Here is a 57,671-nt window from a genome sequence, read left to right on the forward strand (position 1 = left end):
AGACATAGCGCGCGACTCCGCCGCACACGTCGATGCTCGTGCCCGTCACGTACGACGAGCGGGGTGAGAGCAGGGTGACGACGAGATAGGCGACCTCGTCGGCGTTGCCGAAGCGGCCGAGTCCGATGCCGCGGTCGGCGGCGATCTCGGCTTCCCATTCGGCGAAACTTCCGGCATATCCGGATGTTTCGTAGCGTCGCCGCCACTGCCCGGTGTCGACGAGACCGAGGGCGACGGAGTTGACGCGGATCGCCTCCGGCGCCAGTTCCAGCGACAGGGACTTGCTCAGGTTGAGCAGCCCGGCGCGGGCCGCGCTCGTGGTGACCAGCCGGGTCTCGGGCTGGCGGGCGAGGACCGCCGAGATGTTGACGATCGACGGTGCGGTCGACTTGCGCAGCAGCGGCAGCGCGGCGTCGACGGTGTTGAGCACGCTCGAGAACTTGAGGTCGAACTCGTCGCGCCAGTCGTCGAGGGTGGTGTCGGCACGCGGTTTCATCCGCGAGTTGCCCGCGTTGTTGACCAGGCCGTCGAGGCCGCCGAAGGTGTCCTGGGCGCGGGCCACCAGGTCGGCGACCGCGTCCCGGTCGCGGACGTCGCACGCCGCGGTGAGCACGCGTTCGCGGCCGGCGAGGTCGTCGAGTGCCGCGTTCAGGCGGTCCACGTCGCGGGCGCAGGTCACGATGTTCGCGCCCTCGCCGAGCAGCATCCGCACGGTGGCGAGGCCGACGCCGGAGCTGCCTCCGGTCACGAGATAGGTGCGATTGTTCAGAAGCAGGTCCACGACCCGGTCCTCTCAGGTGCTAGTGCAGGACGAATCCGCCGTCGACGACGAGTTCCTGGCCGGTGATGTACGACGCCTCGTCGCCCATCAGGAAGGCGACGGCTCCGACCAGATCCGCGGGTTGCTGCGGCCGCGTCAGGGCCCGGTTGAGCCGGTACAGGTCGTGCCGGTGCTGCGGAACATGTTGTGCCGATTCGCTTTCCGTCAGTCCGGGCGAGACGGTGTTGACGGTGATCGCGTACGGTCCGAGATCGCGGGCCATCGTGCGGGTCAGCGCGGACACGCCGCCCTTGGACGCGATGTAGTGCGTGAGCCTCGGGGAACCGTAGTGCGCCGCGTCGGATCCGATGGTGACCACGCGGCCACCGCCGCCCTCGATGATCGAGGGCACGAGGGCCCGGCAGACGAGGAACGTGCCGCGCAGGTTGACGTTCAGGACGCGGTCCCACTCGTCGATCGGCAGTTCGTGCACGGCCTTGCCGCCGACCCCGTCGGCGAGCGCGGCGTTGTTGACCAGGCCGTACAGCGGGCCGTTCGCGGTGACCCGGGCGGCCATCTCGTCGACCGAGTCGGCGTCGGCGAGGTCCACGGGGACGAACTGTGCCGCGATGCCGTCGGAGCGCAGTTTCGCGGCGGCGTCCGTGCCACGGTCGGCCGCGATGTCGGCGATCCACAGCGCCGCGCCGTCGGCGCCGAGACGGCGGGCGATCGCCAGGCCCAGGCCGCGCCCGGCTCCGGTGACGACGACGGTGCGGTCGTCGAGGGCACCCACGGGTCAGTCCCGGGAGACGCCGAAGACCGCGGAGGTCTCGGGGTAGGTGGGAACCTGCGGCTTCTGCGTGCCGATGATCACGCAGAACAGCGCATCGGTGGTGCCGGTGTTCTTCAGGCTGCGCGGCACTCCGGCCGGCACGACGATCATGTCGCGGTAGCCGAGGGTCCGCTTCTCGACGACGCCGTTGCGGTGGATGCCCACCTCGACCTCGCCTTCGAGGACGAAGAAGGCCTCCTCGGCGTCGTGGTGGGTGTGCTCGGGCCCCTCGGCGCCGGGCGGCAGCAGCATGTTCGAGAACGTGAAGCCGCGGGAGCCGATGGTGCGGGTGTCGTTCTCGTGGTTGCCGGTGGCGCCGGAGCCGACGTAGCGGATCTGGGCGCGCCGGAACTGATCTCCGGCTTTGGTCTGGAATCCGAGGGTGTCCCAGTCCTCGTGGCGGGTGCCGCGGGTCAGGATGAGCGAGTCGGTGAATTCCTTCAGGTCCGCGGTCGCGTAGTCGAGTGTCATGGTGGTTCTCCGTTTCTTCGGTGAGTCGTCGTCAGTGGGTCGAGTGGTTGCTCAGGCGTTCGGTGATTCGCACGAACGATTCGATCCAGGCGTCGAACGCCTCCGGGCGTTCCTGGTTGGCGAGATGTCCCGCCCCGCGGACGGTGACGAACACCGCGCCCGGGATGCCGCCGGCGAGAACCTGGCTCGCCGGGATGCCGGTGACGGTGTCGGCGTCCCCGCACAACACGAGTGTCGGGACGTCGATCTTCTCGAGGTCGCCGGTGTGGTCGGTCGCGGCCATCGACTCGGCGGCGTGACCGTAGCCGGGCAGCCGCACCGATTCGGCCATGATCGTCGTCGCGCGGTCGATGAGGTGCCGGGGTGCGTCGGCCGACAGCAGCCGCGGGGCGCGGCGGTGCGCGAAGTCGGACGGGCCGCTGCGGTCGAGATCCGCGGCCCGCGCCCGCATGTTCTCGGCGCTGTCCGGATCGGCGCCGGATCCGACGGACGAGGCGCCGAGGATCAGGCTGCGCACGAGCCCGGGGTGCCGCAGCGCCAGGCGGGTGGCGAGCACGCCGCCCCAGGACATTCCGAGAATGTGTGCGCCCGCGTCGCCGCAGCGGTCACGGACGATGTCCGCCGCGGCGTCCGCGTAGTCGTCGAGGTCGAGCGGCCGCACCGGGTCGTCGCTGCGCGCGTAGCCGGGGGCGTCCCACGCGATCATGCGGAGCGATTCGGCGAGTCCGGTGAGCTGCGGGGCGAAACTGTCTGCGCTGCCGCCGATTCCGTGCAGCATCAGCACGGCCGGGCCGGTACCGCGTTCGACGACGTGAATCATGATGCCTGCATCCGGTCGAGGTGCGCGAAGGCGCCGGGGTCCGGGATGCCGGCCATGTGCTCGCGGACCTGCCGCGACGGCGGGCCGGCGGTGCCCCACAGGTCGGACAACTCGGGGACGCGGCGCCACACGCGGCACAGCCAGCGGTCCTCGTCGACCTGTGCGATGCCGGAGGTGTATTCGCACACCAGGCCCGCGGGGTCGGCGAAGTAGGAGAAGGTGTTGTCGCCGGGGCCGTGCTTGCCGGGACCCCACAGCGGCAACTGTCCGTGGTGGCGCAGCCGTCCGATGCCGCGCATGAAGTGGTCGACCGTCGGCATCTCGTAGGCGACGTGGTTGACCGACGCCCATTCGGCCTGGTTGAACGCGATGCTGTGGTGGTCGGAATTGCAGCGGAGGAACGCCATCTGGTGTTCGGACCAGTCGGAGACCCGCATGCCGAGGACGTCGCAGTAGAACTGCACGGACGTGTCGATGTCGACGGTGTTGAGCACGACGTGCGTGACCCCGACCGGCACCGCGTCGTCGCGGACGAGCGCGGGAACGGCGAGGGTGTCGGCGACGAGTTCGAGGACCCGGCCTTCCGGGTCGACGATCCGCAGACCGTATCCGCCGCCGGCGTCGTCGATCGGTCCCGGTCCGTGCACGACGGGGATGCCTCGGGCTTCGACCCGGCGGGCGGCCTCGTCGACCTCGGCGGGGGTCGCGACAGCGAAACTGATGCGGCCCAGTCCGTTTCGTTCCGCCTGCGTGAGCTGCAGGACGTGGTGCTGCTCGCCGGTGCCGCGCAGCCAGGCGCCGGTGGTGCCCTGTTCGACGACGCGCAGTCCCCACACCTCGGAGTAGAACTCGGCGGATTCGGCGGCGGCGTGGGTGCGCAGCTCCACCGAGCGCAGGCGGCGCAGCCGGGCGATGGGTTGGTTCATGAGAATTGCCTTCCAGTGGCGAATGTCATTTATCTTAGCGCTAAGATATTTGCTTGTACAGGTCCCCCGGCCGGAATGTTTTCCGGGACCGGGGGAACCGGACGAGGCGGTCAGTCCGCCCAGGGGTCGGGGGCGTCGTCGAGACCGAGATACACGCTCTTCTGCCTCGAATACGCCGCGATACCGGCGCGACCCTTCTCGACCCCGAGCCCGCTCTCCTTGACGCCACCGAAGGGCGTCGAGATGCTGAATCGCTTATAGGTGTTGATCCACACCGTGCCCGCCTCGAGACGGCGCGCCAGCCGCCAGGCCCGGCGGTAGTCCCGGGTCCAGATGCCGGCGGCCAGACCGAACACCGAGTCGTTCGCCTGCGCGAGCAGGTCGTCTTCCCCGTCGAACGGCAGCGCCACCAGGACCGGCCCGAAGATCTCCTCCCGGCACACCCGCGCGTCGTTGGTCAGCCCGTCGACGATCGTCGGCAGGTAGTAGGCGCCGCGCGCGAGTTCCGGGTCGTCGGGAACGGCGCCGCCGCACAGGATCCGGCCGCCCTCCTCCCGGGCCAGGTCGACATAGGCGGCCACCGAGTCCCGGTGGGAGGGGTGCACCAGCGGGCCGACCTGGGTGCGCGGATCCCGGCCGTTGCCCACCCGCAGCGCGCGGGTGCGCCGGACGATTTCGCCGAGGAAACGGTCGTAGAGCGAGCGGTCGACGAACAGTCGCGAGCCCGCGATGCAGCTCTGTCCGGACGAGGAGAAGATCCCGTACATCACGCCCGCGACGGCCGCGTCGATGTCGGCGTCGTCGAGCACGATCGTCGGCGACTTTCCGCCCAGTTCCAGCGACACCGGCATCAGTTTCTCCGCGGCCGCGTGGGCGAGGGCGCGGCCGGTGCGGGTGCCACCGGTGAACGTGACCTTGCCGACCTGCGGGTGCCGGACGATCGCGTCACCGACGATCGAGCCCTTGCCCGGCAGGACCGACAGCAACCCGGGCGGCAGTCCGGCGTCGTGGACGATGCGGGCCAGCGCGAGCGAGACGAGCGGGGTCCACTCCGCCGGTTTCAGGACGATCGCGTTGCCCGCCGCGAGGGCCGGGGCGATCTTCTGGGCGTCGCTCGCGATCGGCGAGTTCCACGGCGCGATCGCCCCGATCACGCCGATCGGCTCGTGCACGCTCATCGACAGGTAGTTGCCGCGCGGGGCGGTCAGGTCGTCGTCGGTGGTCTCGAGCACCGCGGCGAAGTAGCGGAACGTCCCGGCCGCGCTGGCGACCAGCGCCGTCGTCTCGGCGAGCGCCTTGCCGGTGTTGTAGCTCTGCAGCAGCGCGAGCCGCGCGCCGTGCCGTTCGATCCCGTCGGCGATGCGGTGCAGGTGGCGCGCCCGTTCATGGGGTAGCAGTGCGCGCCACGCCGGGTCTGCGGCGGCCGCCCGGCCCGCGGCGACGGCATCGTCGACGTCGGCGGCGATGGCCTGGTGCACGACCTGGAGGACGCGGCCGTCGGCGGGATCGACGACGGAGAAGGCCGATCCGGTGGCGCGGCGCCAGGTGCCGCCGACCGCGATCTCGTCGTCGACGGGAACGAAGTCGAGGGCCGTGGGGTGGGCAGCCGTTGCGGGGCGAAGGTCTGCGGTGGTGGTCACTGGGAGATCTCCTCGAGGGTCTTCTCGCGGGTCTCGACCGCGAACAGGCCGACGACGACCGCACCGACGAGTGCGACGGCGCCGAAGGTTCCGAACACGAGCGCGAGGGTTCCGCCGGCACCCATGATCCCGCCGACCACCAGGGGTCCGACGATGATGCCGAGCCGGCCGGCGGCACCGCCGATCGCGCAGCCGATCGCACGCATCCGGGTCGGGTACAGCTCGGCGGTGTAGACGTACAGGGCCATGTTGACGGCGAAGACGAACAGGGCCGCGCCGGCGGACCACAGCAGGACGGACGTCGCCGATCCGGTGCCGGTCGCGGCGAGCAGGAACAGCAGGGCGGCGCACAGCACCATCGACGCGGTGATGCAGATGCGTCGGCCGAGATTGTCGATGAGGAACGCGACGATCAGGCAGCCGACGAGTCCGGCGACGGTGGTGAAGATGCTGTAGTGCAGCGCGGTGTCGACGCCGACGTCGAAGACGGTGCTGTAGAGGGTGGGCAGCCAGGCTGCGATGCCGTAGTTGACGAAGTAGGCGCAACCCCAGATGGCGGCGAGCATGAGCGTGCGACGCAGGTAGATGCCCTGGAACGCCTCACGGAAGCGCCCGCGGGTGGTGTCGGCGACGATCGGGGCGACGGGTTCGGGCTCGGGGAGCGTCTTTCCGTACCGGTCGGTGATCTCGGTTTCGATCCGGCTCATCGCAGCCTCGGCCTCGTCGTGCATGCCGCGGGAGGCGAGCCACCGCGGGGATTCGGGCAGCTTGAACAGCGCGGGGAGCAGCAGGATCGGGACGGCGCCGAGCGCGAACAGGATCTCGTAGCCGAAGCGCGGGACCACCCAGGCGGAGACGATCGCCGAGGCGACCAGGCCGATCGGGAAGATCACCTCGTACAGCAGGACGAAGCGTCCGCGGTTGTGGGCCTTGGTGATCTCGCCGATGTAGGTGGCCGCGACGGGCACCTCGGCACCGAGGCCGATGCCCTGCACGAATCGGAACATCAGGAACAGCATCAGGGAGTCGGTGAAGGCCATACCGAGGCTCATCACCGCGTACAGCGCGAGTGATCCGATGATCACGTTCAGCCGGCCGACGCGGTCGGCGAGCCAGCCGCCGCCGAGCGCACCGACGAGCATGCCGATACCCCCGATCGCGATGACCCAGGCGACGGATGCCGGGGTGAGATTCCACTTGGGAATCAGCACGGGAAGGGAGTACGCGATCATCAGCTGGTCGAAGCCGTCGAAGAAGGTGACGGCGCCGACGATGACGCGCGCTTTGATGTGCCAGCGGCTCATCGGGAGCCGTTCGAGCCTGGCACTGATCGTCTCGGTGGTACTGGACATGTGTGTCGATACCGGTGTCATCGGGGTCCTCGGTCTCGGAAGCCAGATACTTAAGTCCTTAAAGACTTACCGCTAAGATGTAACCTGGCGCACTTCCGATTCGTCAACCATTGACTTTCCATCGAGGATGGCATATAGGCGACTGCTTCATCGGGGATGTCGCCGAGTGCGTGAAGAAACACGAGAAAGGGGTCCGGGCATCGTCACCGGGACGGCCCACCCGGATCCCCGTCCGCGGCAGCCGACACGATCCGGAGGAATTCGGCAGGCACCGCCGCCCACTCCTCGCGCCAACGCCCCGACTGCTGGTCGTCGCGGAGCGCCCGCAGCAGGCCCACGACATCAACGCCCCCGTCGGGCAGGAAACGGACCATCCCCTGCTCCGCGCACACCGCCGCGGCCTCGGCGAGGCGTGCCTTCGCCTCCTCAACCCGACCTCCGGCGATCAGACAGCTCACGAGAAGCCTGATCGCCGCCAACGTGGATCGACGACGCTCGGTTCCGACGAGCATGTCGTACCAGTGCCGCGCCCACGCCAGGGCGCGTTCGGTTGCAGCGCTCGATCCCCGCATCAGCAACAATCGGATCGCCGAGTCGTCCCGGACCTGGGCGGTGATCTGCGCAATCCCGTCCATCGACGATGCATCGGTGAAGGTCTGCGGAAACGACGCTCCGGCGCCAGGAGAAAGCCCCAGCAGGATACGTTCGTTGTCGACCCGGGCACGGAGTCGGTCCAGTCCCAGCAGTTGCGCCGCCCGCGCGCCCGCCTCGAGATGTTCTGCGGCGGCCGCACGGTCCCCACGGCGCGCCTTGACGGCGGCTCCGACCACATAACGTGCGATCATGAAGTCGACCACTCCCCCTTCGGAGCCGAGCTGATAGCTCTCCTCGATCAGGCGTTCGGCCTCGTCGACTTCTCCCTGTGCATAACGCAACTCACCTAGTAGTGCGCCCGCGAGACGGGAGGCGTGAGAGTGCGCACCGCCCACCCGCCGGGCGGACTCCACAGCGTTGACGAAATGGAGTTCGGCCGCAGCCAGGTCGAGTTGCTCGAACGCCGCAATTCCCGCGAACGCAGCCCCGTACATCACCGTGAACGGACCGCTCATGCTCGCGTGATATCGCCGCGCCCAGTTCTGCAGTGGCATGACCGCGGCGTAGTCGAACCGGTAGATCAGGCAGAAGGTCTTGATGTTCGCTGCCGCCGTGACCGCCCACGGACGCACCGCGTCCGAATTCTCGAGGGCCTCCTCGACCAGTGTTTCGACACCGCTCGTGCGGTCGGCATAGATCTCGAGCGCCGCCTCCGCGACCGATGCCTCGACCCGGATGCTGTCGCGTTCGGAAGCGTCCAGGTTTCCCGCGTCGAGGGTGGGACGGATGCGGTCGAATGCGGCGCGGGCCGGACCGACGTGATGGAGCAGGAGATTGGCCCATGCGACTGCGAGTTGGAGGGCGGCACTGCCCGCTACAGCATTCGGCGGTAGTTTGGCTACGAGACCCAGCAGTGTCGACATCTGCGAATGCTCGAGGAGGTACGTTCGGTGCCTCACGACGTACTCGACGGCCTGATTCTCATCGCCCGACGCCAGGGCATGATCGACGGCCTCACTGAGGAAGTGGCGGTCCACGAACCAGCGGGCTGCTCGCCGGTGGAGGTCGGCGATACGCTCGGGGCCACTGCGCTCGAGGCGCCGGCGAAGGAACTCCGCGAACAGGTGGTGGTAGCGGAACCATTCACCCTCGTCGTCGATCCGCCGAAGGAAAAGGTCACGGCGCTCGACGTCTTCGAGCCATGACTGGCCGTCGGGCACGTCCGCGAGCGCCGAGGCGAGATCCCCGCTGATTCGTCCCGTCACAGAGGTGGCCATCAGGAAATCCAGCAGCGCAGGTTCGAGCGTGTCCAGCACGTTCTCGGCCAGGAACGCACCGATCGCACGATGGCGTCCCGACAGGCTACCGATCATGTGCGCCGGGTCCTCGCAGCCACGCAGGGACAACGACGCGAGTTGGAGCGCCGCAACCCAGCCGTCGGTCGAATCGGTCAGGTCCTCCACCTCACGTTCTCCCAACAACAGCCCGCCCAGGTCGACGAGGAACTCACGCGATTCCGTCGCGTCGAACCGCAGCGCTTGCGCGTCGATCTCGAGCACTTGGTCGAGGACCTGCAATCGACTCAGAGGCAATCCCGATCGCGTCCGGCTCGTCACCACGACCTGCAGTTGCGCACAACAGTTTTCGAGCACGAAAGCAACTGCGTCCTGAGTCTCGCGACTGCTCACTCGGTGCCAGTCGTCGAGGACGACCGCCACCTCGGTACCGGCGTCGTCGATCTCGTTGATCAGTGTCGACAGCACATAACGTGTGGCTTGGTCACCGTGCTCCTGGAGCACTTGCCCGAGCGTCTGAGCCAGGCCGGGTCGCACCAGCCGTATCGCGTCGACCAGGTGCGACAGGAACCAGACCACGTTGTTGTCGTCAGGATCGATGGACAGCCACGCGACCGCGGTTCCCTCCGCCGTCAGCACCTCACGCCACTGCGCGGCGAGAGTGGTCTTTCCATACCCTGCCGGAGCATGGATCAGGATCAGTCGCCGCCCCTTACCCGAACGCAGGACCCCGACGAGTCGACCGCGCTCGACGAGTGGACGGTTCGGGGTCGGCGGCCGGTACTTCGTCGACGGAGCCGGCGGCATCGTTACCGATCCACTCCAGTGCCGAATGGCCTCGGTCCGATCCGGCATGCGCGGCTGTCGATACGGTGCCTCACGGGTAGATCCGTCCTCGGCGGGTTCCGGAACGAACAGGTCGACAGCAGTCAGGGCGTGATCTTCCGCCACGCGCTGCAGATCCCTGCCGAACTCGAGGGCTGTACTCGGGCGCGCGGACGGATCACGCTGCATCGCATGCTCGATCGCGGTGATGACACCCACCGGAATATCCGTTCCATCCAGGCTGGGACTCAGGTGGTCACTGATACGCACGAACTGGGCCACCAGGTTCTCGCCCTCGCGACGCTCGAACGCCGCGTGGCCGGTCACAGCGCAGAACAATGTCGCGCCGAGGCTGTATACATCCGAAGCCGGGGACGGCGCCTCACCCCCCAGCACCTCCGGCGCGGTATAGGCAGGAGACCCGGTGATGATGCCGGTGGCGGTTTCGAATCCACCCGCAACCCGGGCGATTCCGAAGTCGGCCAGACAGGGCTCGCCGTAGTCGGAGAGCAGGATGTTCGAGGGTTTGACGTCTCGGTGCAGCATGCTCGCGCGGTGCGCCGTCTCGAGTGCACCGGCCATCTTGACGCCGACCGACAGCGCCTCGCGCCAGCCGAGGGGGCCGCGCCGACGAATGCGTGCATCCAGGGATCCGCGCGGGTAGTACTGCATCACGATGTAAGGACGCCCGCTTGCGGTGGTGCCGCAGAAATGAACGTTGACGATGTTCGGATGCCCGGACAGGCGACCCAGCGCCCGTTGTTCACGCAGGAATCGCTCGAGGTTCTCCCGGCTCAGTGCCCCGGTGAGTACCTTGACGGCCACGGTTCGGTCGAGTGTGGGTTGCCGACAGCGCAGCACGACTCCGAATCCACCGCGGCCGATGACCGTCGGCTCCTCGAAGCCTTCCGATTGCAGGTCCGAGGCAAGAAGCGCATCGACGTCGACGGAGTCGCCGGCGTCATCGGGCGTCTTCATCGACGCGCCCTTCGGATCGACGACTCGCCCTCGCGGAGTGCATCCGCGTGGCGAAGCCGGCCCCACCTTTGTGCATGGTAGATGTGCGCAACCATGACGACCGCCTCTTACGTCGGCACACAGCGCCGGTGCCGACGCCCAGTCTACTTTGCCTCCGCGACCTCGGTAGCGCCGCGCGCCCGCCCCGTCAGCACCGGCCCGCGCTTCCGATGCGCCTGTCCGCAGCAGCCGACGGTACGCGTCCGTGCCCGGCCAGGAACGGGCGGTCTTCCTTTCGTACCTAGTTGGCGCACAGCATGATTCGACGTAGCCGGTCGAAATCTCGATGAAGCTCGGTTCTACCGTAGGACCGACGCACGAGCAGATGGCCGATCCGCGCCAGGTAGCTCTCGTGAGCCGACGTGGTCATGATGGTTGCGAATCCGACAGCGGTCGGTTCTTCGACGGAAGCGCGGGGAACGGCTCCGTCGCGACGCCGTTGCCGACCGCACGGACAGTTCCCGTCGATCCGACCGGGCGGTGCGATCGAGAGCATGGACGAACGTGCGGCTACGAATGTTCGATCGGCGGTAGGAACGGATCGCGTAGCCGGCGACCTGACCGCACGAGCCACCGCGTTCGAGAGCCGTGAAAACGAACCTGACCGAATACCGTTATTCCGCAACACATTTCATTGTGAACACGGGATCGCTGCGTCTGCGGAAGAGGTGCAGAACCTCATTTCGGAGGCACGATTCGCGGCTACCCCATATCCCCGAAACGTCAGCGAGCTCGTGCGGCTTCCGCCTGCGCATCATCTCGTCGGATACACCCTCAACGGCCCCTGCCGTCTGCACCCTGCGTGGTTTCGGGGCGCAGACGGCAGATGCACAGGGCGATGTTGCCAACGGCAATCGAAGTCTTCACCCGCCGCCGGCACGGGCAGGGCCGTCGACGCACAGATGTGCTCCGGACGGCCGCTCGTCGATTCGACGCCGAAGCCGGGCGGGTGAAACAAATCTCGCTCGGCACAAGGGGTGGTCGTGATGCCGGCTGCTCGAGTCATCCCTGGGCGTGCGACGACGGGCCCGGCGGACCGCCGGCTCGCAGCCGTGCGACAGTCAGGGCTGCAGACAGCGCGGTGATGCCCGCGAGGGTGAACGGGCTGTGTGGGGAGATCTCGGCGATTCGGTTCAGTCGATTGTTCACCGTGTTCGGATGCACGCTCAGGCGGCGCGCGGTGCGTTGCCGATCGAGGTCGCACTCGAAGTAGGTCTGCAGCGTGGTGCGCAGTTCGTCGTGGCTCAGCACCGGTTTCGCGGCGGCGATCAGGTGGTCTAGACCGGGGCCGGGGCGGCTCAACTGGTGAGCCATGAACACGTCGGAGAGTCGATAGAGGCCGGGACCCCGGCTCAAAGCACGCACCAGATCGAGAATCTCGTCGGCCTGCTGAGCGGCGGTCGTCACCCCACTGATGGCGATGTCCTCCACCACGGCCGCCGTAATCGTGGAACCGGCCGCGGATTCCAGGCCTGCGACGAATCGGCCCAGTCGTTCGGCGCTTCGCGGGTCTTCGCCGGACCGCGGCACGAAAACGTAGCCCCCTACACCCGGACTCTTCGAAGAATTCCTGGAAGCCGTGCTGCCAGACATGGAGAAGCAGGGTCAGCGGTACACCTTCGCGAGCCCGTTGAGCCGCACGATCACGAAGCAAGGCCAGGTCCTCCCGGCCGGGATTGGTGCCGGTTCGCAGGCTCGCCAGCACCATCGGGAGCCCTTCACCGAAGTCCTCGACGGCTTGCCCGGAGACGAGGCGGACGCCCTGCTCGACTATCTGCTGTTCCAGGCGCGGGTGCCCGAGTACCAGGTGCGTTTCCGGTGGGAACCCGGCTCGGTCGCGATCTGGGACAACCGCATCACCCAGCACTACGCCGTCAGCGACTACTTCCCGCAGCGCCGGGTCATGGAGCGGGTCACCGTGGTCGGTGACCAGCCGTTCTGATCGCACACGGACACAGGAGAAGACTGAACATGATCGAGTACGACACGCTGTTCGTGGACGGTGCGCAGCAGTCGCCGGTCGGAGCCGACACCATCACGGTGATCGGAGCCGCCACCGGTGAGGTAATCGGTAGGACGCCCGCGGCCGCGGAAGCCGACGTGGACATCGCCGTCGCGGCGGCCGCCGGAACCTCGCCGACGGAGTCGGCTGGGCGGGCTGGGACTCCCATCGGCGGGCCGATCTGCTGGATCGCATCGCCGACGAGGTGGAGGCCCGCGGCTCCGAAATCGCTGCGCTGGTCGCGCCGCAGAACGGGATGCCGATCACCACCGCGATGGCTGTGGAGGTCGCGATCCCGATCGCGGTGTACCGCTACTACGCCGAATTGGCCCGGAACACCGTGTTTTCCGAGGTGCGGCCAGGCCTGCTCGGCGGCAGCGCCCGCGTCGATCGGTTCCCGGTCGGGGTGATCGGGGCGATCATCCCGTGGAACTACCCGAACCTGCTCACCGCCTTCAAAGTCGCGCCCGCGCTCGCCGCCGGGTGTGCCGTGGTGATCAAACCCAGCCCGGAGACGGTGTTGGACACCTATCTGTTCGCCGATGCCGTACGCGCTGCGGGCGTGCCGCCCGGCGTGATCTCCATCGTGCCCGGCGGCCCCGAGATCGGCCGCTACCTGGTCGGGCACCCCGGTGTCGACAAGGTCACGTTCACCGGATCCACAACGGTAGGCAGAGAGATCGGAGCCCGCTGCGGGGAGCTGCTGCGGCCGGTGACTCTGGAGCTCGGCGGGAAATCAGCCGCAATCCTGCTGGACGATGTCGATCTCGCCGCCAACGCCGAAGGCCTGCTTCAGGCGACACTGCTCAACAACGGGCAGACGTGCGTCGCCGGCACCCGCATCCTGGCTCCGCGCAGTCGGTACGCCGAGGTGGTCGACTTTTTCGCCGACCTCTGCCGCAGCGCGGCGATCGGGGATCCGCTCGATCCCGGCACCGTTTTCGGGCCGATGGTGACCGAGGCACACCGGGCCCGCGTGGAGCGGTATATCGCACGTGGCGTGGCCGATGGTGCCCGCCTGGTGTCCGGTGGCGGTCGCCCGGAGCACCTGGACCGCGGCTGGTTCGTACAACCGACGGTTTTCGCCGATGTCGACCCCGCAAGTGTCATCGCCCGGGAGGAGATCTTCGGGCCGGTCCTCAGCGTGCTGCCGGACGACTCGGTGGACGAGGCGATCGCGTTGGCCAACGACAGCGATTACGGCCTCGCCGGCACGGTGTGGACTGCGGATCCGGATTCGGCCCGTCCGGTCGCCGACGCCATCGACTCCGGCACCTTCGGAATCAACTACTTCATGCTCGACCCGGTCGCGCCGTTCGGCGGCACGAAAGCCAGCGGCCTCGGCCGCGAACTCGGCCCCGAGGGCCTCGCGGCCTACCTGAAGGCGAAGACCACCTACTCGGCAGTCTGCGGAGCGAGCTGCCCACTGACCCGGACGATCGACTCGATCCGCCCCTCCATCTCATCTTCCTTCTTCCGGCACTCACGACGCCGAACGACGATTACGCAGGAGCAAACAATGACCATGATCACCGGACATCGATCCACTCACGGCGACGACTACCAACTCAACACCAGTACGCTGCTGCGGCATTCGGCACGTACCTACCCTGAACAGAAAATCGTGTACCGGACACCTGACGGGGGTTGGGACAGGTACACCTACGCCGACGCCTACACCGGGGTACAACGCGCTGCGAACGTACTCGAGGCGCTGGGCGTGCAGCCGGGAGAGGTGGTGGGGATCCTGGACTGGAACAGCCGCAGGCTTTTCGAGCTGTACTGGGCGATCCCCGGCACCGGAGCAGTGATGCTGCAGATGAACCTTCGGCTCTCACCGGAGGACCTCGGGTACGTGGCCGCGCACAGCGGCGCTTCGGTGATTCTGGTCGACGAATCGTTGATCGGCGTGGCGGAGGCCATCGCACCGCACGCCCCCGGCGTCCGCCGGTGGGTGATCATGGCCGATCGCCCGGTCACCGCGATCGAGACCACGTTGCCGGCTGTGGCCGATTACGAGCAATCGGTGAGACAGGTGCCCTCGGAATACCACTGGCCGGTGATCGACGAACGGTCCGCATACAGCGCCTGCTACACCACCGGAACCACCGGGCGACCGAAGGGCGTCTACTATTCGCACCGCGGCATCTGCCTGCACACCGTGGCGCAGGCCGCGAACCTGCTGATGTCCGCTGAGGACACCGTCATGATGATCACCCCGATGTTCCACGCACAGAGCTGGGGTCTACCGCAGTCGGCGGTGTACACCGCGGCCCGCATCGTTCTGCCCGGGGCGTACACCGCCGCGGATATCGGAGTGCTGGTGGACGCAATGATCGCCGAGACAGTGACAGTGGCGAACGGCGCACCGGCGATATTCGGGCCCATGCTGGAGTACATCCGCACCCTGGACATCAAGCCCGACCTGAGCCGGACTCGGCTGCTGTCCGGATCCACCGAGCCGCCACTCGCGCTCATGCGTGGCTTCCACTACGAGGTGGGCGCGGACGTGATCCATGCCTACGGCGCCCCCGAGACCACCCCTACCACCTTTGTCAACCGCGGCGTGAAGTTTTCCCTCGGTGGCCTTTCCGAGGATGAGAAGTGGGACCTCAAACGCTGCCAAGGTCTTCCGGTGAACGGAGTCGATGTGCGGATCGTCGACGGTCAGGGTCACGAACTTCCGCACGACGGCGTCAGTATCGGCGAAGTATGGCTGCGAGGGCCGTGGACCACCACGAGCTATTTCGGACGTGAACCGGATCCCGATCAGTTTGTGGACGGCTATTGGCGCAGTGGTGATCTCGGCACGGTCACACCGACCGGCCATCTCAAACTCACCGACCGACTCAAGGACGTGGCGAAGAGCGGAGGCGAGTGGATCTCGTCCATCGACATGGAGAATCTGATCATGATGCACCCGCGAGTCACCGAGGCCGCGGTAGTGACGGTTCCGCATCAGAAGTGGCAGGAGCGACCGCTGGTGCTGGTCGTTACGGTTGACGGAGAGGACTTGCCCCTGCGGGAGGTACAGGAATTGCTCGGCACGCGGTTCGCGAAGTGGCAGTTGCCCGATACCGTCCTCGTGCGGTCCGACCTTCCTCGCACCAGCGTCGGCAAGCTGGACAAGAAGTCCCTCCGCGTCGAGTACCGCGACATCTATTCGGCCACTCAGCCGGCGTGAATGCAGGGCGCCGGCGCCATAGGCCTTGTCGCGTCACAAGATTCCGACCGCCGCTTCCGCACCCGAGGAGAAAACCGAATCGTGGTATCGACCCACGCACTGGAACCATCACCCACCCTGGAGTTGCCGACGCTTTCCCTACCTTCCACAAGCGATCCAGCCCGCGATCGCGCGATAGCAGGATCGGAAGCATCCGAGTCCGATCACAGTGCGGCGACGAGATCAGGAAGGAGATCGAACACCTTGTCCCCCAGCCGATCCGGTGCCACCCTCGCGGAAGCCTCAGCATCGCTCTCTCCGGCAACGAGCGCATCACGTTCGACGACGCACTCGAGCAACGCGGAGAGGAACACCCCGTCGAGCATCGCGTAGGCAGTATGCCGGTCGTATCGCAATGCCGCACCGGACAATTCGGCGTAACGGGTCAGGACACGATCGATCATGTCGCACAATCCCCCGTCGATCGCCGCGACGTCCTCGCGCAGCGCCGGATCGAACATCGACTGGTTGCGCAGGTCGTACCACAGCCGGTGCATCGGCGCCTCGGTGCGCAGGGTCTCTGCGAGCTTGTCGGCGAACCCGCGGCGCAGTTCCTCCGCGGTCCGTGCGGTGGCGACAACCTCGTCGTAGCGGGTCATGCACCGCGCCTTGTAGTAGCGGACGCAGTGCAGGATCAGGTCGGTCTTGTCCTTGAAGTAGTAGTGCACGACCCCGTGCGAGAACGGCGAGTTCTGCGCGATCTCCCGCAGGGAGGTGCGCGCGTAGCCGAGGTCGCCGAGTGTCGCCAGGGCCGATTCGGCCAGCTGCACACGGCGTTCGTCGTACTTGTCCTGCCGACTGCGAATCGACCGACCGGCAGGCGTCGCCAGGGGGTTCATTGCTTGCCAGTCTAGTTGACAGCCAAGCGACTTGACAGTCGTCCAGAATTCTCGGGCCACTCGTCCGAGTTCTCCTTGACAGTCGTCAAGCATTCGAGCACGATGTGATGTACGCCACATCACGGGCTGCCGGCCGCAGCGAGCCGGTCCACGCACCGGCCCATCTCCCCCTGCCCCGTCCGTACGCCCCGCAGACCACACAGGAGATCTCCATGAGCGTGTTCGATCTGACCGGGCGCCGTGCACTGGTCACCGGTGGGGCTCAAGGCCTCGGTGAAGGAATGGCCAAGGCCCTCGCGGCCGCCGGTGCGAGCGTCGTCGTCGCCGACATCCAGGACAGCGGGGCGGACGTCGCCGCGGCGCTGCCGTCCGACGGGGGCCGGAAGCACGGATTCGTCCATCTCGATGTGACCAGGGAAGACGACTGGGAGCGCGCGATCTCGGAGACCGTCCAGATCGCCGGGGGCCTCGACGTGCTGGTGAACAACGCCGGTATCGAGATCACGAGCCTGGTCACCGATGTCGAAGTCGATGCCGTCCGCCGCATGCTCGACATCAACATCCTCGGCACCACTCTCGGCCTCAAGCACGGATTGCGGGCGATGCGGCCCGGCGGCGCCGCGGGCAACGGCGGCTGCATCGTCAACGTCGCCTCGGTCGCCGCGACGATCGCGTTCCCGGGCATCGCGGTCTACTCGGCCACCAAGTCCTCCGTCGACCGGCTGACCCGAGTCGCCGCGATGGAGAGCGGCAAACTCGGCTACGGCGTCCGCGTCAACTGCGTCTATCCCGGCCTCGTCCCGACCGCGATGGGCGCCGGACTCGCGAACGACATGGCCACAATCGGGCTCTTCGGCTCAGCCGAGGAGGCGGTCGCGGCCGTCGTGGAGCTGACCCCGTCCGGGCGTCTGGGCACCGTCGAGGACATCGCGGACACCGTGGTGTTCCTCGCCTCGGACGCAGCACGATTCGTCAACGGTGTCGGCCTCCCGGTCGACGGCGGTATGGGAATGTGAGGAGCGGACCCGTGAGCACACCGAGCCCGGCGCACGCTGCACGCCGCGTCGTCGTCTACGGCGCCTCCGGATACACCGGTCGCCTCGTCTGCGAATTCCTGCGTCAGTTCCGCATCCCGTTCGTCGCGGCCGGTCGCGACAAGGCGAAGGTCGACGAGTCGATGCGCACGCACGTGCCCGGCATCGAGACCGCCGACTTCGAGGTGGTCCAGGTCGAGCACACCGTCGAGGCGTTGACCTCGCTGTTCGAGGATGCCGACGTCGTCCTCAACACCGTCGGGCCGTTCTCCGATCTCGGCCCCGAGGTGGTGCAGGCCTGCCTGGCGGCGGGCGCGCACTACACCGACACCACGGGCGAGCAGGACTGGCTCATCACGTGCGACGAACAGTACGGCGCGAAGTTCGCCGACGCCGGTCTGCTCCTCGCACCCGGGATCGCGCAGATGTACACCACCGGTGAGATCGCGGCCCAATTGTGCCTGGAAACACCGGGTCTCGACACCCTCGACATCGCCGTGTTCTGGGGTGGTAGCCCGACCATCGCCTCGACCCGCACGATCCTGGTCAACGCCGCGACGTCCGCCGCGCACTATCTCGAGCAGAACGAGTACGTCCCGTTCGATCCCGGACAGGGACTCGTCCCCCTCGTCGTGCCCGGTCAGCACGAACTCGCGCAGTCGCTGCCGTGGGGCGGCACGTCGCACCCGGTCTGGTTCCGCCGCGACCCGCGCGTCGCCAACGTCAAGGCGCAGGGCGGGGTGTTCAATGCCGCACTGATGCACGGGGTTCCGCAGATCGTCGCGCAGGCGCTCGAGGCGACCAAGGACATGACGCCCGAGGACCGGGACGCCGCGTTGACCGCGACCGCCCGGCAGGTCATGAACGTCATGCCGCCGCGCGAGAATCCCCGCGTCAACAAATCACTCGACTCGGTGCACGCGTCGGGCCCGCTCGGCCGCGCGCACTGCGTGATCCACGGCAACAGCAACTACCAGCAGACCGGCCTGCTCCAGGCGTTCGCGGCCCACTGGCTGATCCAGCAGCCGCCGAAGCGGATCGGATTCGCCAGCGGGTGCCAGGCATTCGGCCATCACGAACTGCTCGGAATCCTGCGGAGTTTCGGTCTGGTCTCGAAACCGGTTCTGACAGTTCAGGACTGACGATGCGGATCGTCGACTACCTCGACAAGGGTGCGTCCCTCGGGCCGGACCGGCCGTGCTTCACCACGGACGGCGACACCTGGACGTATGCGCAGGTGCAGGCCCTGTCTGACGACGTGGCCCATGCGCTCGTGACGCACGGTGTGCGCAGCGGGAGCAAGGTCGCCGTGCTGTCCGGCAACGATCCGCTCGCGTTCGCGTGCGTGTTCGGCATCAGCCGCGCCGCTGCGGTCTGGTGCCCGGTCAACCCGCGCAACGAGGCCGCCGAGAACCGGGAGATCCTCGACCGCTTCGACTGCGAGGTGCTGCTGTACGCGTCGGCCTATCGGGATCTGGTGGAGCGGATCCGCCCGGACCTGCCTTCGATCCACACCTGGGTGCAACTCGACGGCGACTCCGGTCCCGACGTGCTGAGCTGGGACGAATTCCGCACGACCCCCCTCGGCGGTCCCATACCGGTGGTCACCGCACCCGACGATCTCGCGATGATCGTCGGCACCGGCGGCACCACGGGCCGGCCCAAGGGTGTGCAGCTGACCGGCACGAACCTCGAGACGATGACGGCGCTGACCCTGATGAGCTATCCGTTCCCGACCCGTGGTGACCGTCCGGTCTATCTCGCGCTGGCGCCGCTCACCCATGCCGCCGGCGTGCTGTGTTTCCCGGTGCTCGCGTCCGGCGGGGAGATCGTCATCATGCGCACCCCGGACGTCGGGCAGTTCCTGCGGCTGATTCCCGAGCACCGGGTCACGCACACGTTCCTGCCGCCCACGCTGATCTACATGGTTCTCGCGCATCCGGACCTGGACGACACGGACCTGTCGAGCCTGATGTGCTTCTGGTACGGCGCGGCGCCGATGAGCCCGACCCGGCTCGCCGAGGCCCTGGACCGGATCGGGCCGATGGCACAGTTGTTCGGCCAGACCGAGGCGCCGATGATGATCTCGGTGCTGCCGCCGGAGGAACACCGCCGCGCCGACGGATCGATCGCCACCGAGGTCCTCCGCTCCGCGGGCCGGCCGACTCCGCTCGTGACGGTCGCGGTGATGGGCGAGGACGGGACGCTTCTCCCGACCGGGGAGCGCGGCGAGATCGTCATCCGCTCGTCGCTCGTGATGTCCGGCTACTACAAGAATCCCGAGGCTACCGCGGACGCGAGCCGGTTCGGGTGGCACCACACCGGCGACATCGGCTATCTCGACGACTCGGGGCTGCTGTTCATCGTGGACCGCGCGAAGGACATGATCATCACCGGCGGATTCAACGTGTACTCGACGGAGGTCGAGCAGGCGATCCTCGCGCACGATGCGGTCCAGGACTGCGCGGTCATCGGTCTGCCGGACGAGAAGTGGGGCGAACGCGTCGTCGCGGTCGTGCAACCCCAGCCCGACCGCAGCATCGATCCGGCCGAGCTCGCCACATTCGTCAAGGAGCGCATCGGATCGGTGAAGGCCCCCAAGCAGATCGAGGTATGGCCGGATCTGCCGCGCTCGAAGGTCGGCAAGGTCCTCAAGACCGACATCAAGGCCGCGTTCGGTTGATCGGTGTGCCTTTCCGGCGGTCCCGACCGCCGGAAAGGCACACCGATCACAACAGGTTCGACAGGAACGTCTTGGTGCGCTCGTGCTGCGGGTTGCTCAGCAGTGCGCGCGGATCCCCGGCCTCGACGACGACACCGCGGTCCATGAACACGAGTTGATCGGCGACCTCCCGTGCGAATCCCATCTCGTGGGTGACCACGATCATGGTCATGCCTCCGGCGGCGAGGTCCTTCATCACCGACAGCACCTCCCCCACCAGTTCGGGGTCCAGCGCGGAGGTCGGTTCGTCGAACAGCATCAGTTTCGGGTCCATCGCCAGCGCCCGCGCGATCGCGACCCGCTGCTGCTGACCGCCGGACAACTGTGCCGGATACGCGTTGGCCTTGTCGGCCAGGCCCACCCGATCGAGCAGTTCGCGGGCTCGTTCGGTGGCCTCGCTGCGGCGCTTCTTCTTCACCAGGACCGGTGCCTCGACCACGTTGGCCAGCGCGGTCCGGTGCGGGAACAGGTTGAAGTGCTGGAACACCATGCCGATGTCGCGGCGCTGCTTGGCCGCCTCCCGCGGGTGCAGCTCGTGCAGTTTGCCGCCGCGCTCGGCGTAGCCGACCAGGGTGCCGTCGACGTACAGGCGTCCGGCGTCGACCCGCTCGAGGTGGTTGATGCACCGCAGGAACGTTGATTTCCCGGAACCCGACGGGCCGATCAGACACGCCACGTTCCCCCGCTCGACCTGAAGCGAGATGCCCTTGAGCACCTGGACCGCGCCGAAGTTCTTGCAGACCCGATCGGCCTGGACCATGGGCGTCACTGTGCGTCACCTCCGGGTGCGACGCCGCCCCCGCGACCGGGCGGCAACGGTTTGCCCTGCGCGTCGGCGAGGGCCTGCAGCTGGCGGGCGGTGAGTCGTCGGCTCAGGCCCTTCGAGTAGTGCCGCTCGAGGAAGTACTGGCCGACCATGAGGACGCTGGTGATGGCGAGGTACCAGGTGGCGGCGACCAGCAGCAGCGGGATCGGCTGGAAGTTGGCGCCCGAGATGTCGCGTGCCCGGCCGTAGAGCTCGAGCGTGTACGGCACCGCCGCGACCAGCGAGGTGGTCTTGAGCATGCTGATGAGCTCGTTGCCGGTGGGCGGAATGATCACCCGCATCGCCTGCGGCAGGATCGTGCGGCGCATGGTCTGCGCCCACGACATGCCCAGGGCCGTGGACGCCTCGGTCTGGCCTTCCGGGACGGAACCGATTCCGGCACGGATGATCTCGGCCATGTAGGCGGCCTCGTTCAGGCCGAGGCCGATGACCGCGAACAGGAACGCGGCGTTGATGCCCTGCAGGTCGATGTGCACGAACTGGTGCACGAACGGGATGCCCAGGTCGAGCTGCTTGTAGATGGCCGGGAACAGGCCCCAGAACACCAACTGCACGTACACCGGGGTGCCGCGGAAGATCCACAGGTACACCCAGGAGACGGTCCGCAGCACCGGATTCGGCGACAGCCGCATGACGGCGAGCACGATCCCGAGCAGAACCGCGAGGATCATCGCGAGCACGGTGAGCTGAATCGTCTTCCACGCCGCCGCGGTGATCCGCCGATCGAACAGGTACTGCGCGTAGATGTCCCAGCGGTACGCCTCGTTGGTCGCCGCGCCCCACAGGAACAGCGCCACGAGTACGGCGACGACGACACCTGCGATCCACCGTCCGGGCCGGCGCAGCGGCACCGCCTCGATGGGCGCCGGTTCGGTCCCGGCCTCCGGGCCGCTCACGGAGCTCGACTGCTCGCTCATCGGACCCCTTCCGTCAGCTCGGCGCAGCGTTGATCTGCGCGGTGTCGATCATTCCGTCTTCCATGCCCCACCGCTCCGCGATCTGCGCGTACACACCGGAGTCGATCAGCTCCTGCACGGCCTGCTGCAGGACCGGCCCCAGCGGAGAGTCCTTCGCGACGACGAAACCGTACGGAGCGGAGTCGAACACCTCCCCGGCCGTCTCCAGCCGGCCCTCGCTGCGTTCGATCGCGTACGCGGTGATCGGCGAGTCCGCGGACAGTGCGTCGACGCGGCCGAGGATCAGCGCGTTGGTGGCCTCGTCCTGGCTGTCGTACTTGACCTTGTCGATGGGGGGTTTGCCCGCGGCGACGCACGCCTCGCTCTTGGCCGGAATCTCGTCGATGTCCTCGGTGGTGGTGGTCTGCACCGCGACGCGTAGGCCGCACGCGTTGTTCGGGTCCACGTCGTCGCCGACGCGCTGCGCCCACTGCACGCCGGCGCTGAAATAGGTGACGAAGTCGACGGACTTCTCGCGTTCCTTGGTGTCGGTGAACGACGACGACCCCATGTCGAAGGTGCCGGACTGCACGGCCGGGATGATCCGGTCGAAATCCGCTTCGTTGATGTTCATCGTGACGCCGAGGACGTCGCCGATCGCGTTGAGCAGTTCCACCGCGTACCCGACGATATTGCCCTCGTCGTCCTTGAACTCGTTGGGAGCGTACGGCGGGTTCGATCCGACCTTGATCTGACCGGCGGCCGCGATGGACTCGGGTAGCTGGGCCGCGATCTCGTCGACCTTCTCGGCCCGGATCGGGTCACCGGGCGGCACCGTCGATTCGGTGTTGCTCACGCATCCGGTTGCGACCGCAAGCACCAGCGCGAGCGCGAGAATCCATGCCGGGGCACGTCGCCGACGTCGGCGGGCGGCAGGTTCCGATCCGGCGGGTTCGTCCACAATCGAACAGTAACCGGACGGTGCCCCGGTGTCCCGGAATGCGCGCCCCGACATGCACCTCGCCGCCCGTGTGACCCTCACCGCAGGCGGGTGCGGGCGAGCACGATCTCGGTGAACTCCGCGGTCGAGGCCTGCCCGCCCAGATCGGCGGTCGCGACACCCGAGGCGATGGTCGCCTCGACGGCGTGCTCGATGCGGTGCGCCGCGCGCTGCAGATACGGGCGGTCGGCGGTGACGGCGATACGGTCGAGCAGCATCGCCGCCGACAGGAACAGTGCCGTCGGGTTGGCGCGGTTGCGGCCCGCGATGTCGGGCGCGGCGCCGTGCGCGGCCTGCGCCATCGCCTTCGTCGCGGAGGCGTTGATCGACCCGGCGGTGCCGAGCGAGCCGGCAAGTTCCCCGGCGAGGTCCGAGAGGATGTCACCGAACATGTTCTCGGTGACGACGACGTCGTAGTCGCTGCCGTGCCGCACCAGGTGCGCGGCCATGGCGTCGACGTGTTCGTCGTCGACCGCGATGCCGGGATAGTGGGCGCCGACCTCGCGGCACACGTCGCGGAACAGGCCGGTGGTCATGGAGAGCACGTTCGCCTTGTGCACGATCGTCACGCGCCGGCGTCGGCGAGCGGCGAGTCCGAACGCGATGTGCGCGATCCGTTCGCACGCGGCGCGGGTGAACACCCCGACGGCCAGCGCGACGTCGGGGGTGGGCATGAACTCGCCCGAACCGAGGGCCATGTTCCGGTCGGCGTACAGGCCCTCGGTGTTCTCGCGCACGATGACCAGGTCCATCTTCGGCACGACCGCACGCACGCCGGGCAGGGCCTTCGCGGGCCGGATGTTCGCGTACAGGTCGAACTGTTTGCGGATGCGGCCGCCGGGGGTGAGTTCGCTGCGGAACGGTTCGGGATAGGACGCGTTGTCGTGCGGGCCGAGGATCCACGCGTCGAGGTCGGCGAGGGCGTCGAGCGTGGACTGCGGGATGGGGGTGCCGTGGGTGGCGATCGCGTCCGCGCCGAGCGGCAGCGGCACCCAGTCGATCGCCGGTCCACCGGCCGCGGCGACCGCGGCGTCGACGACGCGCCGGGTGGCGGGCACGATCTCGTGGCCGATCCCGTCACCGACGAGCAGGCCGATGCGGTGGCCGGAGGAGGTGGACGGGGCGGTCGTTGCGGTGGAGTCGGTCACCGCGTAATGATTGCGCACCATGGTGCAGTCCGTGGAACTGCTGCTCGACGATCGGCTCGACGATGCGGTGCGGGCCGAATGGGATCGGCTGCTCGGCGCCGGGATCAGCAGTGCCGCGCGCGTGCGCACCGAGACCAACCGGCCGCACATCACGCTCGCCGTTGCGGCGTCGATCCCGCCCGGGATCGAGGAGCAGATGCGGGAGCGGATCGACGGGTCGCCGATCGAGTTGCGGCTCGGCGGGATCGTGGTCTTCGGCGACCGGCACGCGACGCTGGCGCGACTGGTGGTGCCGACGGTCGAACTGCTCACCCTGCACCGCGAGGTGTTCGCTCTGCTCGAGCAGTGTCCGGGGATCCCGCCGCATATCCGGCCCGGGGAGTGGACGCCGCACGTGACGCTGGCGCGGCGGGTGCCGGCCGGCCGGATCGGCGCGGCGATCGTCGCGACACATGCGGCGAGGCACGACCTGGACGGGACGTCGGCGGGGATCCGGCGGTGGGACGGTCAGGCGAAGCGCGAGTGGCGCGTGGTGTGACCGGGCCACCGATTCAGAATCGGTAGTCGCCGAATTGGGTCGTCTCACTGTGGGTATCGGGAGTGAGTTCGGCCAGGGACAGCGCCGTCAGGACGACGAGGACGAGGGCGAAGACGAGCAGGGCGGTCATGGGATCCAGCGTGCGCCGCACCGCCTTTCACCGACAGTGGCAGAGATGACAGTTTTCCTCGTTTTTCTGCCAATCCGGTGGCACACTGGCAGACATGTTGAAGACCGTGGTGGTGCCGCTGCTCCCCCGTATCGAGGCGTTCGAACTCGGCGTCGCGTGCGAGGTGTTCGGATTCGACCGGTCGGACGACGGCCTGCCCACCTACGATTTCACGCTGATCCGGGGCACGCCGCTGCCGGTCACCACGAGGTTCGGCTACAGCATCGACGTCCCGTACGACCTGGACCTCCTCGATGCCGCGGACCTGATCATCGTGCCCGCCGGCGGCACCGGCGTGGCGTCGCCTCAGGACCAGAGCTACGTCTGCGGCCCCGACGACGACACCTGGGACCTGGAACCGCTGTTCGAGAAGCTGCGGGCCGCGGTCGAGCGCGGCGCGCGCGTGGCCAGCATGTGTACCGGCGCCTTCACCCTGGCCGCCGCCGGTCTGCTCGACGGGCGGCCCTGCACCACACACTGGAAGCACGCCGCGCGGCTGGCCGAGATGTATCCGGCGGCGAAGGTCGATCCCGACGTGCTCTACGTCGACGACGGCGCGGTGCTCACCAGCGCCGGTACCGCCGCCGGAATCGACCTGTGCCTGCACATCGTCCGCACCGAACAGGGCGCCCACGTCGCGAACACGATCGCGCGGCGCATGGTGGTGCCGCCGCACCGCGACGGCGGGCAGGCCCAGTACGTCGCGATGCCGTTGCCCGAATGCAAGTCCGAAACCCTTGCCCCGCTTCTCGATTGGATGACGGAGAATCTGGACCGGGAGTTGCCGGTCGCGGTGCTCGCGGAGAAGGCACACATGTCGGCGCGCACGTTCGCGCGACGGTTCACCGCCGAGACCGGCACCACCCCGGCGCGGTGGCTGCGCGACCAGCGGGTGCATGCCGCCCAGCAGCTGCTCGAGAACACCGATCTGCCGGTCGACGTGATCGCCGACCGCGTCGGATTCGGCACCGCCGCGGTGCTGCGGCAGCATTTCCTGCGGGCACGGCACACCACCCCGCAGGCCTACCGGCGCACGTTCCGGACGGAACCGGTGCCGGTCTCGTGAACGGCGCCGGACGGCATCGGGAAGAATCGAGCGTGCCCGGGTGTTGAAGCGGCCGGAGCATCCGATCGAAAGGAACACCGTGGCTACCCAGACACTCACGCAGCAGAACTTCGACGAGATCGTCAGCGGCGACGGCGTCGTCCTCGTCGACTTCTGGGCCTCATGGTGCGGTCCGTGCCGGCAGTTCGCGCCGACGTTCGAGGCATCGTCCGAGAAGCATCCCGACGTCGTGCACGCGAAGGTCGACACCGAGGCCGAGCAGATGATCGCCGCGCAGTGGGACATCCGCTCGATCCCGACGATCATGGCGTTCCGCGACGGTGTGCGCGTCTTCAGTCAGGCCGGTGCCCTGCCCCCGGCCATGCTCGAGGAGCTGGTGACCCAGGTCAAGGCCCTCGACATGGACGAGGTGCGCAAGCAGATCCAGGCGCAGACCCCCGACGCCTGACAGCAGTTCGCCCAGACGAAAGACAGCCGCGCGCGTCCTCACGCGCGCGGCTGTCTTTTCCGTCGGCAGGTCATTCGCCTCCGGCTACGGGCGCAGCAGTTGCCTCACCCGCGCGGCCTCGCGGGTGAGGTGATCGCGCTCCGGCACGCTGGGCGCGACCCGCGCGGCCTCGGCATACAACGCGGCGGCGACGGACAGGTCACCGGCGCGTTCGTGCAGGTACGCGGCCGCCGCGGTGTACCGCGGCAGGCCGGGATCGACCTCGGCGAGCGCGGCCAGCCCCGCCTGCGGTCCGTCCGCCTCCCCCACCGCGACGGCCCGGTTGAGTCGCACGACGGGGCTGGCGGTGAGGCGCAGCAGCTCGTCGTACCACTCGACGATCTGCACCCAGTCCGTCTCGGCGGCGCTGTAGGCGTCCGCGTGCAGGGCGGCGATCGCGGCCTGCGCCTGGTATTCGCCGAGACGGTCACGGGCCAGCGCGCGCTGCAGGATCGTCACTCCCTCGGCGATCACCGCGGTGTCCCACCGCGAGCGATCCTGTTCGGCGAGCGGCACCAGGCGACCTCCCGGACCGGTGCGCGACGCGCGGCGGGCGTGGTGCAGCAGCATCAGCGCGAGCAGTCCCGCGACCTCGGGTTCGTCGGTGAGAGCGACGAGCTGGCGGGTCAGCCTGATCGCCTCGGCCGCCAGGTCGACGGCGCCGCCGTAGCCCTCGTTGAAGACCAGGTAGAGCACCCGCAGCACGGTCGCGAGATCGCCCGGGCGGTCCAGCGGTAGTCCCGCGAGCTTCCGCTTGGCCCGGCTGATCCGTTGCGCCATGGTCGCCTCGGGAACGAGATAGGCCGCGGCGATCTGCCGGGTCGTCAGGCCTCCGACCGCCCGCAACGTCAGCGCGACCGCCGAGGCCGGCGGCAGGGTGGGGTGCGCGCACAGGAAGTACAGCCGCAGCGTGTCGTCGGTGACGGGAACCGGGCCGGGAACCGGCTCGGCGTCCACGGCCACCTCCCTGCCCCGCCGCGACGATTCGGCGCGGGCCGCGTCGAGGAACTTGCGCCACGCGACGGCGACGAGCCAGGCCTTCGGGTCGCGCGGCGGATCGTCGGGCCACGTTTCCAGCGCCCTGATGAGCGCTTCCTGCACGGCGTCCTCGGCCGACGCGAAGTCCGCGCCGCGCCGGACGAGGACGCCGATCACCGCGGGCACCAGTTCCCGCAGCAGGGCCTCGTTCACTCGGTCACCGTGGGCGGCTCGGTGAGGAACGGCCGCACCTCGAGCCATTCGTGGAGCGGTTCGCCGCCGCGGCCGGGCGCGGCCGACAGTTCCGCGGCCAGTTCGTACGCGCGTTCGCGGGAGTCGACGTCGATGATCATCCAGCCGGCGATCAGGTCCTTCGTCTCGGCGAACGGACCGTCCGTCACGGGCGGGCGTCCCTCGCCGTCGTACCGCACGAAGGCGCCCTCGGGCGCCAGTGCCTGCGCGTCGACGAACTCCCCGGATTCCTCCAGCCGCGCCGCGAAGTCACGCATGTACCGGATGTGCGCGTCGACCTCGTCGGGCGTCCACCGGTCCATCGGCACCGCGTCGCCGACGGGGTCCGGTCCGCCTCGGTAGTGCTTGAGCAGCAGGTACTTCATGGTGTTCCTCCTCGGTCACGCGGCCCTGTCGGCCGTTCGTACCCCTGGGACGGAGTCGGCGCCGTATTCTCGACACTGCACAGCCTGCCCGTTCGTTCCGGGTACCGAGTGACAATCTCGAGTCGAAGGTTGAGCCCATGGCACCGAATCCGAACGACAGAACCGACTTCGAGAATTCGGCGAGAGGATTGATCGCCACACTCGACCCGTGCATCGTCACGACCGCCGACGGCCGGGTGGTGTGGGACATGGACGCCTACCGATTCCTCGACGGCGACGGCGCGGACACGGTGCACCCCAGCCTGTGGCGGCAGAGCCGGCTGACGTCGGTGCAGGGATTGTTCGAGGTGACCGAGGGCATCTACCAGGCCCGCGGCCTGGACCTGTCGAACATGACCCTCGTCGAGTCCGACCACGGTGTGATCGTCGTCGATCCGCTGATCAGCGCCGAAACCGCCGCCGCTGCCCTGGCCCTGTACCGGGAGCATCGCGGGGACCGGTCGGTGACCGCGGTGATCTACACGCACCCGCACATCGACCACTACGGCGGGGTTCTCGGTGTCGTCGACCGCGACACCACCGTGCCGATCGTGGCCCCGGCCCACTTCATGGAGCACGCGGTGTCCGAGAACGTCTACGCCGGCACCGCCATGCTCCGTCGCGGCGCCTACTACTCGGGTGCCGATCTGCCGAAGAGCCCGGCCGGACGCGTAGGGATGGGACTCGGCGCCGCCGCCTCGACGGGAACGGTCGGGCTGATCGCGCCGACGCTCGACATCACCGACACCGGCCAGACCGAGGTGATCGACGGCGTGCGCATCGAATTCCAGATGACCCCCGGCACCGAGGCGCCGGCCGAGATGAACTTCCTGTTCCCGGACCACCGCGCGCTGTGCCTGGCCGAGAACGTCACCCACAACCTGCACAACCTGCTCACGCTGCGCGGCGCACAGGTCCGTGACGCCCGGAACTGGTCGCGGTACATCGCCGAGGCCCTCGAATTGTTCGGCGACCGGGTCGAAGTCGCGTTCGCGTCACATCATTGGCCCACCTGGGGCCTCGACGCCGTCACCACGTTGCTGACCGAACAACGCGACATGTACGCCTATCTCCACGACCAGACACTGCGGTTGCTCAACCAGGGTTACACGGGCGCCGAGATCGCCGAGACCATGACGGTGTCGCCGGAACTGGACGCGGCGTGGCACGTCCGCGGGTACTACGGCTCGATCAGTCACGGCGTCAAGGCCATCTACCAGCGCTATCTCGGCTGGTACGACGGCAATCCCGCACACCTGTGGCAGCATCCGCCGCAGGAGCAGGCGATTCGGTACGTCGACGCGCTGGGCGGCATCGACGCCACCCTGGCGAAGGTCCGCGAGTACGCCGACGAGGGCGATCTCCGGTTCGCGGCCGAACTCGGCAGCCATGCGGTGTTCGCGGATCCCACGAACACCGAGGCCCGAGAGCTGCTGGCGGACGTCCTCGAACGGCTCGGCTACGGATCCGAGAACGCGACCTGGCGCAACTGTTTCCTGGTCGGCGCGCACGAGTTGCGCCACGGAAAGTTCCACACCCCGTTCGTGCAGGGCGCCGGACTCGCGCCGGCGATGAGCATCACCCAGCTCTTCGACACCGTCTCGCTGAGGATCGTGGGCCCAAAGGCGTGGGACGAGAAGCTCACCGCCAACTGGATTTTCAGCGACACCGGCGAGCGCTATCGGATGGAGCTGAGCAACGGTGCGCTCATCCATCACCCCACCGGCAGGACCCTCGACGCGGATCTCGAGGTCACGCTGACCAAGCCCGATCTCCTGCGGCTGCTCGCCACCGGCTCCCTGGACGGGCTCGAGACCCGCGGTGATCCCGGCGTCTGGACCCGGATCCTCGCGCTGACCGACCGGCCCGACCCCGACTTCGACGTCGTCACGCCGTAGGCCGGGACACCGAATCGCGCGGCTGGGCCAGGATCGCGGATCCCACCCAGCGGCGCAGGTAGCGCCGCATCTCGTCGTCGCTGCGCGGCGGGTGCCCGGGTGAGACGAAGAACGACTGCATCGTGCGCAGCAGGTACTCGACGAGTTCGTGCAGCGACTCCTCGTCGTATCCGTAACTCTCCCAATCGACGTCGAAGCGCCGGATCATCGTCATCCCGAACAGCTGCGCTTCCTCGGAGGTGAGGCGGTCGGGATCGGCGTTCGAGTACGAACTGGACAGCAGGATCCCCAGGTGCGGTGTGCGCCGGACCTCTGCGAGGGTGTAGAGCACGCCCTCGGTCATCGCTTCGGCCGGATCCTCGATCCCGTGGACCTGTTCGGTGAGGCGGTCGAGAAATCCGGCGACCGAGGCGATCGCCGCGGCCTGCATGAGCGCGTCGGCGCTGGGGAAATAGCGGTAGACCGTCTGGCGGATGACGCCGAGCGCTTCGGCGACGTCGGCGATGCTGATGGCCGCTCCGGTGCGTCCGATCAGGTCGACGGCGGCGACAACGATCCGTTCGGATGCTTCCTCGTCGCTAGCCGGGGGACTTCCACCCCACCCACGCCTACCTGCCACTGACTGCTTCCTCGGTCGAGCGAGTCCGGGGATCGACGTGCTCCGGGAAGCGTGCGCCGGACCCCGCGGACGGGGTGTCGACGGTAGCACGGCCCTGTCCCGATCCGGGTTCACCCGAGAACCGGAAAGTGATCATACAAACTCTCGCTCGTGTGTATGATCTGGCTCACCGCGTCTCGTCGTGTCCGCACGAGCCCGCAGCTGCCCCACTTCCGAACGACTTCCGCTTCTCGAAAGACGAGGTATCGCAAGTGACCGACCTTCAAGTCCGCAAGATGCGTTTCGGGTTCGAGGACCACGACGTGCCGTTCCTGTGGAACGAGCAGAACCCGGCGTTCTCGAGCATGGCCAACGCGGTCTCGTTCCTCGCGGTCGGCTTCGAGAAGATGATCGTGCAGATGATCACCGAGGCGAAACCGCTGATCACCGATCCCGAGGTCGCCTCCGAGGCGGACGCGTTCATGCGCCAGGAGGGCCAGCACTCGACCGCGCACCGCCAGCACGTCAAGGCCCTGATCGAGCGGTACCCGGGCCTGCAGGAGACCCTCGACGACGTCATCGGCGCGTTCGACAAGCTCACCGCCGAGACCTCGCTGAACTACCGCCTGGCGTACACCGCCGACCTCGAAGCCACCTTCACGCCCGTGTTCAAGCTGATGCTCGACAACGACGCGACCCTGTTCGCGCCCGGCGACGACCGGGTCGCATCGCTGTTCATCTGGCACTTCGTCGAGGAGGTCGAACACCGCAGCTCCGCGCTGATCATCTTCGACTCGCTCGTCGGCAGCGACCTGTACCGGATGCGCATGGCGCCGTCGGTGTTCCGGCACGTGCTGAAGGTCATCGGGATCGCGAGCGAGGGATTCAACAAGCACGTTCCGCTCGAGGAGCGGCAGATCGACGCGATGGCGATGTTCGCGCGGTACCGCCGCAAGCAGGCCCTGCGCAGGCTGCTCCCGAACCTGACCGCCGAATACAACGGACCGATGACCCGCGCGTTCGATCACCTGCCGCTCGGTGAGCAGCTCACCGCGCTCGCGGGTGTGGTGCGCAGCCAGATGCCCAAGCACAATCCCGAGCACGAGAAGCTGCCGGCGTTGGCCGGCGAGTGGTTCGACCGCTTCGAGGCGGGCTACGACGTCACCCAGTGGTACACCGCTGCCGCGAAGGCGCAGGGGGCCAACTGATGTCGGACCTCTGCTCCCCCACCTTCGAGGATCTCGCCGTCCGGCTCGGCTTCTCGTGCGAGGAGGCGGGCGGACTCGTCGAGTTCCGCAGCCCCACCGCGCTGGAGAACTGGACGCTTCCGGTCCTCGAGGTCACGATCGTCGTCGGTGCCCTCCTCGCCCTGGTGTTCGCGATCCTGCGGCTGCGCCGCCAGGGCGATCCGACGAGCCTGGTGCTGTGGTTCGGCGCGACCGCCTACCTGTTCTTCATCGAACCGCCGCTGTACTTCCCGGCCGCGTTCGGCATCGAGGAACACGTCGACACGATGTTCGCGCACAACGTGTTCACCGTGGACTTCATGTGGGGCCGGTTGCCGCTGTACATCATCGCGATCTACCCGCTGATGGCGACACTCGCCTTCGAGATCGTCCGGATGCTCGGCGTGTTCACCCGCTACGGGGTGCTGGTCGGCGCCGCGTGCGTCGGCTTCGTGCACCACGCGTTCTACGAGATCTTCGATCATCTCGGCCCGCAGCTGCGGTGGTGGGAGTGGTCGCTCGAGAATCCGATCAACCAGCCCTTCCTCGACTCGGTCCCGATTCCGAGCGTCGTGGTGTTCGCGGCCCTGTGGCCGATGTCGCTGGCTCTGTGCGTGCAGTTCTTCGTCGGCCGCCACGTCGACGCCGGCCGGCACTTCACCGGGGTGGAACTGACGTGGCGCACGGTGGTGATCGGCCTGCTCGCGTCGGTCGGCACGTTCGTGCTGCCGCTGCCGGCCACCGTGCTGGGCATCGGTAGCGACACCGTCCGCGGCGTGGTGTATCTGGCGGAACTGGTGGTCGTGTCGGTGGTCGCGGTGATCGCACTAGCGCGGCGTTGGCGGGATCTGCGCGCCGCCGACGGCTCCGTGGATCGCCACACCAACCGGTTCGTGCAGGTCTACAGCCTCGTGTACCTGGGCGTGATGGCGCTGCTGTGGATCACCGCCCTGCCCGCCTTCTTCGGAGCGGTCGACGGCGTCACCGAGAACGGTGATCCGATCGGCAACCTCTGGTACACCATCGCGTGTTTCGTCGTCGCGTTCGCGTGCGTGGCCGCCACGTTCACCGTGGGGCCCCGCAGCGGCACCGCGGCAGTCGGAGCGGACCGTTCGGCGGAGACCTCCACCGTGTGATGGGCCGGTTCACAACCCCGTGATGCCGGTCACGTTCACAACTACAATGACTTCATGAAACATGTCGTCACCTCGGACGCTCGCGACGTGACCGTCGCCGCGGGCGACATCGTCGAATTGCACCTGATGGAACGGTCGTCGTCGGGCTCCACCTGGTTCACCGACCGCATCGGAGACGGTCTGGTCTGGACCAACCTGCGGTATCTGCCCTCGAACAACCCGCTGCCCGGCGGCGGCGCCGAGCGGATCATGACGCTCCGCGCCAAGAAGGCCGGTACGTGGCCGGTGTCGTTGCGGCTGCGGCCGAGCCGGCACGCAACCGCGAACGAGTACGAACTGCTCGTCAACGTCACATGAGGCACCGGCCCCCCGGCTGGTGACGAGGACTTGTGACTGACGAGGACTTGTGACGTCGGATCGACCGAAGATCAGAAGTCCTCGTCGATGCACGCCAGCCGATCACCGGCGTTACCGGCTTCGCCCGGTGCCGTCATGGTGTGCTGCGCGTGGATCACGACCGAGTTGGCTCCGTCGTCACGGAACGTCCAGTCGACCGTGCTCGAGGCTTGCGCGTCGCCGTTGGCGTCGGTGGTGATGTCGAGCCACACCTCGTTCTGCGGGTTCGCGTAGGCGGGATCGGTCGACGGCGTCTCGGGTGTCGCGGCCGGATCGGGGGTGTTCTGGTAGTGCGGGCCCGAATCCGAGGGCTGCGGTCCGCACGGCCGGGTGTGCACGTGGACACCGAAATCCCGGTTGGGTGCCAGACCGGTGGCGGACAGCGTGACGGTGGTGCGTCCGTCCTCCTCCTCGGTTTCGACGTCGACTCGCGAACCGACGGGCACCGCCGATTCGTCGTAGGTGAAGGCATCGGCCTCCGGATCGTCGGGCAGCCCGAAGGCATCCCCACTCATCCCCGGGGCCGGGTTCGGAAGGGTTGTGGTGTCCGTGCGCTCGGTGGTCGCGGGAGCCGATTCGACCGTGGTGCCGTCGTCGTCGCCGCAACCGGCGGCGAGCAGCACTGCAAGACACGCACCGGATACGAAAGCGGTGGTTCGTGTTTTCATACCGGGCGCATACCCGCTCGACGACCTTTCGGAACCCCCGCGCTCGTCGCCGTACAGTGGACGGACCCGATGGTTCGGACGGAGGGACTCGCGGTGGAGTACGCGACCTTCTACCCTCTCGTTGCCCTCGTTGCCCTGTGCTTGCTCGTCGCTGCGTCCATATGGTGTCTGGCGCGTCCACACCGCCTGTCGAGTCTGTCGGCGGCGGCGACCTCGGTGCTGTGGATTCTGCTCAACGGCCCCCTCGAAGGGCAGGTGCTGTACTCGGTGACCGCGCACCACGGACTCACCGAAGCCGACCTGCTGGCGGCCGCCGGAATGGGTGTCGCGGTGTGGGGCTATCGAGTCGGTGTTCGCGAGCGGTGATCCGACGTCACAGATCCGGTACAGGTTTCCACCAAGCAGGAACGCCGCCGACCGTGGCGGTAGGTCGGCGGCGTTCGACGCTTGGTTCGTCCTAGTGCGCGGCCGCGTCCCAGCTGCGGCCGTAGCCGACGGACACCTCGAGCGGAACCGACAGCGTGATCGCCGAGTCCATCTTCTCGCGCACCAGCGCCTCGACCTGCTCACGCTCGTCCGCGGTCACCTCGAGCACGAGTTCGTCGTGGACCTGCAGCAGCATCCGCGAGCGCAACCCCGCCTCGTGCAGCGCCTTGTGCACGTCGATCATCGCGACCTTGATGATGTCGGCGGCCGTGCCTTGGATCGGGGCGTTGAGCGCGGCGCGTTCGGCGACCTCGCGGCGCTGACGGTTGTCGCTGGTCAGATCGGGCAGGTACCGGCGGCGGCCGTACAGCGTCGAGGTGTATCCGACCTTCCGTGCCTCCTCGACGACGTTGTGCAGGTAGTCACGCACCCCACCGAACCGGGTGAAGTACGCCTCCATCTGCTCCTTCGCCTCGTCGGTCGAGATCTTGAGCTGCTGCGCGAGACCGTACGCGCTGAGCCCGTAGGCCAGGCCGTACGACATTGCCTTGACCCGGCGACGCAGCTCCGGGGTGACCTCCTCGATCGGCACCCCGAACGCACGGGACCCGACGAAGCTGTGCAGGTCCTCACCGGTGTTGAACGCCTCGATCAGCCCTTCGTCGCCGGACAGGTGCGCCATGATCCGCATCTCGATCTGGCTGTAGTCCGCGGTCAGCAGCAGGTCGTAGCCGGAACCGACGACGAATCCATCACGGATCTGCCGTCCGGCGTCCGTGCGGACCGGGATGTTCTGCAGGTTCGGATCGGTCGACGACAACCGGCCGGTCGCCGCGACGGTCTGATTGAACGTCGTGTGGATGCGGCCGTCGTCGGCGATGGACTTGATGAGCCCGTCGACGGTGGTCTTCATCCTGGTGGCCTCGCGGTGCGCCAGCAGGTGCTCGAGGAACGGATGTCCGGTCTTGTCGAACAGGTTCTGCAGGGCATCGGCGTCGGTGGTGTAGCCGGTCTTCGTCTTCTTCGTCTTCGGCATGTCGAGCTCGTCGAACAGCACCACCTGCAGCTGCTTCGGCGAGCCGAGGTTGATCTGCTTGCCGATCACCTCGTACGCGGCGTTCGCGGCGGCGGCGACGTCGGCGGCGAACCCGGACTGCAGATCGTGCAGGTGGTCGGCGTTCACGGCGATGCCCGCGGCCTCGAGGTCGGCGAGCACAGCGAGCAGGGGCAGTTCCATGTCGGCGAGCAGCGCGGTCGACTCGATGTCCTGCAGTTCGCTGTCGAGTGCTTCGGCGAGGTCGACGACGGCCCGGGCCCGCAGGATCGCGTTCTCTGCGGCCTTGGCCTCCACGGCGTCACCGTCGTCGAGCAGCGACAGCTGCTGTTCGCCGCTCTCCTCGACGCGCAGTTCCCGCTTGAGGTAGCGCAGCGACAGATCGTCGAGGTTGAAACTGCGCTGGCCGGGGCGCACGAGGTAGGCCGCGAGCGCCGTGTCGCTGGTGACGCCGGCAAGGGTCCAGCCGCGTCCGCGCAGCGCGTGCATCGCCGACTTGGCCTCGTGCAGCGCCTTGGGGGTGCCGGGGTCGGCGAGCCAGGCGGCGAGCGCGGCGTCGTCCTCGGGGGTGAGGGTCGCGGTGGAGACGTACGCACCCTCGCCGTCGGCCGCGGCGATCGCGAGAGCCGTCGCGTCACCGCCGTAGGGGGTCCCGAGACCGACGACGGACAGCCCGTGCCGCACCCCGGCGACCGCGTGTTCGGCGAGCCAGGCGGCGAGGGCACCCGGCTCGAGCGCACCGCCGCGCACCTCGAATCCCTCCTCCGCCTCGGGTTCGGCCGAGGCGAGGGTCGCGAACAGCCGGTCGCGCAGCACCTTGAACTCGAGATCGTCGAACAGGCGGTGGATCCGGTCGCGGTCCCACGGCGACAGCGCGAGCTGCTCCGGCGTGTACGGCAGCGGCACGTCGCGGACCATTTCGGTCAGGCGCCGGTTCATCAGTACGTTGTTCAGGTTGATGCGCAGGGCGTCGCCGGTCTTGCCGCGCACCTCGTCGACGCGATCCACCAGATTCGTCAGGCCACCGAACTCGCGGATCCACTTGGCGGCCGTCTTCTCGCCCACGCCGGGGATGCCGGGCAGGTTGTCGCTCGGGTCGCCGCGCAGCGCCGCGAAATCGGGGTACTGCTGCGGGGTCAGCCCGTACTTCTCCTCGACGGCCTCGGGGGTGAACCGGGTCAGATCCGACACTCCCCGCTTCGGGTAGAGCACGGTGACGTCGTCGTTGACGAGCTGCAGCGAATCCCGGTCGCCGGTGACCACGAGCACCCGGTAGCCGAGGGCCGTGGCCTGGGTGGCCAGGGTCGCGATGATGTCGTCGGCCTCGAAACCGGCCTCGGCCATCACGCAGATACCGAGCGCGTCGAGGACATCCTTGGTGATCTCGATCTGGCCCTTGAACTCGTCCGGGGCGGAACTGCGCTGCGCCTTGTACTCGGGGTACATCTCGGCGCGGAAGGTCTGCCGGTTGACGTCGAACGCGGCCGCCACGTGGGTGGGCTGTTCGTCGCGCAGCAGGTTGATGAGCATGGACGTGAAGCCGTACACCGCGTTCGTGGTCAGGCCGCTCTGCGTCTTGAAGTTCTCCGCCGGCAGCGCGTAGAAGGCGCGGAAGGCCAGGGAGTGGCCGTCCAGCAGGAGCAGGGTGGGACGGTCGTCGCCCTTCGTGGCGGCGGGAGCAGGCGAGGTGGATGCACGAGTCACGGGAGCCAGTCTAGGGACCGGGCCCGACAGCCTGTGCGGCGATCGCGTCGTGCGCCCGGATCGGTGTCGAAAACTCCCCACCACCTCCCGAAATACCCCCCAGGGGTATAGAATGACGGACATGAGCGACGCACACGATCCGACCACGCAGACCGAGACCTGCCACACCGGCCACGGCTACATGGGAGACAAGAGCCGGTACCTCGCCCGACTCAAGCGGATCGAGGGCCAGGTCCGCGGCATCCACCGGATGGTGGACGAGGAGCAGTACTGCATCGACATCCTCACCCAGATCTCCGCGCTGACCAAGGCACTCGAGGGCGTCGCCCTGGGCCTGCTCGACGACCACCTCAAGCACTGCGTCCTCGACGCGGCCCGCCAGGGCGGCGACGAGGGCGAAATCAAGATCAAGGAAGCCTCCGACGCGATCGCCCGTCTCGTCCGCTCCTGACACACGCGACCGCGTCCCGTATTCGATTGCCGCACGACGAAACCCAACCGATACGACGCGGAAATCCCAGAGACCCGTGCGAGGCGATTTCAGCCGCTAGAGTCCGGTTCCACGGCGCCGGTCCCCCGGCGCCGTGCTCGACCACCACCCACGCGCGGGAGGACCCGAGTGGCCCGAATCGTCAGACCCGGACGAGGCTCGCCGCCGTCACAACGACGGCTCGCCCGGATGCTGTTGTTGCTCCTGCTCACTCTGGCCGCGGTTCTCCCGGGCATCGGCAGCGCGGTCGCACAGGAACCGACGGCACCGCCCGAACCCACCCCGACGACACCGGCCGACGAACCGGCCTCCGGCGTGCCCGTCGGGGGCAGCCTCAACAACGCCGGCGAACGACTCCCCGGAGTCACGGTGCGGGCACTGGACGCCTCCGGAAACCCGGTCGCGGAGACCACGTCCGGGGAAGGCGGCCGCTGGGAGCTGACCCTGCCGCCGGGCACCTACACCTTCGAGGTGGACACCGAGACGCTGCCGGAAGGGGTCAGCGTGCAGTCCACGGTGGAACGCGCCGTGGCGGCCGGACGGTCCAACGTGGTGATCTTCTCCTTCGGCGAGGCCCGGTCGGGCACCGGGGTCGACACCGGAGAGAAGCTGTTGCGCACCGTCGTCGACGGTCTGCGTTTCGGCCTGATCATCGCGATCGCCGGCGTCGGCCTGAGCCTGATCTTCGGCACCACCGGGCTGACGAACTTCGCCCACGGCGAATTGGTGACGCTCGGCGCCGTCGCCGCGTGGGTGTTCAACGTCAGCTTCGGCATCCAGCTCGTCCCCGCGACGATCCTGGCGGTGCTCGTCGGCATCGTCATCGGCCTGCTCAACAACGGATTGATCTGGGCACCTCTGCGCCGACGGCACACCGGCCTGATCGCCCAGCTCGTCGTGTCGATCGGTCTCGCGATCGCACTGCGCTACCTCATCCTCATCTTCTTCTCCGATCGCACCCAGGCGTTCGCCGACTACCAGGGGCAACGGCAGCTCGAATGGGGTCCCCTGGCGATCACCCCGGTCAACCTCGCGTGCATCGTCATCAGCCTCGTGGTCCTCGTCGGGGTCGCGCTGCTGCTGCAGCGCACCCGGATCGGCAAGGCGATGCGCGCGGTCGCGGACAACCGGGATCTGGCCGCCTCCTCCGGCATCGACGTCGAACGGGTCGTGCGATTCGTCTGGGGGCTCGGCGGCGCTCTCGCCGCGCTCGGCGGTGTGCTCTACGGGCTGTCCGAACTCGGCGGTCGCGTGCAGTGGGAGATGGGCTTCAAACTGCTGCTGCTGATGTTCGCCGGGATCACCCTCGGCGGACTCGGCACGGCCTACGGTGCGCTGGTCGGATGCGTGATCGTCGGTCTCGTCGTCCAGCTGTCGACCCTGGTGATCAGCCCGGACCTGAAATACATCGGTGGCCTGCTGATCCTCATCGTGATCCTGGTGATCCGACCGCAGGGCATTCTCGGCAGCAGAGCAAGGATCGGGTGAGCCATGGACATCCTCGCCGCACTCCAGATTTCGTTCGCCCAGCTCATCGGGCCGTCCGCGATCTTCTACGCCCTGCTCGCGATCGGACTCAACCTGCACTTCGGCTACGCCGGCCTGCTGAACTTCGGCCAGATCGGGTTCGCCCTGCTCGGCGGCTACGGCGTCGGCATCATGACGATCACCTACGACCAGCCGCTGTGGCTCGGCATCCTCGTCGGTCTCGGTGCCGCCGCGCTGCTCGCCCTGATACTCGGTGTCCCGACGCTGCGACTGCGCGCCGACTATCTTGCCATCGTCACGATCGCGGCCTCCGAGATCCTGCGCCTGGTGTTCCGGTCCACCGCATCGGATCCGGTCACCGGCTCCACCAACGGCCTCTACGGATTCGCCGGGCCGTTCACCGAGTCGAGCCCGTTCGATTCCGGCCGCCAGTACTCCATCCTCGGGATGCGCTTCTACGGTGACGACCTGTGGGCGATGGTCATCGGCTGGACCCTCGTCCTGCTGCTGTGCGGGTTCGTGTACCTCCTCACGCACAGCCCGTGGGGCCGGGTCCTCAAAGCGGTCCGGGAAGACGAGGACGCGGCGCGGTCGCTCGGCAAGAACGTGTTCGTCTACAAGATGCAGGCCCTCGTGCTCGGCGGTGTCATCGGCGGCTTGGGCGGTGTCTTCAATGCCCTGCAGACCAAGTCGATCAATCCGGACTTCTATTCGACGGCGCAGACGTTCTTCGCGTTCGGCGCGCTGATCCTCGGCGGTGCCGCCACGGTGTTCGGTCCGGTCCTGGGCGCCATGCTGTTCTGGTTCCTGCTCGCCATCCCCGACGCACTGCTGCGGCAGGCCATCTCCGGCCCGGATCCGCTGCTGCCGCTCACCGAGCAGCAGGTCGGCGCGATGCGATTCGTCCTGCTCGGCGTGCTCATCGCGGTGATGATGGTGTTCCGGCCGCAGGGCATCCTGGGAAACAAGAGGGAGGTGCAGCTCGATGCGTGACGTCGCCGATCGATCGCCACTCGACGCGGCCACCCGCGCCGCGCTGTTCGCCTCGATACCGCAGGAACCCGGGGTGGCCAAACCCGATCCGGTGCTGGTCGTGGACGGTGTCTCCCGCACGTTCGGCGGACTCAAGGCCGTCGACGTCGCGCACCTCGAGATCCAGCGCGGGTGCATCACCGGCCTGATCGGACCCAACGGCGCCGGCAAGACCACCCTGTTCAACCTGCTCACCGGCTTCGACCGCGCGGACACCGGCACCTGGAGCATGAACGGCGTCGACCTCGGCCGGATGAATCCGCATCGCGTCGCCCGGCGCGGCATGGTGCGCACCTTCCAGCTGACCAAGGCGCTGTCGAAGATGACCGTCCTCGACAACGTGCGCCTCGGCGCGACCGGGCAACGCGGCGAACGGATCGCCGGGGCGCTGCTGCCGTGGACCTGGAAGGCGCAGGAACGCGAGATCACCGAACGCGCACACGAACTGCTGGCCCGCTTCTCGCTCGACGCCAAGGCCGACGACCTGGCCGGGTCGCTGTCCGGCGGTCAGCGCAAACTGCTCGAGATGGCGCGGGCACTGATGACCGACCCGGAAGTGGTCATGCTCGACGAGCCGATGGCCGGTGTGAACCCGGCGCTCACCCAGAGCCTGCTCGGCCACATCAAGTCCCTCCGCGACGACGGGATGACGGTGGTGTTCGTCGAACACGACATGGACGTCATCCGGGAGGTCTCCGACTGGGTCGTGGTGATGGCGCAGGGTTCGGTGATCGCCGAAGCGCCACCGGAAGCGTTGTCGGGCAACAGCGTCGTGGTCGACGCCTACCTGGGCAGCCACCACGATCAGGCACTCGAATTCGACGACGAGGGCAACCCGGTCGGTGCGACCGCGGTGCTCGCCGAGGCACTCGAGGAAGCCGTCGTCGCGACCCTCGAGACGGGCGGCGACCTGTCCGAACCGGACGCGGCGGTTCTCGCCGACATGCCCGACGCCCCCGACTCCGGCACCGAGGAGAAGCGGCCGTGACCGAGAACCCTTCCCCCACAACACCCCAGGCCGGGATGACCGCCGCCGAACTGGCCGCGACACCCGAGGAACATGCCCGGCTCGCCGAAGGCGCGCTGCTGCGGGCCGACGACCTCGTCGCCGGATACTTCCCGGGCGTGGACATCCTGCGGGGCTGCAACTTCTTCCTGCGCGAGGGCGAGATCGTCGGCATCATCGGCCCGAACGGAGCCGGTAAATCGACACTGCTCAAGGCACTGTTCGGACTGATCCCGGTCCGGCAGGGCGACGTCGTGCTGCGCGGCGAGTCGATCGCCGCCGCGCCCGCGCACGTACTCGTCCGCAAAGGACTGGGGTACGTGCCGCAGACCCGCAACGTCTTCCCGTCGCTCACCATCGAGGAGAACCTCGAGATGGGAATCTACTTGCGGCCCAAGCAGTTCACTGAACGATTCGCGTTCGTCGCCGAGCTGTTCCCGCTGCTCGCCGAGCGCCGGAAGATCAAGGCCGGCGCGCTGTCCGGCGGCGAGCGGCAGATGGTCGCGATGGGACGGGCACTGATGATGGATCCGTCGGTGCTGCTGCTCGACGAGCCGTCGGCGGGCCTGTCCCCCATGTTCCAGGACGAGGTGTTCATCCGCTGCAAGAAGATCAACGCGGCCGGCGTCTCGATCATCATGGTCGAGCAGAATGCGCGGCGGTGCCTGCAGATCTGCGACCGCGGTTACGTCCTCGACCAGGGACGCAATGCCTACACGGACACCGGTACCAATCTCATGCACGACCCGAAGGTCATCGAACTCTACCTGGGCACGCTGGCGGGCAGCCAGGAGAAGAAGCGGCCCTGAGCCGCGGGGTGTCGGCAACGACGCGGGGCCGGGAATCGTCCGATTCCCGGCCCCGGTCGTGTGCGGTCGCTATGATTCGCCGACCACGATGAACCCTTCGGTGGTGAGCGTGTTGTCCGGACCGAACAGCAGATTGCCGTAGGACCCGATACCCGGCTCGCCGGCGTCGACGAAGCTCAGCTCACCGGTGATGCCGTCGTAGTCGATGTTCTCTCCGTTCCGCAGGAGGTCCAGGCACTGCTGGTAGCTCGTGCACTTGGTGCCGTCCTTGGTCACGTCGTTGATGTTCGCGGCGATGTCGACACCGGCCGTCGACTTGGCCTGTTCGGCGGCGAGCGCCGAGATCACCACGGCGTCATAGGATTCGCCCGCGTAGTTGTAATCGATCAGACCGGGATCGACCACCTTGAGCCGGGCCTGGAACTCCGGGCCGACGTCGGTGAGCGGGGTGGTGCCGCGCATGCCGGCCAGCAGGCCGGGGGCGATGTTCTCGCCGAGCGCGTTACCCATGTTGCCGTCCACGCCGTACACGTGCATGCCGTCGGACGGGCCGATGCCCACCTCGTGCATGCGGGTGATGATCTTCGCGGACTCCTCGAAACCGATGAGCGCCACCGCATCCGGCGCGAAGTCGCGGATCTGGTCGACCTCGGCGTTGAACGACTGCGCGTTCGGGTCGTAGATGATCTTCTGGATCTGATCCTCGGGGATCCCGGCCTCGACGAGGTTGTCGACGGTGTTCGCGGCCAGGCCCGTCCCGTACGGATCGTTGAGGGCGATCACCGACACCCGCTGCGCGCCGTCCTCGGCGATGAGCTGGGACAGCGCCTGGGCCTGCAGCACGTCGGTGGGGGCGGTCCGGAAGTACATGCCCTTGTCCGGATAGCAGACGAACTGGTCGGAGGTGTTCGCCGGCGAGAACATCACGACGCCCGCACTGACGATCTTGTCGAGCACCTTCAGCGACACCGACGACGAGGCCGCGCCCACGATCACCTGCGTGCCCGCGGCCAATTCGCGGTCGACGGTGGCGTTCGCGGTGTCCGTGGTGGTGTCCCCGGAGTCGCCGGTGACCAGTTCGACCGGCTGGCCGAGCACGCCGCCGGCGGCGTTGACGTCGTCGACTCCGAGCCGGGTGCCCGCGACCATCGGGGGTCCGAGGAACGACAGGCTGCCCGTCTCCGGCAGCAGTGTGCCGATCCGGAGCGGCGTGGTCACGGGTGTCGCGCCGGCGGTCGCCTGGTCGGGCTCGCAGTCGGTGGTTACCGTGGTCGTGCCGTTCGACGTGCCCTCGGCACTGTCCGAGGAGGAATCGCTGTCCGAACTGCAACCGGCGAGCGCCAGGGACGCCGCCCCCAAGAGCGCAGCGGCACGGACGAGGGTCCGTTTTGCCATCCAACTCTCCTTCTGTCGACCTCAACGCATTCCGGTGGATTCACCGGATGGTGGCTCGAAACATAACCGTCGGAGGAGCGCGGCGAACCGCGCCGAAATCGTTGTGATCCGACCGTTATACAGAGGGAGGAAGAATTGACGCGGCCGTAACGACCGACGGCGTGGACTCAGCCCTCGGTCTCGGCCCCGAGCGTGTCGATGACGACCTGAGCGACCTGCTTCATCGTGGTCCGGCGGTCCATCGCCGCGCGCTGGATCCACCGGAACGCCTCCGGCTCGGTCATCGCGTGCTTCTCCATCAGCATGCCCTTGGCACGGTCGACGAGCTTGCGGACCTCGAATCGTTCGCTCAGTCCGGCGATCTCCTTCTCGAGTTCGCGGATTTCGGCGAAACGGCTGGCAGCCACCTCGATCGCGGGAACCAGATCCGACTTCGAGAACGGCTTGACCAGATAGGCCATCGCGCCGGCGTCGCGGGCACGCTCGACGAGCTCGCGCTGACTGAACGCTGTGAGAATCACCACGGGGGCGATCCGGCGCTCGGCGATCTCGGATGCGGCGTCGATTCCGTCGCGGCGCGGCATCTTCACGTCCATGATGACCAGGTCCGGCTTCAGCTCGGCTGCGAGCTCGACGGCGCGCTGCCCGTCACCGGCCTCCCCGACGACGTCGTAACCCTCTTCGCGCAGCATCTCGACAAGATCGAGCCTGATCAGCGCCTCGTCCTCGGCGACCACGACCCGGCGGGGCGTGGTGGAGTTCTCGTGCGGGGCGGCTGTCATCGTCGGCCTTCTCCTCATCGCTCGCGTCGTTCGGGCCGCCTCCGGGATTGAAGGCGATCGATAGAAGGGTACCGGTGTTTGACCGTTCCGCCCGATCCCTTACAGTGGTCTCCGCACGACGCCCCCGTATCCCAATTGGCAGAGGAAACGGATTCAAAACCCGTCCAGTGTGAGTTCGAGTCTCACCGGGGGCACAACCACTGAACTGTGAGGGGTTCACTCCCTCAGCCCCTTCGGCAGCCGTTCCGCACCGAGCGTGCAGCAAACGGCCGGTGGACGCGATCAGATCTCCTCCTGCAACTCGGCAGGGATCTGCGGCGGATCCGGCAGATCCCCATGCGGAGCATGATGCCGCAGAAACAACGTCAACGCCGTGATGTGCGCGAGCAGATCACGGATGAGCCGCACCGACAATCTGACTGCATTCGCCCCGCTTCGGCCTGCTGTTCAGGCGCATCGACCCGATCACCGCGACGACCGTGCTACCGACGGCGTTGGGATGCTCCGGCGATCGATCCCATCACTCGCCGGTCGGAGACTGGACGCTCCGCTGCACGAACGACATACCGGCCGTGATTGCCGCTCTCAGCACGGCTCCGTCGACGAGCTTTCATGACTCCCACGACGTCGGATCGATCGCGCCGGTACCGAGGAGCCGTGCGACGGTGGTGACACCGTGACGAGGACCGTGGCGACACCGCCCAGTAGCAGGGTGCGGGTGGCCCGGTCCTTCACGCGTCCTGCCAGATCGGCACCGGCCGGACTGTCGTTGACGAGCGTGCCATGGATGCTGTCGACGGCACGGATCGCGAACTGCGGGGCCTGCGCTACGGCCTCGTCGCGGCACTCAGCGTGGTCGTGCAGCTCCGCGACTGCGCGCCCTGTAGCCGGCCTCGATCTCGAGCGCCGTCGACCGCCGGGTGACTTTGCTCGGGAAGCACCGACCGCACTCCTTTGCCCAGCGTGCTCGAGCATCTTCTTCGCACGCAGCAGGTCCCCCACCCACTCAGTCTCCATTCCTGATTCGATTCCTGTTTCGACGCAGCACGGGCCGTGTTTTGGTTCCCAGCCATGCGCACGGAATGTACGACAACGCGCACGTGAGTGATCTTCCTGGTGTGGCACGTGCGAGGTATGCGAAAAATGTGAAGAAGTGGCAGTGGGTGGCGGGCGGATTTGTCTTCCTTGTAGTCGTGGGTAGCTGCATGGGCAACGACGACAAGACGGACGGTCGAGCCGAGACGGCGACCGCACAGGTCGATCTGGATACCGCACCAATCCTCGCCGGCACTGTGACCGAGGTTGACTCACCGCATGTGAGCATCGACGTCGGCAGCCGCTACCCCATCAAGATTCTGCTCGCACATACCGGCCAAGGAACCTGCTCCGGCATGTCGGATGCGTACGGAAAGCGACTCGTCGCAGCGCTTCCGATCGGATCCGAGGTCACTCTCGTGCGCACTCCCGAGGATGCGGGTTCAACCAAGATGGGCGACAAATCCTTCGTCCACCTCGCGACGGCTGGCCCCTCAGCAAGCGCAATAGCGGGTCCGAGTGTCAACGAACTGGTTATCGCCTCCGGAGATGGGGTGTTCTTGCCTTCGCTCGATCATCAACGGGATGCGGCACCGATCGATGAGCAGCTGCCCGCGCTACTTCCGCAGGTGTCGGCTGTGGCCGAGCCGTACGTCGATGCGATGGTGGCGGCGGAGATCAAGGCGTAAGAAGAACGCCGATGCGGTCTCGGGATGTGCCGGACCGAGCAAGAACAGCGAAACCAAGAGCTCGAGGACTACAAGCGTTGAGCACTATGGCGACAACCTGACGTTGGGTACCGCTGACGATTCTGACATCGACGTCGATATAGACGCACCAAACGTGAACCTGCCGAACGTCGGCGGTGGGGGCGGAATCTGCAGTCGATCGCGATGGTGCTGATTGTTTCGCTCGAAGCATCCAGCTGCCTGGGGAAAGACGATGACGATATGGAGTGACACACGATCTGTCGTGAGCTCGCTCCCGCTGCGTCGAGCGCTAGGTCCGGCGAAGGATTCGCCCGGCACGGGAGCGGTGTCCACGTCGTCATGCGCGCTGCGCGTGCTCAATGTTGAGATCGCCGCCGCGCCGGGCGGACTTTCGGTGATCGAGCGACACGCAACGGGCGGCGATTGACTGCTCTTACAGGCCGATGCCTCACGCCCTGATCTGCTTGGCCGGCGAACTCGGTGGCGAGAGCGCGTGGATCAACCCGCGACACATCTATGAGCAGGTCGCGGATGCCGCCGATGACACCGCACTCACTGCGGACGGCGACCCCGTGGCCCGCATCGCCGCCAGATGCTCCAACTGCTTGCGATGCGCCTCATCCAACCGGTCAGGTTGATCGCCTGGTACACCTCGTCGCCTCGAACTCCGTCCGAACAGTCGCTTCGCTGCCGGTACTCGTCGGCGTTCCAATGCCGCATTCCGCACAATAGGACCCGGACGCGGGTGTGGAGTGGCATTCCACGGCGGCCGCTGCTGCGCTGGACTTTGTGCGGATGCCGACGCGTTTGAGCATGGCTCGGCCGGACTTCGGCAGATTCCGAAGGGCGTCGCCGATCGCCAGGTGCGAGCAGCCGTATTCGCGGGCCTCGCGGTGGCGCAGTTCGCGCGGGCGCGCCCTTCGATTGCACAGGTGCCTCGAGCGAACACGGACCACAAGCGGGGAAATGACAGCGCCTAACATTCAGCGCGGTAAGGCAGCCAAAGTGGATTGATCAAGTCCACGCAGGAATCTCTGCAGCCTATTGGCACACGATTCGAGTAGTGCGGTACGCGGGACATGCCTGCATCGGCAGCGCACACTCGACAACAGATGAATTTGCAAAGGACCAATTTTGGGGAGGTCGGATGTGCATCTCCTGGACTGCATACAGGAACGAGTTCGCGTCCTGGTCACTGGACATAGTCCGTAAGGATGCGAAAGAAGCCGAGATCGCGGTCGAGGACATCGACCGATTCGTCTCGCATCCGCAGGAGTCGAACAATTTGGAGCAGGAACTCGCACGGGTATGGCGGGACCGTGCGTCGTGGCCGGATCACGCTGGACTGCAGGCGTACTACCTCTACATGCGGTGCCTGAAATCATGGGAGTTCAGTATCGACCACGAGCCGATCGAGGATCTGATTGACGCTGGACAGACCGCGTGGGAGAACACCCCCCGCTCGATGCCGGGCCGACACTCGATCGATGTTCTTATGCAGCACATTCAGACGTTAAAGGTTTGCATGATGGTTGAAAACGGCCTGCTGTGCTCCTGCCCGTCCGAAATGGCAACGCAGGCACGAAGAGTCGTCTCTCAATCGCGGGAACAGCTCGTCAGTCTCACTCCGATCGAGGATCCCAACTCATTCAGCGCATTAGTAGAACACGTTCTAAAGGTGCACATCTGCTATTTCGGCGCCCTGTCGGAGATGGCGAATTCCCTCATCTGCGTGCTGAGTAAGTGTCCGATGGCAATAGCCGCACTGACTCACACAATCCAGCGCCTCTCGAGCACTGAACGCGCCCCTCTCCTCACGAACAGTCTGTATGCCCCACCGTTGCGAGCACACCGTCGCCTCCTCGATGCCTACCACAAGCGACTACAGGATCCAGACTCACCCGAACTCAAATTTCTGGAAGCACGCGTGACGTATGTGTACCCCTTCACACTCGAGGGATGCGGAGATCCAAGGGGGGCTCCACACTGCGCCGAGGCCGCTGAAGGTTTGAAGGCTGGAGACCTCGCTCGCAAGTTGTGGGGCAAAAACCATAGCAGTAACGAACTGGAGAACGAGAGGAAAGATCCCGTCAGAGCGCTGGATGCAGTTGATATGGCACTTACGGACATCTGGTCGCTAAGTGATCCCGATTCCCGACACGGCACCGTGGTGAAGATGCCGGGTGTAGAAGTCACCACCACCGCACCTGACCCGAAACAACCCGGGCGCTTCGTCAAGCTGCCCCAATTCGACGTCGAGATCTGGTTGGCGAGATTCGGAAATCATCACGTACGGATACAGACCCCTGTCACGGCGCTGTCACTTCACGAGCTGAATCAGGCGCTGCGCCGCGGTTCGCAATGGATGGGTCCGGAAGTGATCCGTGGCGGAGACCCCGGCTACTCCGGATTGGCCAATTTCGTGACCGATTTAGTGGAAGTACTCGCTAAGCAGCTTGGCGCTGAGCTCAAACGTGAGTGCCGAGGCGACTGCCACCAGCCTGAACCACGTGTGCGTGCCCACATGAATATTGACGCCGACTACCATGCCATTGTCGAGGTCCGGGCGGCATCGGTACCTGCGGACGGCGGCGAGAAACCAGCGACCAGCGACGATATCCGGAAGCTTGCCGGATCCTTGCTGTTCCAGCCGATCGAGCGCCTGCCCATCACGCTCGAGGAATGGATCTGCAACCGCACCCCCCAGAATGTGCCGAACTTGCTCGGAGAAAGCCGCTTCGACCATGATTTCGCAAGCAGGTCCACGAACACGACGGTGCTGTTCCTGCCTCAGGCACCAAGCTGGGGATATCTGAGTCTTATGGAGATGGCCGAGTACACCGCGACACTGCCCGCACTATTGCGGATGTGGAAACGAGCACTCGACCAAAAACACCACACAGCACTAAACCAACTCACCGCGTGGAAAGAGCCGGGGTCACGCACGAGTAGCCGTCGAGACGATGCCAAGCTCGACAAGATCCGGCTGGATCTGAGCGAGTTCATCGCACGTGTCCGAGCACGACACACCCTACTCAATTCGACCCACCTGGTGCATTCTGATGCACACCGAACGTTCCTCGACAACCTGATGAGCAAGGCGGACATGCGCCGGTTGATGGCGGAACTCGACGGTCAGATTCAGCAGACCGACCAACTCTACGCATACATGGTGGAGTACGAGAGAACCCTCGAGGAGAAGCGCCGGCGCCGCTTCGAGATGGTGGTCGAGGTCATTCTGGCATTCGTTGCCGTGTTCTCACTGGCCGGAATGTTCTCTTATATCCACAGCCTGAGGGTCGGGGGCGACTACGTCGTGGGGATGAACAGCGACGAGTGGGGCGAGTTGTGGGTCTTCGCTGGTATCTGCGCTGTGGCGCTCATCATTGTGATTGTGGCGTTCTTCGTCTGGCGAAGGAGATAGGCCTGTGGACATCCGATTATGTAACGCATGCGAAATCGAAGACGCCCAGCTGGCAGCGTTGTATGACCGTGTGCTCGCTTGGTCGTTTCCGCGCCCAGAGCTGATCACCCGCGCGGAGTTCCTTGACGCCGCAACTGATCCTGATAGCGATACGCATGTGTTGGTCGCGCTCGATCCCGCGGATGAGGTCGTTGGCGGAATCGTTGGCGAATGGTTCGCTGAGTGCCGGGTGCTGCTCGTCTCGTACGTTGCGGTTGCGCCAGGATTGCGTGGCGACGGCATCGGCCGCCGCCTAATCACCGAATCGCTGGCTCAATGGTGGAGTTTACTTGAACCCTTACTGATCCTCGGTGAGGTTGAGGACCCCCGTATCCACCCAGCGACAGAGTACGGCGATCCGGTAGCACGGCTGCGGCTGTACGACAGGCTGGGTGCTCTGATTCTGCCGTTGCCGTACTTTCAACCCGCAATCCACGAAGACTCCGATCGCGTGCGAGACCTGTTCCTGATGGTTTTCGCGGCAGACGCCTCCTACTGGTCGAGCGGCAACGTGGAGGCGTCAGTCGTTCTCAGCTTCCTCGAGCAGAATCTTCTGGCATGTGAGGGACACATCAACCCTAACGACGAGGAGATCCGCGCGCTGAGGGCAGCGGTCGACCGAACAGGCCGGATTCCGATGCTCGATCCGCAGCAGTATCTGGCGTGACAAGCAGCGCGTCCATGCTGTTCGGACCGAGCATGACCAAGAACACCCACGTTCCACATCCCGACGAGTAGTCGACCAGTGCAGTCCCTGCAACCCAACTCGGCCGCTCCCAACTGAACGGCATTTTCCTCCGACACGACTACCCGAAACCGGGACGAATCGACCTGCACCCGCTAGGAAGGGAAGGTTGGTATTCGGATTTCGACGACGCGGAAGGAAGAGCTTCATATGGGGAGACGAACGATCCAACGCACGGGTGCGTCGATCCTGGCTGCCGCCGGCGTGGCCGCTGCACTGACGATCGGAGGGGGCGGTGTCGCCAATGCGGCGACGTCGACGACGATGACATGCGGAAGCGCGAACCCGCTGCCGTGGGCTCCGCCGTTCACCTGGACGATCACGGCCGGTTCCGGGGAGTCGCTGCCGCCGAACGGGAATGCGCTCGTTCCGTCACTGCTGCTCAGCGGCGGCAACGAACTGCCGGCGCCGCCTCCGGGACTGTTCCCGAGCATCGGGCCCAACTGGTACGGCACGCAGGTCATCGTCGACTGGCACAACAACACCACCGGGGAATCCGGGCGCTCGGTCAGTGAGCAGACCGCCTGGCAGCAGAAGCCCGGCATTCCGATCAACCGGACGTTCACGGGAGTCGGGAACGTGGACTTCACGGTCACCACGCAGACCGGCGGCGGTTGGTGGTTCCTCAACACGCAGAATGCGGTGTGCAGGGGCAACATCGACATCGTGCCCGGTCGCTGATCCGGACGATCCTCGCGGGCGGGACCACATCGCGTGGTCTCGCCCGCGAGCCGTCTCCGCTCCACATAGGGTGGGTCGTACACGGTGACCGAACCATCGGAAGGTGACGACGATAGTGGATCTGGTGATCGCGCGTAATCCCGATCCGGGTTCGAGCCTGCCGTTTCTGCTGCGTCTTCCGCTCGAGGGCGGGCTCGTGTTCCGTACATCCGATACGTGGCCGCGCACCAAAGCGCTGTTCTGCTATCCGGTTCCTGCCGGGGAGTGGCCCGAGGATCCCGATGTGGTCGAGCGCGTGGGTGTGCGGTCGTGCGTACGACGCGGCGCCGCAATCGATCTCGTCGTCGACAGGAGCCGCGAGAACCGCTCCCAGGTCGTGTTCACCAAGGCGCGGGGCCGCGACATGGTGTTCTGGCAGTCGCCGCGCACCCGCAAACAGGCTCGTCCCCAGGTGCGCACCCCCACCGCCCGCGCCGCAGGCCTCGCAGATCTGACCATCGTCGTCGATTCGCACGAGCGCTACGCGTACAAGTTCTCCGGTCAGCAGGTCACGACCGTGACCCGGCCGCTGACGTGCGGCGACTACGGTCTCGTCTCCGACGACCGGCTCGTGGCCTCGGTGGAGCGCAAATCCTTGTCGGATCTGGTGTCGAGTCTCACCAACGGCAAACTTCGGTTCGCGATGGCCGAACTCGCTGCTCTATCACGTGCCGCGGTGGTCGTCGAGGACCGCTATTCGGCGGTGTTCAAGGTCGGGTGGGTTCGGCCCGCCCTGGTCGCCGACGGTCTCGCCGAGCTGCAGGTCCGCTATCCGAATGTGCCGATCGTGTTCTGCGAGACCCGCGCGCTCGCCGAGGAATGGACGTACCGCTTTCTCGCGGCCGCGCACCAATGGGCAGAGGACGACATCGTCGCGCGCGAGCGCATCGTCCCGGATACACACAAGCCCGAAACGACCGTTGCCGATCCCGCTCCGACCTCGGCAGATCCCGCCACCGCACAGGTACGCGCGTGGGCGCGCGCCGTCGGCATGGATGTGCCGGAGCGAGGAAAGTTGCGGCCCGAGGTGTGGGCGGCGTGGCGCGACGCGCACCCCGCGCCGGACGACGCCTGAACGGCACTTGCTGGGGTTGATGTGGGCGGAAATGGCGGTTGGCGTACCGAAATATCGGTACGCCAACCGTCACTCAGGTCGCCTCTCAACGGCGCAGTTCCACCACCGAACCCATCCGGCTCAGCTTGTGCGGATTGCTGATCCCGAAGATGCGGGTGATTCGTCCGCCCTCGACCGCGACAGCACCGACGACGGTCGCCCCGGCGGCGTCGATGCGCAAGCCGGGCATCGCGTTGACGTCCACGCGGGTCACGGTGAATCCAGGGATATTCGCGAAGCGCACCAGCAGCGACGCCAGGACCTCCGCCCCCACGATTGGTTTCCGCGCCGCTCGGACGATCCCGCCGCCGTCGGCGATCGCAACGACATCCGGGGCAAGGACCTCGAGCAGGCCCTGCAGATCGCCGGTGGATACTGCGGTCAGGAATTTCTCGACGACCACGGCCTGCTCGTCCGGGTCCACCTGCATCCGGGGACGCCGCGCGGTGACGTGCTCCCGGGCTCGGTGCGCGATCTGCCGGACCGCCGCCGGACTCTTGTCGACCGCCCGGGCAATTTCGTCGTACGGGGTGTCGAAGACCTCGCGCAGCACGAACACGGCGCGTTCGACGGGGGCGAGCGTCTCGAGCACGGTGAGCATCGCGATCGAGACGCTCTCGGCAAGTTCGACGTCTGCCTCGGCGTCGGGACCGGTCAGGAGCGGCTCGGGAAGCCATTCGCCGATGTACTCCTCGCGACGGCGCGTCGCCGCCCGCAGATGGTTGAGCGAGAGTCTGGTGACGATCCGAACCAGGTAGGCCCGGGCGTCCAGCACCTCCGATCTGTCGACACCGGCCCACTTCATCCAGGTCTCCTGGACGACGTCCTCGGCGTCGGCGGCGGAGCCGAGCATCTCGTAGGCCACCGTGAACAACAGGCTGCGGTGGGTGACGAACGGGTCGTCGGTCATGCGCTGCCCGACCGGGTGGCGGACCGAGTGGCGAGAGGTTCGAGACCGCAGCTCGACGCGTACTCCTGCGATTCGATACCGAACGCGACGTTGGACCTGGTCGCGGTATTCGCCAGCGCGATGTACATGGTCAGTTCGACGAGCGCCTCGGCTCCCAGGGCGTCGAGCAACCGTGCCGACAGTTCGTCGCTCACGGTCGGCGGCGTCCGGGTCATCGCCTCGGCGTAGTCCATGATGTCACGCTCGAGCGGTGAGAACACATCGGATTCGCGCCAGCGGGGCACCTCACGCACCTTCGCCACGTCGAGTCCCTTGTTGCGGGATTCGAAGTAGCCGTAGTCGAGACAGAAGCCGCATCCGACGAGGCTCGCCACGGCCATGTGCGCGAACGACTTCAGATTCGCGTCGCAGCGATCCCATTTCTGCGCCTTGCGGCCCATGCCGACGCTGAAGTTCATCACCTTCCGGTTGTTCCACAGGACGCCGACGCCGTCGGGCACGTCACCGAGCATTCTCCGCGTCATTCGCGTCACGAGTGCGCCGTAGAGTCCGGTCAGCTCTGCCTTGGGGATTCTGGTTTCGCCGGTCATGGTGAGCTCCTCGGGTGTCGGTTCAGGGACACCATGTAGACACCGGCCGCGCCCCGCCTGTGACAGCCCGGGATCAGATCATGACCTCCGCAAGGAGAACGCACGTGAGGGTGACGATCGCGACGACGAGACCGACGAGCAGCGATTCGGTGAGGACACCCGCCGGCACACCGGCGACGAGCGCCGCACTCCCGACGGTTCCGGCCATGTAGCGGACGCGTGAGTCCTGCCGCTCGAGCGGCTGCACATGATCTCGAGCAGTGGTCATAAGGCCTGCTTTCGACGCTGAACTATCATCGGCGACCGCCCACCCGGCCCTCCGCGGCACCCCCGGCGCGCCGCACACAGCACTCGGACCGTGAACGTTCCAGATTGCCGAATCCTCTGTGCTGCTTACAGAGTCGGCGTCCACACCGAGCGCTCCCCCTCGCGCGAACCGGTGAACCCTGAGGGCGAGGCTGCGCGAATACGACGATCTTATCCTCTGTGACATACATCTCGCAATGGAATTGTGATCTCCGACAGCGATCCGAGGGCTTTGGTCCTCGACAAGAGACCCATTCGCAACCCGAAATCCGTTACTGTGCCTAAATAGTCACCGCACGCGATCGGTGACGGCCCACCGTCCGCCGCCGCGGAGTTCGAGGATCCGGTCGTGGAATCCGTCGAGCGTGCTCCGGTGACCGACACTCACGATCACCGCCTCGGGAAGCGCTTCCCGCAAGGTGCGATAGAGCGAGTTCTCGAGTCCTTCGTCGACGGCCGCGGTCGCTTCGTCGAGGAACACGATCGCCGGTTCTGCGAGCAGAATCCGCGCGAATCCGAGGCGCTGCTGCTCCCCCGGCGACAGGATGCGGGTCCAGTCCGCAGGCTCGTCCAGCCGGTCGACGAGGTTCCCGAGTTGGACTCGTTCCAGAACCCGGCGCAGTGCGGCGTCGTCCCTGCCGGTCTCGGCAGTATCGGCCGGGTCCGGATAGGTGAGTGCGTCGCGCAGCGTCCCGAGCGGCATGTACGGCTGCTGGGACAGGAACAGCGCGTCACCGGCAGGGCGACCGACCGCGCCGTGCGCGTGCGGCCACAGCCCCGCGACCGTGCGCAGCAGGGTGGTCTTCCCGCTGCCCGACGCACCCCGCACCAGCAGCGCCTCGCCCGGCTCGACGTTGAGCGACAGGTCCGTGACGAGTGGTTCCCCGGCGGGGGTGGTGACGGACAAGCCGCTCACGTCCAGACGCTCCCCCTGCTCGGTCGCGGCGAGCGTGGGCAGCTTCCCGGCTCGGTCGGTCGTGTCGAGCAAGCCGGTGAGACGGATCGTGGTGGCCCGGAACGCCGCGAAGTCGTCGTAGGACTCCCGGAAGAACGACAGCGAATCGTGTACCTGCCCGAAGGCGTTGGACGTCTGCATCACGTCGCCGAGGGTGATCTGGCCGGCGAACAGCCGAGGCCCCTGGACGAGGAACGGGAAGATCACCGAGAGCTGATTGACGGCGAGGTTGAAACCGTTGAACTTCAGGGTCCGGAACACCAGTCGCCACCAGTTCCGGATGACCGCTGCGAATTTCGTGAGCAGGCCACCGCGTTCGACGGGCTCTCCGCGGTAGAACGCGATGGACTCGCCGTACTCGCGCACCCGGACCAGTGCGTAGCGGTAGGTCGCGCCGAGTTTCTCGTTGAGGAAGTTCAGCCGGATGAGCGGCCGGCCGATCCAGAACGCGACCGCGGTGGTGACCAGCACGTAGATGAACACGAGAAAGACCATCAGGCGCGGAATTTCGACGCCGAAGAGCGTCATCGGACCGGACAGGTCCCAGAGGATGCCGGTGAAGCTCACGATCGACAGCACCGCGTTGACCGCCCCCATCGACAGGACACGGGTCGTGGTGACGAAATCCGTGATGTCGACCTGGATCCGCTGATCGGGGTTGTCGACCGGGTCGTAGACGAAGCGCTCCCGATAGTAGGCCCCGGAATCGAGCCACCGATCCACGAGCCGTTCGTTCAGGTGGGTGCGCCAGCTGATGTCGAGGGTCTGGCCGACGAGATAGACGACGAGGGCGCGCAGCACGTGCACCGTGGCGAGGACCGCGAAGATCCGCATGAATCGCCAGAACGCCGGTTCGTCGAGATTCTGGATCGCGGTGTAGAAGTCGTTGTACCAGTACGAGAACAACACGTTCATCCGCACCGCGAAGACCGTCAGCAACAGCACCAGCGCGGCCAGTCCGAGACCGGTCATTCCGGTGCGGGGATCGAAGTACGACGCGGCGATGCGCCACCATTGGCGTCCCCAGCGAGTGAAGCGCACCAACGCTGCGATCACGGCAACGGACACGACGAGCGTGATGACGAAGGCCTTCACCGTCCACAAGGCGCTGTCGACGACGACCGTTGACCACTCCACCATTTCCGGACCCCCGTTTCATCGACGATCGCCGGGTTCCGGACAAGGATCACCCGCGTCGGCGGGCGGACATGCGGAAATGGGGAATTCTTCGGGAAGGAGTCCGGATCAGCCGATGCCGCGCTGCCGCCGCCGCCACTGCACGGCCGCGGACAACACGCGGATACCGGCGGCGATGAGGATCAGGTTGGCGATCATCTGCACCGAAACCACGACCCGTGCCGGTTGGCTCACGGCGGCGATGTCACCGAATCCGACGGTCGCGAACACGGTCAGGCAGAAGTAGAGGGCGTCGATCCGGGTCAGTGGCTCGTCGAAGCTGCCGGCGCTCACCACCGACATCCGGAAGTACACCGTCGCGAACAGCATGAGGTAGAACGCGACCACGGTCGTGAGCGCCTCGATCGCCTGCGCCCCGGGATATTCGGAGGCCATGATCCGGTGGAGCTGCCACCAGCCCAGGGCGACGACCACGAGAAGCCCTGCGGCAATCGCCACCGCGGCGGACAGGTCGCCGACGTGGTCGAGGGGCACGACGAAGTAGACGACCAGCAGCCCCACCGTGGTCAGTGACGGACGAGCCAGGGCGTAGAAGACGATCCGCCGCCGGTCCCGTCGCGACAGCGGTTCGGGTCGACCGGAAGCGTCGTCCGGCGGGCTCGGCGACCCTGCGGCTTCGACCATGGCGTCACCTGATTTCCGCGACCGTGGGTGACCAGCAACGCAACGGATTCAGGGTAGGCGACCGACCGGCACCGGGCAGCGATGTCGGGGAAACCGCTGCGAGGGAGTTCGTCGTCGATGATCGACCGGACCGGACGCCGCGCCGCCCCCGGAAATCGACCTGTTCGCGCATGGCGGACGATAGCGTCGACACACGTGAAACGAGTAAAGGAGCGGAACCCGTGGTGACGCAGAAGCGTGAGGTGTGGTCGGGGCGGTCGGTGTTCATCATGGCGGCGATCGGCTCGGCCGTCGGCCTGGGAAACATCTGGCGGTTCCCCTATGTCGCCTACGAGAACGGTGGCGGCGCGTTCCTGATCCCGTATCTGGTGGCGCTGCTCACCGCGGGTATCCCCCTGCTGTTCGTCGACTACGCGATGGGCCACAAGTTCCGGGGTTCCCCGCCGCTGGCGTTCCGTCGCCTGGCCCGCGGCAGCGAGTTCATCGGCTGGTGGCAGGTGTTCGTGTGTTTCGTCATCGGCGTCTACTACGCGGTGATCGTGGCCTGGGCGGCGTGCTACACCTTCTTTTCGCTCTCCGAGGCATGGGGTGACGATCCCGAGAGCTTCTTCCTGAACGACTTCCTGCACATGAACTCCGACGCCACGTTCGGCCTCGATTTCGTGCCGGGTGTCTCGTGGCCCCTGCTGCTGGTGTGGGTGGCCGTGCTCGGGGTGCTCGCCCTCGGGGTGCAGCGCGGCATCGGAAACGCCAACCGCATCTTCGTGCCGCTGCTGGTCGTCCTGTTCGGCACCCTCGTGATCCGGGCCCTGTTCCTCGACGGTGCGGTCGAGGGGCTGAACGCCTTCTTCACCCCGAACTGGGACGCGCTGACCGACACGGGCGTCTGGATCGCGGCCTACGCGCAGATCTTCTTCTCCCTGTCGGTGGCTTTCGGCATCATGCTCACCTACTCGTCGTACCTGAAGAAGCACACCAATCTGACCGGCTCGGGTCTCGTCGTGGGTTTCTCCAATTCGAGCTTCGAGGTGCTCGCCGGTATCGGCGTGTTCTCGGCCCTCGGCTTCATGGCGCAGGC

The 57,671-nt window shown here is 67.0% G+C and carries 51 protein-coding genes, 1 tRNA gene and 1 pseudogene (1 of these 53 running past the window's edge); 26 read left to right on the top strand and 27 right to left on the bottom strand.

Annotated elements, in window-relative coordinates; all coding sequences use genetic code 11:
* The 9 genes from ACN675_RS08610 to ACN675_RS08650 form a co-directional block, all read right to left on the bottom strand.
* A partial coding sequence (locus ACN675_RS08610) for an SDR family oxidoreductase (RefSeq protein ID WP_420750450.1) occupies positions 1-781 on the bottom strand: 781 nt, incomplete at its 3' end.
* A gap of 19 nt (positions 782-800) precedes the next feature.
* Entirely contained in the window at positions 801-1,553 is a 753-nt protein-coding gene (locus ACN675_RS08615; protein WP_420750451.1) for a 3-oxoacyl-ACP reductase family protein, read from the bottom strand.
* 3 nt (positions 1,554-1,556) lie between these two features.
* Positions 1,557-2,063, bottom strand: coding sequence for a cupin domain-containing protein (locus tag ACN675_RS08620; RefSeq protein ID WP_420750452.1), 507 nt, complete (start codon positions 2,061-2,063; stop codon positions 1,557-1,559).
* A 31-nt stretch (positions 2,064-2,094) separates the two neighbouring features.
* On the bottom strand, positions 2,095-2,883 hold the full coding sequence (locus ACN675_RS08625) for an alpha/beta fold hydrolase (RefSeq protein WP_420750453.1): 789 nt from the start codon (positions 2,881-2,883) through the stop codon (positions 2,095-2,097).
* Positions 2,880-3,809 (bottom strand): VOC family protein, encoded by a 930-nt coding sequence (locus ACN675_RS08630; RefSeq protein ID WP_420750454.1) that lies wholly within the window; start codon positions 3,807-3,809, stop codon positions 2,880-2,882. Before ACN675_RS08630 ends, ACN675_RS08625 begins: the two co-directional genes overlap by 4 nt.
* Before the next feature lie 110 nt (positions 3,810-3,919).
* Positions 3,920-5,449, bottom strand: a complete 1,530-nt coding sequence (locus ACN675_RS08635) for an aldehyde dehydrogenase family protein (protein WP_420750455.1) — start codon at positions 5,447-5,449, stop codon at positions 3,920-3,922.
* Complete coding sequence (locus ACN675_RS08640; protein ID WP_420750456.1) at positions 5,446-6,822, bottom strand: MFS transporter; 1,377 nt, start codon at positions 6,820-6,822, stop codon at positions 5,446-5,448. Before ACN675_RS08640 ends, ACN675_RS08635 begins: the two co-directional genes overlap by 4 nt.
* 182 nt (positions 6,823-7,004) lie before the next feature.
* Complete coding sequence (locus ACN675_RS08645) at positions 7,005-10,493, bottom strand: protein kinase domain-containing protein (protein ID WP_420750457.1); 3,489 nt, start codon at positions 10,491-10,493, stop codon at positions 7,005-7,007.
* A gap of 1,041 nt (positions 10,494-11,534) precedes the next feature.
* Positions 11,535-11,963 carry a PucR family transcriptional regulator gene (locus tag ACN675_RS08650; protein WP_420750458.1) on the bottom strand — a complete coding sequence of 143 codons (429 nt, stop codon included), beginning with the start codon at positions 11,961-11,963 and terminating at the stop codon, positions 11,535-11,537.
* Between the two features lie 160 nt (positions 11,964-12,123).
* On the opposite strand from ACN675_RS08650, the gene ACN675_RS08655 reads away from it, so the two are divergent.
* From ACN675_RS08655 to ACN675_RS08665, 3 genes and pseudogenes are all read left to right on the top strand, one after another.
* Entirely contained in the window at positions 12,124-12,474 is a 351-nt protein-coding gene (locus ACN675_RS08655) for a TauD/TfdA family dioxygenase (protein ID WP_420750459.1), read from the top strand.
* Positions 12,475-12,503: 29 nt separating this feature from the next.
* Positions 12,504-13,936, top strand: a pseudogene (locus ACN675_RS08660) (aldehyde dehydrogenase); the annotation flags it as partial.
* A gap of 117 nt (positions 13,937-14,053) precedes the next feature.
* Positions 14,054-15,718, top strand: a complete 1,665-nt coding sequence (locus tag ACN675_RS08665) for a long-chain-fatty-acid--CoA ligase (RefSeq protein ID WP_420750500.1) — start codon at positions 14,054-14,056, stop codon at positions 15,716-15,718.
* A gap of 203 nt (positions 15,719-15,921) precedes the next feature.
* Here the strand turns inward: ACN675_RS08665 and ACN675_RS08670 are convergent, their stop codons facing one another.
* Positions 15,922-16,596 (bottom strand): TetR/AcrR family transcriptional regulator, encoded by a 675-nt coding sequence (locus tag ACN675_RS08670; RefSeq protein WP_420750460.1) that lies wholly within the window; start codon positions 16,594-16,596, stop codon positions 15,922-15,924.
* 212 nt (positions 16,597-16,808) lie between these two features.
* Here ACN675_RS08670 and ACN675_RS08675 point away from each other — a divergent pair, with 212 nt between their 5' ends.
* The 3 genes from ACN675_RS08675 to ACN675_RS08685 are packed head-to-tail and all read left to right on the top strand — an operon-like array spanning position 16,809 to position 20,313.
* Entirely contained in the window at positions 16,809-17,612 is an 804-nt protein-coding gene (locus ACN675_RS08675; protein ID WP_420750461.1) for an SDR family NAD(P)-dependent oxidoreductase, read from the top strand.
* An 11-nt stretch (positions 17,613-17,623) separates the two neighbouring features.
* A complete protein-coding gene (locus ACN675_RS08680) occupies positions 17,624-18,772 on the top strand; it encodes a DUF5938 domain-containing protein (protein ID WP_420750462.1) in 1,149 nt (382 codons plus the stop codon).
* 2 nt (positions 18,773-18,774) lie between these two features.
* Positions 18,775-20,313 carry an acyl-CoA synthetase gene (locus ACN675_RS08685; RefSeq protein ID WP_420750463.1) on the top strand — a complete coding sequence of 513 codons (1,539 nt, stop codon included), beginning with the start codon at positions 18,775-18,777 and terminating at the stop codon, positions 20,311-20,313.
* A 46-nt stretch (positions 20,314-20,359) separates the two neighbouring features.
* Here ACN675_RS08685 and ACN675_RS08690 read toward each other — a convergent pair whose 3' ends face one another.
* The 4 genes from ACN675_RS08690 to ACN675_RS08705 all read right to left on the bottom strand — a co-directional run bounded on the left by ACN675_RS08690 (position 20,360) and on the right by ACN675_RS08705 (position 24,243).
* Entirely contained in the window at positions 20,360-21,121 is a 762-nt protein-coding gene (locus ACN675_RS08690) for an amino acid ABC transporter ATP-binding protein (protein WP_420750464.1), read from the bottom strand.
* A complete protein-coding gene (locus ACN675_RS08695) occupies positions 21,118-22,095 on the bottom strand; it encodes an amino acid ABC transporter permease (RefSeq protein ID WP_420750465.1) in 978 nt (325 codons plus the stop codon). Before ACN675_RS08695 ends, ACN675_RS08690 begins: the two co-directional genes overlap by 4 nt.
* Positions 22,096-22,108: 13 nt before the next feature.
* On the bottom strand, positions 22,109-23,035 hold the full coding sequence (locus ACN675_RS08700) for an ABC transporter substrate-binding protein (RefSeq protein ID WP_420750466.1): 927 nt from the start codon (positions 23,033-23,035) through the stop codon (positions 22,109-22,111).
* A gap of 77 nt (positions 23,036-23,112) precedes the next feature.
* Positions 23,113-24,243, bottom strand: a complete 1,131-nt coding sequence (locus ACN675_RS08705) for an isocitrate/isopropylmalate dehydrogenase family protein (RefSeq protein WP_420750467.1) — start codon at positions 24,241-24,243, stop codon at positions 23,113-23,115.
* On the opposite strand from ACN675_RS08705, the gene ACN675_RS08710 reads away from it, so the two are divergent.
* The 3 genes from ACN675_RS08710 (at position 24,242) to trxA (ending at position 26,443) form a co-directional block, all read left to right on the top strand.
* Positions 24,242-24,760 carry a 2'-5' RNA ligase family protein gene (locus ACN675_RS08710; protein WP_420750468.1) on the top strand — a complete coding sequence of 173 codons (519 nt, stop codon included), beginning with the start codon at positions 24,242-24,244 and terminating at the stop codon, positions 24,758-24,760. The genes ACN675_RS08705 and ACN675_RS08710 overlap by 2 nt on opposite strands.
* A 224-nt stretch (positions 24,761-24,984) precedes the next feature.
* Entirely contained in the window at positions 24,985-25,995 is a 1,011-nt protein-coding gene (locus ACN675_RS08715; protein WP_420750469.1) for a GlxA family transcriptional regulator, read from the top strand.
* A gap of 79 nt (positions 25,996-26,074) precedes the next feature.
* A complete protein-coding gene (gene trxA / locus ACN675_RS08720) occupies positions 26,075-26,443 on the top strand; it encodes a thioredoxin (RefSeq protein WP_420750470.1) in 369 nt (122 codons plus the stop codon).
* Positions 26,444-26,527: 84 nt separating this feature from the next.
* Here the strand turns inward: trxA and ACN675_RS08725 are convergent, their stop codons facing one another.
* Entirely contained in the window at positions 26,528-27,673 is a 1,146-nt protein-coding gene (locus ACN675_RS08725) for an RNA polymerase sigma factor (RefSeq protein WP_420750471.1), read from the bottom strand.
* Complete coding sequence (locus ACN675_RS08730; protein WP_420750472.1) at positions 27,670-28,077, bottom strand: YciI family protein; 408 nt, start codon at positions 28,075-28,077, stop codon at positions 27,670-27,672. The genes ACN675_RS08725 and ACN675_RS08730 overlap by 4 nt, the downstream gene beginning before the upstream one ends.
* A gap of 137 nt (positions 28,078-28,214) precedes the next feature.
* Between ACN675_RS08730 and ACN675_RS08735 the strand changes: the two genes are divergently transcribed.
* Entirely contained in the window at positions 28,215-30,014 is a 1,800-nt protein-coding gene (locus ACN675_RS08735; RefSeq protein ID WP_420750473.1) for an alkyl/aryl-sulfatase, read from the top strand.
* On the opposite strand, the gene ACN675_RS08740 is transcribed toward ACN675_RS08735, so the two are convergent.
* The gene (locus ACN675_RS08740) at positions 30,004-30,633 is read right to left on the bottom strand and encodes a TetR/AcrR family transcriptional regulator (protein ID WP_420750474.1); all 630 of its coding nucleotides are present in this window, start codon (positions 30,631-30,633) and stop codon (positions 30,004-30,006) included. The two genes, ACN675_RS08735 and ACN675_RS08740, sit on opposite strands and share 11 nt — an antisense overlap.
* 251 nt (positions 30,634-30,884) lie before the next feature.
* Here ACN675_RS08740 and ACN675_RS08745 point away from each other — a divergent pair, with 251 nt between their 5' ends.
* Genes ACN675_RS08745 through ACN675_RS08755 form a run of 3 tightly spaced genes read left to right on the top strand, consistent with a single transcriptional unit; the run spans position 30,885 to position 33,331 of the window.
* Positions 30,885-31,820: a metal-dependent hydrolase gene (locus ACN675_RS08745; protein ID WP_420750475.1), complete on the top strand. Its 936-nt coding sequence runs from the start codon at positions 30,885-30,887 to the stop codon at positions 31,818-31,820.
* Positions 31,820-32,974, top strand: coding sequence for a hypothetical protein (locus ACN675_RS08750; RefSeq protein ID WP_420750476.1), 1,155 nt, complete (start codon positions 31,820-31,822; stop codon positions 32,972-32,974). Before ACN675_RS08745 ends, ACN675_RS08750 begins: the two co-directional genes overlap by 1 nt.
* Before the next feature lie 54 nt (positions 32,975-33,028).
* Positions 33,029-33,331 carry a protease inhibitor I42 family protein gene (locus ACN675_RS08755; protein WP_420750477.1) on the top strand — a complete coding sequence of 101 codons (303 nt, stop codon included), beginning with the start codon at positions 33,029-33,031 and terminating at the stop codon, positions 33,329-33,331.
* Positions 33,332-33,402: 71 nt separating this feature from the next.
* Here ACN675_RS08755 and ACN675_RS08760 read toward each other — a convergent pair whose 3' ends face one another.
* A complete protein-coding gene (locus ACN675_RS08760) occupies positions 33,403-34,038 on the bottom strand; it encodes a superoxide dismutase family protein (protein WP_420750478.1) in 636 nt (211 codons plus the stop codon).
* A gap of 69 nt (positions 34,039-34,107) precedes the next feature.
* Between ACN675_RS08760 and ACN675_RS08765 the strand changes: the two genes are divergently transcribed.
* On the top strand, positions 34,108-34,404 hold the full coding sequence (locus tag ACN675_RS08765) for a hypothetical protein (protein ID WP_420750479.1): 297 nt from the start codon (positions 34,108-34,110) through the stop codon (positions 34,402-34,404).
* Positions 34,405-34,495: 91 nt separating this feature from the next.
* On the opposite strand, the gene polA is transcribed toward ACN675_RS08765, so the two are convergent.
* Positions 34,496-37,222: a DNA polymerase I gene (gene polA / locus ACN675_RS08770; RefSeq protein ID WP_420750480.1), complete on the bottom strand. Its 2,727-nt coding sequence runs from the start codon at positions 37,220-37,222 to the stop codon at positions 34,496-34,498.
* Between the two features lie 121 nt (positions 37,223-37,343).
* On the opposite strand from polA, the gene ACN675_RS08775 reads away from it, so the two are divergent.
* From ACN675_RS08775 to ACN675_RS08795, 5 genes are all read left to right on the top strand, one after another.
* Entirely contained in the window at positions 37,344-37,673 is a 330-nt protein-coding gene (locus tag ACN675_RS08775) for a metal-sensitive transcriptional regulator (protein ID WP_420750481.1), read from the top strand.
* 228 nt (positions 37,674-37,901) lie between these two features.
* Positions 37,902-39,200 carry an ABC transporter permease subunit gene (locus ACN675_RS08780; RefSeq protein WP_420750482.1) on the top strand — a complete coding sequence of 433 codons (1,299 nt, stop codon included), beginning with the start codon at positions 37,902-37,904 and terminating at the stop codon, positions 39,198-39,200.
* A gap of 3 nt (positions 39,201-39,203) precedes the next feature.
* On the top strand, positions 39,204-40,193 hold the full coding sequence (locus ACN675_RS08785; RefSeq protein ID WP_420750483.1) for a branched-chain amino acid ABC transporter permease: 990 nt from the start codon (positions 39,204-39,206) through the stop codon (positions 40,191-40,193).
* Positions 40,186-41,220: an ABC transporter ATP-binding protein gene (locus ACN675_RS08790; protein WP_420750484.1), complete on the top strand. Its 1,035-nt coding sequence runs from the start codon at positions 40,186-40,188 to the stop codon at positions 41,218-41,220. Before ACN675_RS08785 ends, ACN675_RS08790 begins: the two co-directional genes overlap by 8 nt.
* A gap of 35 nt (positions 41,221-41,255) precedes the next feature.
* Positions 41,256-42,047 (top strand): ABC transporter ATP-binding protein, encoded by a 792-nt coding sequence (locus tag ACN675_RS08795; protein WP_420750501.1) that lies wholly within the window; start codon positions 41,256-41,258, stop codon positions 42,045-42,047.
* Positions 42,048-42,116: 69 nt separating this feature from the next.
* On the opposite strand, the gene ACN675_RS08800 is transcribed toward ACN675_RS08795, so the two are convergent.
* Both ACN675_RS08800 and ACN675_RS08805 read right to left on the bottom strand, forming a co-directional pair.
* Positions 42,117-43,442, bottom strand: coding sequence for an ABC transporter substrate-binding protein (locus ACN675_RS08800; protein ID WP_420750485.1), 1,326 nt, complete (start codon positions 43,440-43,442; stop codon positions 42,117-42,119).
* Between the two features lie 167 nt (positions 43,443-43,609).
* A complete protein-coding gene (locus tag ACN675_RS08805) occupies positions 43,610-44,224 on the bottom strand; it encodes an ANTAR domain-containing response regulator (protein ID WP_420750486.1) in 615 nt (204 codons plus the stop codon).
* 120 nt (positions 44,225-44,344) lie between these two features.
* On the opposite strand from ACN675_RS08805, the gene ACN675_RS08810 reads away from it, so the two are divergent.
* A tRNA-Leu gene (locus ACN675_RS08810) sits at positions 44,345-44,418 on the top strand.
* A gap of 88 nt (positions 44,419-44,506) precedes the next feature.
* Here ACN675_RS08810 and ACN675_RS08815 read toward each other — a convergent pair.
* A complete protein-coding gene (locus tag ACN675_RS08815) occupies positions 44,507-44,632 on the bottom strand; it encodes a hypothetical protein (protein WP_420750487.1) in 126 nt (41 codons plus the stop codon).
* Between the two features lie 674 nt (positions 44,633-45,306).
* Here ACN675_RS08815 and ACN675_RS08820 point away from each other — a divergent pair.
* The 5 genes from ACN675_RS08820 to ACN675_RS08840 all read left to right on the top strand — a co-directional run bounded on the left by ACN675_RS08820 (position 45,307) and on the right by ACN675_RS08840 (position 51,972).
* Positions 45,307-45,948 carry a hypothetical protein gene (locus ACN675_RS08820; protein ID WP_420750488.1) on the top strand — a complete coding sequence of 214 codons (642 nt, stop codon included), beginning with the start codon at positions 45,307-45,309 and terminating at the stop codon, positions 45,946-45,948.
* Between the two features lie 1,168 nt (positions 45,949-47,116).
* On the top strand, positions 47,117-49,393 hold the full coding sequence (locus tag ACN675_RS08825; RefSeq protein WP_420750489.1) for a hypothetical protein: 2,277 nt from the start codon (positions 47,117-47,119) through the stop codon (positions 49,391-49,393).
* 4 nt (positions 49,394-49,397) lie between these two features.
* Complete coding sequence (locus ACN675_RS08830) at positions 49,398-50,099, top strand: GNAT family N-acetyltransferase (RefSeq protein WP_420750490.1); 702 nt, start codon at positions 49,398-49,400, stop codon at positions 50,097-50,099.
* 228 nt (positions 50,100-50,327) lie between these two features.
* The gene (locus ACN675_RS08835) at positions 50,328-50,858 is read left to right on the top strand and encodes a hypothetical protein (RefSeq protein ID WP_420750491.1); all 531 of its coding nucleotides are present in this window, start codon (positions 50,328-50,330) and stop codon (positions 50,856-50,858) included.
* 112 nt (positions 50,859-50,970) lie between these two features.
* Complete coding sequence (locus ACN675_RS08840; protein ID WP_420750502.1) at positions 50,971-51,972, top strand: ERCC4 domain-containing protein; 1,002 nt, start codon at positions 50,971-50,973, stop codon at positions 51,970-51,972.
* 85 nt (positions 51,973-52,057) lie between these two features.
* On the opposite strand, the gene ACN675_RS08845 is transcribed toward ACN675_RS08840, so the two are convergent.
* The 5 genes from ACN675_RS08845 to ACN675_RS08865 form a co-directional block, all read right to left on the bottom strand.
* The gene (locus ACN675_RS08845) at positions 52,058-52,921 is read right to left on the bottom strand and encodes an RNA polymerase sigma-70 factor (protein WP_420750492.1); all 864 of its coding nucleotides are present in this window, start codon (positions 52,919-52,921) and stop codon (positions 52,058-52,060) included.
* Positions 52,918-53,511, bottom strand: a complete 594-nt coding sequence (locus ACN675_RS08850) for a carboxymuconolactone decarboxylase family protein (protein WP_420750493.1) — start codon at positions 53,509-53,511, stop codon at positions 52,918-52,920. Before ACN675_RS08850 ends, ACN675_RS08845 begins: the two co-directional genes overlap by 4 nt.
* Positions 53,512-53,584: 73 nt before the next feature.
* The gene (locus tag ACN675_RS08855) at positions 53,585-53,779 is read right to left on the bottom strand and encodes a hypothetical protein (protein ID WP_420750494.1); all 195 of its coding nucleotides are present in this window, start codon (positions 53,777-53,779) and stop codon (positions 53,585-53,587) included.
* A gap of 327 nt (positions 53,780-54,106) precedes the next feature.
* Entirely contained in the window at positions 54,107-55,909 is a 1,803-nt protein-coding gene (locus ACN675_RS08860; protein WP_420750503.1) for an ABC transporter ATP-binding protein/permease, read from the bottom strand.
* A gap of 108 nt (positions 55,910-56,017) precedes the next feature.
* Positions 56,018-56,593 (bottom strand): potassium channel family protein, encoded by a 576-nt coding sequence (locus ACN675_RS08865; protein WP_420750495.1) that lies wholly within the window; start codon positions 56,591-56,593, stop codon positions 56,018-56,020.
* 170 nt (positions 56,594-56,763) lie between these two features.
* Between ACN675_RS08865 and ACN675_RS08870 the strand changes: the two genes are divergently transcribed.
* Positions 56,764-57,671, top strand: the 5' portion of a protein-coding gene (locus ACN675_RS08870; protein WP_420750496.1) for a sodium-dependent transporter. It continues 727 nt past the right edge of the window; the window shows 908 of its 1,635 coding nt (coding positions 1-908); it begins with the start codon at positions 56,764-56,766; its stop codon lies beyond the right edge, outside the window.

Source organism: Rhodococcus sp. O3, assembly GCF_048897285.1.
In the GTDB taxonomy this organism is placed as follows: Bacteria; Actinomycetota; Actinomycetes; order Mycobacteriales; family Mycobacteriaceae; genus Rhodococcus.

Excerpts from the sequence above, each read along its gene's own strand:
- ACN675_RS08620 (WP_420750452.1), bottom strand. The coding sequence starts at position 2,063 with ATGACACTCGACTACGCGACCGCGGACCTGAAGGAATTCACCGACTCG.
- ACN675_RS08625 (WP_420750453.1), bottom strand. The coding sequence starts at position 2,883 with ATGATTCACGTCGTCGAACGCGGTACCGGCCCGGCCGTGCTGATGCTG.
- ACN675_RS08630 (WP_420750454.1), bottom strand. The coding sequence starts at position 3,809 with ATGAACCAACCCATCGCCCGGCTGCGCCGCCTGCGCTCGGTGGAGCTG.
- ACN675_RS08640 (WP_420750456.1), bottom strand. The coding sequence starts at position 6,822 with ATGACACCGGTATCGACACACATGTCCAGTACCACCGAGACGATCAGT.
- ACN675_RS08645 (WP_420750457.1), bottom strand. The coding sequence starts at position 10,493 with ATGAAGACGCCCGATGACGCCGGCGACTCCGTCGACGTCGATGCGCTT.
- ACN675_RS08655 (WP_420750459.1), top strand. The coding sequence starts at position 12,124 with ATGGAGAAGCAGGGTCAGCGGTACACCTTCGCGAGCCCGTTGAGCCGC.
- ACN675_RS08665 (WP_420750500.1), top strand. The coding sequence starts at position 14,054 with ATGACCATGATCACCGGACATCGATCCACTCACGGCGACGACTACCAA.
- ACN675_RS08670 (WP_420750460.1), bottom strand. The coding sequence starts at position 16,596 with ATGAACCCCCTGGCGACGCCTGCCGGTCGGTCGATTCGCAGTCGGCAG.
- ACN675_RS08675 (WP_420750461.1), top strand. The coding sequence starts at position 16,809 with ATGAGCGTGTTCGATCTGACCGGGCGCCGTGCACTGGTCACCGGTGGG.
- ACN675_RS08685 (WP_420750463.1), top strand. The coding sequence starts at position 18,775 with ATGCGGATCGTCGACTACCTCGACAAGGGTGCGTCCCTCGGGCCGGAC.
- ACN675_RS08695 (WP_420750465.1), bottom strand. The coding sequence starts at position 22,095 with ATGAGCGAGCAGTCGAGCTCCGTGAGCGGCCCGGAGGCCGGGACCGAA.
- ACN675_RS08710 (WP_420750468.1), top strand. The coding sequence starts at position 24,242 with ATGGTGCAGTCCGTGGAACTGCTGCTCGACGATCGGCTCGACGATGCG.
- ACN675_RS08705 (WP_420750467.1), bottom strand. The coding sequence starts at position 24,243 with ATGGTGCGCAATCATTACGCGGTGACCGACTCCACCGCAACGACCGCC.
- ACN675_RS08715 (WP_420750469.1), top strand. The coding sequence starts at position 24,985 with ATGTTGAAGACCGTGGTGGTGCCGCTGCTCCCCCGTATCGAGGCGTTC.
- ACN675_RS08730 (WP_420750472.1), bottom strand. The coding sequence starts at position 28,077 with ATGAAGTACCTGCTGCTCAAGCACTACCGAGGCGGACCGGACCCCGTC.
- ACN675_RS08735 (WP_420750473.1), top strand. The coding sequence starts at position 28,215 with ATGGCACCGAATCCGAACGACAGAACCGACTTCGAGAATTCGGCGAGA.
- ACN675_RS08750 (WP_420750476.1), top strand. The coding sequence starts at position 31,820 with ATGTCGGACCTCTGCTCCCCCACCTTCGAGGATCTCGCCGTCCGGCTC.
- ACN675_RS08755 (WP_420750477.1), top strand. The coding sequence starts at position 33,029 with ATGAAACATGTCGTCACCTCGGACGCTCGCGACGTGACCGTCGCCGCG.
- ACN675_RS08760 (WP_420750478.1), bottom strand. The coding sequence starts at position 34,038 with ATGAAAACACGAACCACCGCTTTCGTATCCGGTGCGTGTCTTGCAGTG.
- ACN675_RS08765 (WP_420750479.1), top strand. The coding sequence starts at position 34,108 with ATGGTTCGGACGGAGGGACTCGCGGTGGAGTACGCGACCTTCTACCCT.
- ACN675_RS08775 (WP_420750481.1), top strand. The coding sequence starts at position 37,344 with ATGAGCGACGCACACGATCCGACCACGCAGACCGAGACCTGCCACACC.
- ACN675_RS08780 (WP_420750482.1), top strand. The coding sequence starts at position 37,902 with ATGCTGTTGTTGCTCCTGCTCACTCTGGCCGCGGTTCTCCCGGGCATC.
- ACN675_RS08785 (WP_420750483.1), top strand. The coding sequence starts at position 39,204 with ATGGACATCCTCGCCGCACTCCAGATTTCGTTCGCCCAGCTCATCGGG.
- ACN675_RS08790 (WP_420750484.1), top strand. The coding sequence starts at position 40,186 with ATGCGTGACGTCGCCGATCGATCGCCACTCGACGCGGCCACCCGCGCC.
- ACN675_RS08795 (WP_420750501.1), top strand. The coding sequence starts at position 41,256 with ATGACCGCCGCCGAACTGGCCGCGACACCCGAGGAACATGCCCGGCTC.
- ACN675_RS08800 (WP_420750485.1), bottom strand. The coding sequence starts at position 43,442 with ATGGCAAAACGGACCCTCGTCCGTGCCGCTGCGCTCTTGGGGGCGGCG.
- ACN675_RS08805 (WP_420750486.1), bottom strand. The coding sequence starts at position 44,224 with ATGACAGCCGCCCCGCACGAGAACTCCACCACGCCCCGCCGGGTCGTG.
- ACN675_RS08820 (WP_420750488.1), top strand. The coding sequence starts at position 45,307 with ATGTACGACAACGCGCACGTGAGTGATCTTCCTGGTGTGGCACGTGCG.
- ACN675_RS08825 (WP_420750489.1), top strand. The coding sequence starts at position 47,117 with ATGTGCATCTCCTGGACTGCATACAGGAACGAGTTCGCGTCCTGGTCA.
- ACN675_RS08835 (WP_420750491.1), top strand. The coding sequence starts at position 50,328 with ATGGGGAGACGAACGATCCAACGCACGGGTGCGTCGATCCTGGCTGCC.
- ACN675_RS08845 (WP_420750492.1), bottom strand. The coding sequence starts at position 52,921 with ATGACCGACGACCCGTTCGTCACCCACCGCAGCCTGTTGTTCACGGTG.
- ACN675_RS08850 (WP_420750493.1), bottom strand. The coding sequence starts at position 53,511 with ATGACCGGCGAAACCAGAATCCCCAAGGCAGAGCTGACCGGACTCTAC.
- ACN675_RS08855 (WP_420750494.1), bottom strand. The coding sequence starts at position 53,779 with ATGACCACTGCTCGAGATCATGTGCAGCCGCTCGAGCGGCAGGACTCA.
- ACN675_RS08865 (WP_420750495.1), bottom strand. The coding sequence starts at position 56,593 with ATGGTCGAAGCCGCAGGGTCGCCGAGCCCGCCGGACGACGCTTCCGGT.